At 61.2% G+C, this 57,374-nt stretch carries 51 protein-coding genes and 1 tRNA gene (2 of these 52 only partly in view); 27 read left to right on the plus strand and 25 right to left on the minus strand.

Features of this window, described 5'->3' with window-relative positions; genetic code table 11:
• On the minus strand, nucleotides 1-769 hold the 5' portion of the coding sequence (locus D3250_RS12160) for a sugar-binding transcriptional regulator (protein ID WP_119901655.1). It extends 167 nt beyond the left edge of the window; only the first 769 of its 936 coding nucleotides appear in the window; its start codon is at nucleotides 767-769; its stop codon lies off the left edge, out of view.
• Between the two features lie 106 nt (nucleotides 770-875).
• Between D3250_RS12160 and D3250_RS01890 the strand changes: the two genes are divergently transcribed.
• The 4 genes from D3250_RS01890 to D3250_RS01905 all read left to right on the plus strand — a co-directional run bounded on the left by D3250_RS01890 (nucleotide 876) and on the right by D3250_RS01905 (nucleotide 5,116).
• On the plus strand, nucleotides 876-2,240 hold the full coding sequence (locus D3250_RS01890; protein WP_119901656.1) for an ABC transporter substrate-binding protein: 1,365 nt from the start codon (nucleotides 876-878) through the stop codon (nucleotides 2,238-2,240).
• A 75-nt stretch (nucleotides 2,241-2,315) separates the two neighbouring features.
• A complete protein-coding gene (locus tag D3250_RS01895) occupies nucleotides 2,316-3,173 on the plus strand; it encodes a carbohydrate ABC transporter permease (protein ID WP_119901657.1) in 858 nt (285 codons plus the stop codon).
• A 29-nt stretch (nucleotides 3,174-3,202) separates the two neighbouring features.
• Nucleotides 3,203-4,039, plus strand: coding sequence for a carbohydrate ABC transporter permease (locus D3250_RS01900; protein WP_158583040.1), 837 nt, complete (start codon nucleotides 3,203-3,205; stop codon nucleotides 4,037-4,039).
• A gap of 33 nt (nucleotides 4,040-4,072) precedes the next feature.
• Nucleotides 4,073-5,116, plus strand: coding sequence for an NAD(P)-dependent alcohol dehydrogenase (locus D3250_RS01905; RefSeq protein ID WP_119901659.1), 1,044 nt, complete (start codon nucleotides 4,073-4,075; stop codon nucleotides 5,114-5,116).
• 80 nt (nucleotides 5,117-5,196) lie between these two features.
• On the opposite strand, the gene D3250_RS01910 is transcribed toward D3250_RS01905, so the two are convergent.
• From D3250_RS01910 to D3250_RS01920, 3 genes are all read right to left on the minus strand, one after another.
• Entirely contained in the window at nucleotides 5,197-5,919 is a 723-nt protein-coding gene (locus D3250_RS01910; RefSeq protein ID WP_119901660.1) for an L-ribulose-5-phosphate 4-epimerase, read from the minus strand.
• 26 nt (nucleotides 5,920-5,945) lie between these two features.
• A complete protein-coding gene (locus D3250_RS01915) occupies nucleotides 5,946-7,544 on the minus strand; it encodes a xylulokinase (RefSeq protein WP_119902244.1) in 1,599 nt (532 codons plus the stop codon).
• 368 nt (nucleotides 7,545-7,912) lie between these two features.
• Nucleotides 7,913-8,845, minus strand: coding sequence for an aldose epimerase family protein (locus tag D3250_RS01920; protein ID WP_119901661.1), 933 nt, complete (start codon nucleotides 8,843-8,845; stop codon nucleotides 7,913-7,915).
• Nucleotides 8,846-9,042: 197 nt separating this feature from the next.
• Here D3250_RS01920 and D3250_RS01925 point away from each other — a divergent pair, with 197 nt between their 5' ends.
• The gene (locus D3250_RS01925; protein WP_119902245.1) at nucleotides 9,043-9,903 is read left to right on the plus strand and encodes an HAD family hydrolase; all 861 of its coding nucleotides are present in this window, start codon (nucleotides 9,043-9,045) and stop codon (nucleotides 9,901-9,903) included.
• Here D3250_RS01925 and D3250_RS01930 read toward each other — a convergent pair.
• The 4 genes from D3250_RS01930 to D3250_RS01945 are packed head-to-tail and all read right to left on the minus strand — an operon-like array spanning nucleotide 9,836 to nucleotide 13,828.
• Nucleotides 9,836-10,801, minus strand: a complete 966-nt coding sequence (locus D3250_RS01930) for an arsenic resistance protein (protein WP_119901662.1) — start codon at nucleotides 10,799-10,801, stop codon at nucleotides 9,836-9,838. The two genes, D3250_RS01925 and D3250_RS01930, sit on opposite strands and share 68 nt — an antisense overlap.
• 48 nt (nucleotides 10,802-10,849) lie before the next feature.
• Nucleotides 10,850-11,824: an ArsA family ATPase gene (locus D3250_RS01935; protein ID WP_119901663.1), complete on the minus strand. Its 975-nt coding sequence runs from the start codon at nucleotides 11,822-11,824 to the stop codon at nucleotides 10,850-10,852.
• On the minus strand, nucleotides 11,815-12,069 hold the full coding sequence (locus tag D3250_RS01940) for a cory-CC-star protein (RefSeq protein WP_119901664.1): 255 nt from the start codon (nucleotides 12,067-12,069) through the stop codon (nucleotides 11,815-11,817). The genes D3250_RS01935 and D3250_RS01940 overlap by 10 nt, the downstream gene beginning before the upstream one ends.
• 37 nt (nucleotides 12,070-12,106) lie before the next feature.
• Nucleotides 12,107-13,828, minus strand: coding sequence for a carbon starvation CstA family protein (locus D3250_RS01945; RefSeq protein WP_119901665.1), 1,722 nt, complete (start codon nucleotides 13,826-13,828; stop codon nucleotides 12,107-12,109).
• A gap of 220 nt (nucleotides 13,829-14,048) precedes the next feature.
• On the opposite strand from D3250_RS01945, the gene D3250_RS01950 reads away from it, so the two are divergent.
• The 5 genes from D3250_RS01950 (at nucleotide 14,049) to D3250_RS01970 (ending at nucleotide 18,575) form a co-directional block, all read left to right on the plus strand.
• Nucleotides 14,049-15,455 (plus strand): cytochrome P450, encoded by a 1,407-nt coding sequence (locus D3250_RS01950; protein WP_119901666.1) that lies wholly within the window; start codon nucleotides 14,049-14,051, stop codon nucleotides 15,453-15,455.
• 16 nt (nucleotides 15,456-15,471) lie between these two features.
• A complete protein-coding gene (locus D3250_RS01955; RefSeq protein ID WP_119901667.1) occupies nucleotides 15,472-16,194 on the plus strand; it encodes a GNAT family N-acetyltransferase in 723 nt (240 codons plus the stop codon).
• Between the two features lie 65 nt (nucleotides 16,195-16,259).
• On the plus strand, nucleotides 16,260-17,417 hold the full coding sequence (locus D3250_RS01960) for a DNA glycosylase AlkZ-like family protein (protein WP_119901668.1): 1,158 nt from the start codon (nucleotides 16,260-16,262) through the stop codon (nucleotides 17,415-17,417).
• On the plus strand, nucleotides 17,410-18,003 hold the full coding sequence (locus tag D3250_RS01965; protein WP_119901669.1) for a GNAT family N-acetyltransferase: 594 nt from the start codon (nucleotides 17,410-17,412) through the stop codon (nucleotides 18,001-18,003). The genes D3250_RS01960 and D3250_RS01965 overlap by 8 nt, the downstream gene beginning before the upstream one ends.
• Nucleotides 18,004-18,095: 92 nt before the next feature.
• Entirely contained in the window at nucleotides 18,096-18,575 is a 480-nt protein-coding gene (locus D3250_RS01970) for an inorganic diphosphatase (RefSeq protein WP_119902246.1), read from the plus strand.
• 93 nt (nucleotides 18,576-18,668) lie between these two features.
• Here D3250_RS01970 and D3250_RS01975 read toward each other — a convergent pair whose 3' ends face one another.
• A complete protein-coding gene (locus tag D3250_RS01975) occupies nucleotides 18,669-20,837 on the minus strand; it encodes a S9 family peptidase (RefSeq protein ID WP_119901670.1) in 2,169 nt (722 codons plus the stop codon).
• Between the two features lie 8 nt (nucleotides 20,838-20,845).
• Entirely contained in the window at nucleotides 20,846-21,559 is a 714-nt protein-coding gene (locus tag D3250_RS01980) for a response regulator (protein ID WP_119901671.1), read from the minus strand.
• Between the two features lie 132 nt (nucleotides 21,560-21,691).
• Here D3250_RS01980 and D3250_RS01985 point away from each other — a divergent pair, with 132 nt between their 5' ends.
• The 5 genes from D3250_RS01985 (at nucleotide 21,692) to D3250_RS02005 (ending at nucleotide 27,362) form a co-directional block, all read left to right on the plus strand.
• Nucleotides 21,692-23,566: a sensor histidine kinase gene (locus D3250_RS01985; RefSeq protein WP_119901672.1), complete on the plus strand. Its 1,875-nt coding sequence runs from the start codon at nucleotides 21,692-21,694 to the stop codon at nucleotides 23,564-23,566.
• Nucleotides 23,567-23,696: 130 nt separating this feature from the next.
• Entirely contained in the window at nucleotides 23,697-24,791 is a 1,095-nt protein-coding gene (locus D3250_RS01990; RefSeq protein ID WP_119901673.1) for a fatty acid desaturase family protein, read from the plus strand.
• A gap of 46 nt (nucleotides 24,792-24,837) precedes the next feature.
• On the plus strand, nucleotides 24,838-26,076 hold the full coding sequence (chrA, locus tag D3250_RS01995; RefSeq protein WP_119901674.1) for a chromate efflux transporter: 1,239 nt from the start codon (nucleotides 24,838-24,840) through the stop codon (nucleotides 26,074-26,076).
• A gap of 51 nt (nucleotides 26,077-26,127) precedes the next feature.
• Nucleotides 26,128-26,808, plus strand: coding sequence for a hypothetical protein (locus D3250_RS02000; protein WP_119901675.1), 681 nt, complete (start codon nucleotides 26,128-26,130; stop codon nucleotides 26,806-26,808).
• Entirely contained in the window at nucleotides 26,805-27,362 is a 558-nt protein-coding gene (locus tag D3250_RS02005; protein WP_119901676.1) for an amino-acid N-acetyltransferase, read from the plus strand. The genes D3250_RS02000 and D3250_RS02005 overlap by 4 nt, the downstream gene beginning before the upstream one ends.
• Here the strand turns inward: D3250_RS02005 and D3250_RS02010 are convergent, their stop codons facing one another.
• From D3250_RS02010 to D3250_RS02040, 7 genes are all read right to left on the minus strand, one after another.
• Entirely contained in the window at nucleotides 27,363-28,376 is a 1,014-nt protein-coding gene (locus D3250_RS02010; protein WP_119901677.1) for an inorganic phosphate transporter, read from the minus strand.
• Between the two features lies 1 nt (nucleotide 28,377).
• Entirely contained in the window at nucleotides 28,378-28,995 is a 618-nt protein-coding gene (locus tag D3250_RS02015) for a DUF47 domain-containing protein (RefSeq protein WP_119901678.1), read from the minus strand.
• Nucleotides 28,996-29,434: 439 nt separating this feature from the next.
• Complete coding sequence (locus D3250_RS02020) at nucleotides 29,435-30,748, minus strand: ABC transporter permease (protein WP_119901679.1); 1,314 nt, start codon at nucleotides 30,746-30,748, stop codon at nucleotides 29,435-29,437.
• Nucleotides 30,745-32,049 carry an ABC transporter permease gene (locus D3250_RS02025; RefSeq protein WP_119901680.1) on the minus strand — a complete coding sequence of 435 codons (1,305 nt, stop codon included), beginning with the start codon at nucleotides 32,047-32,049 and terminating at the stop codon, nucleotides 30,745-30,747. Before D3250_RS02025 ends, D3250_RS02020 begins: the two co-directional genes overlap by 4 nt.
• Nucleotides 32,046-33,614 carry an ABC transporter ATP-binding protein gene (locus tag D3250_RS02030; RefSeq protein WP_119901681.1) on the minus strand — a complete coding sequence of 523 codons (1,569 nt, stop codon included), beginning with the start codon at nucleotides 33,612-33,614 and terminating at the stop codon, nucleotides 32,046-32,048. Before D3250_RS02030 ends, D3250_RS02025 begins: the two co-directional genes overlap by 4 nt.
• A gap of 43 nt (nucleotides 33,615-33,657) precedes the next feature.
• A complete protein-coding gene (locus D3250_RS02035; RefSeq protein ID WP_119901682.1) occupies nucleotides 33,658-34,770 on the minus strand; it encodes a BMP family lipoprotein in 1,113 nt (370 codons plus the stop codon).
• A gap of 66 nt (nucleotides 34,771-34,836) precedes the next feature.
• Complete coding sequence (locus tag D3250_RS02040; RefSeq protein ID WP_119901683.1) at nucleotides 34,837-35,463, minus strand: hypothetical protein; 627 nt, start codon at nucleotides 35,461-35,463, stop codon at nucleotides 34,837-34,839.
• Between the two features lie 120 nt (nucleotides 35,464-35,583).
• Between D3250_RS02040 and D3250_RS02045 the strand changes: the two genes are divergently transcribed.
• Nucleotides 35,584-35,659, plus strand: a tRNA-Lys gene (locus D3250_RS02045).
• Between the two features lie 64 nt (nucleotides 35,660-35,723).
• Here D3250_RS02045 and D3250_RS02050 read toward each other — a convergent pair.
• Nucleotides 35,724-36,347 (minus strand): flavin reductase family protein, encoded by a 624-nt coding sequence (locus D3250_RS02050; RefSeq protein WP_119901684.1) that lies wholly within the window; start codon nucleotides 36,345-36,347, stop codon nucleotides 35,724-35,726.
• 153 nt (nucleotides 36,348-36,500) lie between these two features.
• On the opposite strand from D3250_RS02050, the gene D3250_RS02055 reads away from it, so the two are divergent.
• Genes D3250_RS02055 through D3250_RS02065 form a run of 3 tightly spaced genes read left to right on the plus strand, consistent with a single transcriptional unit; the run spans nucleotide 36,501 to nucleotide 39,299 of the window.
• Nucleotides 36,501-36,758 (plus strand): PspC domain-containing protein, encoded by a 258-nt coding sequence (locus D3250_RS02055; protein WP_119901685.1) that lies wholly within the window; start codon nucleotides 36,501-36,503, stop codon nucleotides 36,756-36,758.
• A gap of 53 nt (nucleotides 36,759-36,811) precedes the next feature.
• Nucleotides 36,812-38,608, plus strand: a complete 1,797-nt coding sequence (gene glsA, locus D3250_RS02060; protein WP_119901686.1) for a glutaminase A — start codon at nucleotides 36,812-36,814, stop codon at nucleotides 38,606-38,608.
• Nucleotides 38,609-38,663: 55 nt separating this feature from the next.
• Complete coding sequence (locus D3250_RS02065) at nucleotides 38,664-39,299, plus strand: DUF2238 domain-containing protein (protein WP_119901687.1); 636 nt, start codon at nucleotides 38,664-38,666, stop codon at nucleotides 39,297-39,299.
• 71 nt (nucleotides 39,300-39,370) lie between these two features.
• On the opposite strand, the gene D3250_RS02070 is transcribed toward D3250_RS02065, so the two are convergent.
• The 5 genes from D3250_RS02070 to D3250_RS02085 all read right to left on the minus strand — a co-directional run bounded on the left by D3250_RS02070 (nucleotide 39,371) and on the right by D3250_RS02085 (nucleotide 43,955).
• Nucleotides 39,371-40,177, minus strand: coding sequence for a spermidine synthase (locus D3250_RS02070; RefSeq protein ID WP_119901688.1), 807 nt, complete (start codon nucleotides 40,175-40,177; stop codon nucleotides 39,371-39,373).
• Nucleotides 40,174-41,634, minus strand: a complete 1,461-nt coding sequence (locus tag D3250_RS02075; protein ID WP_119901689.1) for a sodium:solute symporter family protein — start codon at nucleotides 41,632-41,634, stop codon at nucleotides 40,174-40,176. The genes D3250_RS02070 and D3250_RS02075 overlap by 4 nt, the downstream gene beginning before the upstream one ends.
• A complete protein-coding gene (locus tag D3250_RS11710) occupies nucleotides 41,631-41,837 on the minus strand; it encodes a hypothetical protein (RefSeq protein ID WP_147383457.1) in 207 nt (68 codons plus the stop codon). Before D3250_RS11710 ends, D3250_RS02075 begins: the two co-directional genes overlap by 4 nt.
• 109 nt (nucleotides 41,838-41,946) lie before the next feature.
• Nucleotides 41,947-43,635 carry a sodium:solute symporter family protein gene (locus D3250_RS02080; protein WP_225973086.1) on the minus strand — a complete coding sequence of 563 codons (1,689 nt, stop codon included), beginning with the start codon at nucleotides 43,633-43,635 and terminating at the stop codon, nucleotides 41,947-41,949.
• Nucleotides 43,632-43,955, minus strand: coding sequence for a DUF4212 domain-containing protein (locus D3250_RS02085; protein ID WP_119901690.1), 324 nt, complete (start codon nucleotides 43,953-43,955; stop codon nucleotides 43,632-43,634). The genes D3250_RS02080 and D3250_RS02085 overlap by 4 nt, the downstream gene beginning before the upstream one ends.
• Before the next feature lie 340 nt (nucleotides 43,956-44,295).
• On the opposite strand from D3250_RS02085, the gene D3250_RS02090 reads away from it, so the two are divergent.
• The 5 genes from D3250_RS02090 to D3250_RS02110 are packed head-to-tail and all read left to right on the plus strand — an operon-like array spanning nucleotide 44,296 to nucleotide 49,011.
• Nucleotides 44,296-44,784 carry a hypothetical protein gene (locus D3250_RS02090; RefSeq protein ID WP_119901691.1) on the plus strand — a complete coding sequence of 163 codons (489 nt, stop codon included), beginning with the start codon at nucleotides 44,296-44,298 and terminating at the stop codon, nucleotides 44,782-44,784.
• Between the two features lie 5 nt (nucleotides 44,785-44,789).
• Nucleotides 44,790-45,140, plus strand: a complete 351-nt coding sequence (locus D3250_RS02095; RefSeq protein WP_119901692.1) for a DUF485 domain-containing protein — start codon at nucleotides 44,790-44,792, stop codon at nucleotides 45,138-45,140.
• Nucleotides 45,137-46,834 (plus strand): sodium/solute symporter, encoded by a 1,698-nt coding sequence (locus D3250_RS02100; protein WP_119901693.1) that lies wholly within the window; start codon nucleotides 45,137-45,139, stop codon nucleotides 46,832-46,834. Before D3250_RS02095 ends, D3250_RS02100 begins: the two co-directional genes overlap by 4 nt.
• Complete coding sequence (locus D3250_RS02105; protein WP_119901694.1) at nucleotides 46,824-48,182, plus strand: histidine kinase; 1,359 nt, start codon at nucleotides 46,824-46,826, stop codon at nucleotides 48,180-48,182. Before D3250_RS02100 ends, D3250_RS02105 begins: the two co-directional genes overlap by 11 nt.
• A gap of 40 nt (nucleotides 48,183-48,222) precedes the next feature.
• Nucleotides 48,223-49,011 carry a LytR/AlgR family response regulator transcription factor gene (locus tag D3250_RS02110; protein ID WP_119901695.1) on the plus strand — a complete coding sequence of 263 codons (789 nt, stop codon included), beginning with the start codon at nucleotides 48,223-48,225 and terminating at the stop codon, nucleotides 49,009-49,011.
• Nucleotides 49,012-49,219: 208 nt separating this feature from the next.
• Here the strand turns inward: D3250_RS02110 and D3250_RS02115 are convergent, their stop codons facing one another.
• Nucleotides 49,220-51,349 carry a BCCT family transporter gene (locus tag D3250_RS02115; protein WP_119901696.1) on the minus strand — a complete coding sequence of 710 codons (2,130 nt, stop codon included), beginning with the start codon at nucleotides 51,347-51,349 and terminating at the stop codon, nucleotides 49,220-49,222.
• A 185-nt stretch (nucleotides 51,350-51,534) separates the two neighbouring features.
• Here D3250_RS02115 and D3250_RS02120 point away from each other — a divergent pair, with 185 nt between their 5' ends.
• The 3 genes from D3250_RS02120 (at nucleotide 51,535) to D3250_RS02130 (ending at nucleotide 55,063) form a co-directional block, all read left to right on the plus strand.
• Entirely contained in the window at nucleotides 51,535-52,827 is a 1,293-nt protein-coding gene (locus tag D3250_RS02120) for an endonuclease/exonuclease/phosphatase family protein (RefSeq protein ID WP_147383458.1), read from the plus strand.
• 18 nt (nucleotides 52,828-52,845) lie between these two features.
• Nucleotides 52,846-53,907, plus strand: a complete 1,062-nt coding sequence (locus D3250_RS02125) for a hypothetical protein (protein WP_119901698.1) — start codon at nucleotides 52,846-52,848, stop codon at nucleotides 53,905-53,907.
• Between the two features lie 118 nt (nucleotides 53,908-54,025).
• Nucleotides 54,026-55,063, plus strand: coding sequence for a universal stress protein (locus tag D3250_RS02130; RefSeq protein WP_119901699.1), 1,038 nt, complete (start codon nucleotides 54,026-54,028; stop codon nucleotides 55,061-55,063).
• A gap of 105 nt (nucleotides 55,064-55,168) precedes the next feature.
• On the opposite strand, the gene D3250_RS02135 is transcribed toward D3250_RS02130, so the two are convergent.
• A protein-coding gene (locus D3250_RS02135; RefSeq protein ID WP_119901700.1) for a C40 family peptidase crosses the window boundary here: on the minus strand, nucleotides 55,169-57,374 show its 3' portion. The gene runs 350 nt beyond the window's last position; only the last 2,206 of its 2,556 coding nucleotides appear in the window; its start codon lies beyond the right edge, outside the window; it ends in the stop codon at nucleotides 55,169-55,171.

Below are 57,374 nucleotides of genomic sequence, written 5' to 3' on the forward strand. Positions count from 1 at the left end.
GACTCGTCAGGTGCGGAACCGCAGCGCCGTTCGTTGTTAGCAAACTGGTACCAAGTTCGGAAACGACGCCCAAACTCCTGGCTTGTGACATTTCATTCCACTCGCTTAGCTGTGTGGCGAGCAAGGAACTATTGGGCCACCCACCGATGGACAGTACCGCCTTACTAATATGATCTAGACGTTTCAATGATCGGATGATTGATGGCTGGGCAGTAATCGCTCGAGCGGCTGGTGCATCGGTGGTGACTAGAGGTGCATGTAAAGGAAAAATGCGGTTTGTAGCGACTCCTAGTGAGAGTATGGCCTGCATCCCCTGGTTCCAAGTCGAGGTAGCCACCCCCGTAAGCTGAACCACCTCGCAGTTAGGAAACTCGCCAACGACGCGACACATATCGACGATTGTGCGACCCGAAGTGAGGCCGATAACGTCGTCCTCGTTCACGGTCTCTCGAACAACGCGCGCTCCAACCCGTGCAAGATCTTTCCGTACCTGGGACGGCTCGTCACTCGACGTTTCTACGGCGATCACTGACTGAAGCCCAAATTTCTGCGCCACTTTTCGCGAGAGATGTGTATCTATGACTTCTGGCATGTTCAAGCGGACTTCAATGAGACCGGTCTCTCGTGCGCGCCGTACCATACGCCCGACTTTGAATCGGGACAGCTCCAATTCTTCCGCAATATCGATTAATGGCCGCCCCTCTTGTAAGTGTTGCAGTGCAACGTAGGCGCAGAGCATCTGTTCAGACAACCCGATAGGAGTGCTCATATGAGCATATTAGTTGCAAGATAGAGCACTGCAAAATAATGTGTTCCATGTCATATTGAGTGTGCTCCGAGTGGCTCTGCTCGTGCACTGAGACTTGGGAGAATTCATGCGAGATCTCAAACCAAATCGCCGTTGCCTGGTTAGCGTGGGCCTTGTGGCCGCTTTGGCTATGACTGGATGTGCGGGAGGGGACTCTGAGGGTCCGCCCGAAGACGAGATTGAATCTTTCGATTGGCAGAATTATGAGGGAGAGGAGATTACTCTTCTCTTCAATGAGCACCCACTCGCCAACGCCTTGAGTGCTCAGCTGGAAGACTTTGAAGAGCTCACAGGTATCGAGGTCGCTATTGAGACTCTTTCGGAGACTGACTACATGACGCGGATCCTCACCGAACTGCAGTCGGGTAGCTCCGCCTACGACGTGTTTATGACCTCTCAGCCGATGAATTACCAGTACGCAGCAGCAGGTTGGATTGAAGAGCTTGATCCCTGGATTGAAGATGAGCGTTACACAGCGTCCGACTGGGACTTTGATGACTTCTTCCCGGCCATCATCGACTCATTGCGCTGGGATACGACTGAGTGGGGAGGGGCGGGTGAAGGTCCGCTATGGGCCTTACCGGCAAATGAGGAGGGATATGCGCTCTTCTATCGCGAGGATATCCTGGAAGACGCCGGTGTAGATGTCCCGGAGACCATTGATGAACTCATCGATGCAGCATCCGAACTCGATGGATATGAGTTCGACGGTCAGACTGTCTCCGGATTCGTTAGCCGCGGTCACCCGACCTATCCGACCTTGAACCCGTACAGCACATTTTTCCTCGCCCATGGGGCCCAAGATATTGTCGATGGCGAAGCTGACGTGGATTCACCGGAGAATATTGCGGCGCTAGAGCAGTGGGTCGATTTGATGCAGCACGCGCCTGAGGGCGCTTCAACCTATACATGGTATGAGGCTCAGCAAGACTTCATTGCCGGCAACGCGGCCTTTTACATAGATGCCGATCATATGGCACCGGACTTCGAGAATGACACCAACATCTCTGGCAACGTCGGCTATGCCCTGCCGCCAGAAGGACCCGAGGGCCGTGGCTCTAGCATGTGGGTGTGGTCGTTGGGAATGAATGCCCATTCAGAGGCGAAAGGGCCGGCTTGGCTCTTTATGCAGTGGGCCACATCTCAGGAGGTCATGACCGAGGCTATTGATCTCGGCAATATGAACCCCACCCGCATTTCCGTCGGGGAAGGCCCAGAGATGGAAGCTGCGACGGAGGATTGGGGGGACTATAACGAGGTATGGCAGGAAATTCTTCACGAGCATGCAGAGTGGGCATACACACCCGCTGCACTGTGGCCTGAGGCAGGTGACATATGGGCGAACGCCATCCAGTCCGCAGTGCTGGGCGAGCAATCACCCGAAGAGGCGTTGTCCGACGCAGCTCAGAGAATCAACGCAGCCATGGAGTGACCACCCCGTATTGAGGTCGCCGACCTCGCTGCCCCTGGCTTATTCCTGTCGACCCAAATTCGAAGGTTATGTCGAATGAAACATAAACCTGCGTTGCCATATCTCCTGGTGCTGCCCGGTATTGCGGTCCTTGTAGCGATCCTCTATCCGTTCTTCACGGGGGCGTACTGGTCTTTTACCTCGTACCGCCTCAACAGGGGAGACCCGGATTTAAACTGGGGCCGTAACTACTGGAGCCTGTTCACTACAGGCGACGGGCTGAATGCGATATCGGTTACCTTGACGTACGTTGTCGCAGTCGTCATTATCGAGTTGGTGCTAGGTGTCGGATTGGCTCTACTGCTGAACTCCAACCGCTACGGCAACTACTTCAGGTTGATCATCGTTCTGCCATTGCTCTTGCCACCGGTCATTGCGGCATTGATGTGGAATGTGATGCTCACTCAGAACGGAGTGGTGAACTACCTACTCGATTCAGCTGGATTGCCGACTCTGCTATGGCTGAACAGTCCGCAAACCGCCCTAATGTCAGTCATCCTTATTGATGTTTGGATCTTCACTCCTTTCGTGGTGCTTCTTGCGCAGGCCGGGTTGCGCAGTGTCCCCAAGGAGCTGGCTGAGGCTTCAGCTGTTGATGGAGCAGGGCCAGTCAAACACTTTTTCTCGATAACTTTACCCATGATGTTCCCAATCCTTATTGTAATTATCACATTTCGTGGCATAGATTCTCTAAAAATGTTTGATATTATCTACACCACCACCGCCGGGGGTCCTGTTGGTTCTACTACAAACCTGCATGTGATGGCCTACCTAGAGGGCATCCGTAACCTTAACTTTGGTATGGCAATGACAGCTCTCATCGTGTTGTGGGCACTGTGTTATGCGAGTGCTTACGTGCTGCTCAGGTTCCGCCGTCAGGAGGCAATGTCATGAGAACTACCTCCTCGGCAAGGAGTAGCTCCATGCGGGCCCATAAGCGCCGGAAGCCTATCCACGCTGCACTCGTAACCATAGCTTTGGTGGCATGGAGTATTTTTGCATTGGCGCCACTTGTCTGGATCTTTATGATGTCTCTCAAATTGCCCCGAGACATAATTTCCTATCCGCCGAGTTTTATTTTTAGTCCCACAGTTGATAATTATATAACTGTTTTTAGTGATGCACGCTTTTTGCAGCCTTTTATCAATTCAATTATCGTTACACTCGGTTCACTAGTTCTCACTTTGATTATTGGTTTACCGACTGCGTATGCCTTGGCGCGCTTTAGATTTAAGGGGCGTGAGAGCATAGGTTTCGGAATACTATCACTCAGGTTTGCTCCAGAGCTGTTGATAATTTTGCCTCTGTTCTTGATGTACCAAGGAATCGGCTTAGTCGACAGCTACGTAGGGTTAGTTCTTGCGTATCAGATTGTCACGCTTCCTATGTTGGTGTGGATGCTTCGCTCATTCATCGAGGACCTTCCTCAAGAATTGGAAGAGGCTGTTGCCATCGATGGAGGAACTCGATGGACAGCCTTTCGTCACGTCTTATTCCGGTTAATGGTGCCTGGCCTAAGCGCTAGTCTCATGTTGTCGTTTGTTTGGGCATGGAATAACTATGTGTTGCCTTTAGTTCTAGGAGGTCGCAACACTTCAGTAGTAACCACCGGAATTCAATCATATATGTCACATCAATCAATTGAGTGGGGTCCAATGGCCGCGGCAACAATGATATCCATTATTCCAGGAGTACTTTTTGCTATTTTTGCCCTTCGATGGATTGTTGGTGGCCTAACTGCCGGAACCGTAAAGGGGTAGATACTTAATTGTATCATCATGATAGGATAAAAAATGGAAATTAACTACCCAGCGTTCGGTCGAGCTAGCGTTATGATTGACGTGTTCAAGGTGGAGCTGCAAAATCGGCGTATTCCGGAATTGCACCCGGGGGAGGTCCTCGTGGAGATCGAGGCCGTGGGGGTCTGCGGTTCTGACACGCATTTCTACGAGGAGGGTGTCATTGGCGATATCATCGTCGAGGGCCCGATCGTACTCGGTCATGAGAGTGCTGGTCAGATCGCGGCAGTAGGTCCGGGTGTCGATCCGGAGCGAGTTGGAACACGTGTAGCGATCGAGCCGCAGAAGCCCTGCCGTCGATGTGAGTTCTGCAAGAGCGGACGCTATCACTTGTGCCCCAAGATGGAGTTCTATGGTGCATACCCGATAGATGGCTCTTTTGCAGACTATGCGGTGATTGATGACGACTTCGCACATGCTATGCCCGATGAGATGTCAGGTGAGGAAGGTGCTCTAATTGAGCCGGTTTCAGTTGCTCTTCATGCATGTCGGCGGGCTAAAGTGCTCCCAGCTTCCAAAGTCCTGATTGCCGGAGCCGGCCCGATCGGCGCCCTGACGGCTCAGGTGGCTCGAGCATTCGGGGCAATAGAAATTGTAGTCAGCGACCCGATTGAAAATCGCCGACGGTTCGCTCTCGAACATGGTGCCACCGGTGCCCTGGATCCGGCGGTGACCGACCTGAGTGAATATGGGGAGTACTTCGATGTCTTTATCGATGCTTCGGGAAACCCGAACGCAATTCTCTCCGCTATCCCTGCGATCAAACGTGGAGGGCAGGCATGTCTGGTGGGAATGGGGGGCCAGACACTGGAAGTCCCCATTGCTCTGTTACAGCACCGAGAAATTAGTCTCACTGGCACGTATCGATATGCTAATACTTGGCCAGATGCCATTGCTCTCGTGGCGTCCGGGAAGCTGCGGGTTAAGGAGCTTGTCACTCATCGTTACGGCCTTGATCAAGTCGGCGAGGCATTGATGAAGACCAAGACAGATCCCCTTGCGATCAAGACTATAGTCATTCCTGCGATGACATTGTAGTTGTGTCAGGTAGCGAGCGAGTAGCACCGTCGCCTTCAATCCACGGCACCAAGGTGAGGCTGAGGTGCTCCTTGTTTCTTCTAGTTTCTTTGCCCGTACGCACGTTGATAACGTCTGTAAAGTGCATCGATTAGTTCTTGGTCAATTCGCCTGACATCATCGTGCTGACGCGCAATGTGAATCGTACGGGCAACATCTTCGCACATCACTGCAGCTTTGACAGCAGCTTCAGCATCTGGACCGATGGTAAATGGCCCGTGCTGTGCCATCAGGACAGCAGGTGATCGGGAATGACGAAGTGTTTCTACAATCCCTCGTCCGATGGAATCGTCCCCGATAAGCGCAAAAGGGCCAACTGGAATATCACCGCCAAACTCGTCAGCCATCATGGTCAGTGCGCACGGGATCGGTTCTTGTCGAGCTGCCCATGCCGTCGCATATGTGGAATGCGTATGAACAACTCCTCCGATCTCACCCATGTGTCGGTACACGTAGGCATGAGCGGCTGTATCGGAAGACGGCTGGAGACGGTCTGCGGTACCGTCGTTGATCTTATTACCATCAAGCTCGCAGACGACCATGACTTCTGGCGATAGGGCGTCATACGACACACCTGATGGCTTAATTACGAACAAGCCCGGGACTCCAGCGTTTCCGCTGCCTGGAACGCGTTCGGAGACGTTCCCTGCCGTCCACACAACCAGGCGATTTCGCGTGAGTTCTTTGTGGAGACTGGCCACGCGACGTTGGGTCTCGGCTACGGAGTCCTGGATTTCAGGCGGCAGGGCATTCAATCTCAGCATGGTTTCTCCTAGTGTCGATCATTGGCTCATTGAAGTGCTTTAATTGCCGCGCTTTGGATCGTTAAGCCGGCGGAGTACTGCTCAAGCCATGATTTGTAACCGCTTACGTCTGCTGGGTCGGGCTCGACAACACTGAATGTCCTTAGGTTGAAGACGTACTCGTCAAGATAATTGACTAAACTGTGTGAGCTCCGATCCAGTGAGTAAGCTGCAAGTACTGCCATTCCCCAAGAACCACCCTCAGCAGCTGTATCGCCTACTGCAACAGGAGTATCCACAGCCGCCGCAAGCAACCGTTGTGCTACGTTCGCGGTCTTGAAAAGCCCGCCGTGAGCAAAGATGGTGTCAACATTCACTCCTTCCTCAGCGAGGATTTTCATGCCTAAGGATAAGGTGCCGAAAATGCTGTAAAGCTGAGCCCTTGAAAAGTTAGCGAGGTTCATGCGGCTGCCAGGGGCCCTTATCACCATCGGGCGACCCTCTTCGAGATCAGTAATAGGCTCACCAGCTAAGTAGTTGTAAGCGAGTAGCCCTCCACCGTCGGTGTCGCCGGACAACGCAGCATTGAGGAGCGCATCGTATACCTGGCCAGCCTCAGCCTGGTGGCCAAGAGCAGCGCTAAACTCTCTCAGTAACTTCGCCCAAGCGCCCAATTCGCTGGCACCATTGTTGCAGTGGACCATGGCGACTGGTTCACCTGCCGGAGTGGTTACCACATCAATTTCAGGGTGAACCTTGCTGAGCGGAGACTCAAGCACAACCATCGCGAAGATTGAGGTACCTGCACTAACATTGCCGATTCGAGGAGCGACAGCGTTGGTAGCTACCATCCCAGTTCCAGCGTCGCCCTCAGGAGGGCATAGAGGAATACCGGGCTGCAATGTACCGCTTGGATCGAGTAGCGCTGCACCCTCTTTGGTCAATGTCCCGGCGTAACGCCCCGCAATAAGTATTTCAGGAAGAATATCCTCTAAGGGCTGGCGCGGTCGAATGTGGGAAGGAAGTTCTTCTGTTATGGAATTGAACTTCGCGAGCATCTTGCTGTTGAAGCTGGCATTTAGGTCGACTGGGAACATTCCGGATGCGTCGCCCACGCCTAATACTCTGCGGCCGGTGAGGCGCCAGTGAACATAACCCGCCAAGGTGGTCAGATAATCGACTTGAGGTACGTGGTCTTCCGAGTCAAGCATGGCCTGGTAGTGATGGGCTACAGACCAGCGTAGAGGTATGTTGTGCTCAAAAAGTCTTGAGAGTTTGGCGGAGGCCGGGGCAGTAGTCGTATTGCGCCATGTCCTAAACGGCACAAGAAGTTGCTCATCCGAGTCAAAAGCGAGGTATCCATGCATCATCGCAGAGACTCCCATAGCACCAAAAGTGGCCGGCCGGACCCCAAAATTTGCCTCGACATCGTCAATAAGTTGCGCAACTGTCTGCTGTATTCCCGACCAGACGTCTTCTAACGAGTATGTCCAGGTACGCGCCTCAAACCTGTTTTCCCAGTCGCTGGCACCGGAACCCAAAGTTTCACAGTTCGGGCCAATTAGACACGCCTTAATTCGAGTCGACCCAAGTTCAATTCCCAAAGCGGTCTTTCCCGCCTCGATTATGTCTTGCGCATCGGTCATTTCGCTCCCGTAGAGGTCCCTCTCGGCTACCACGTTTGGGCATTGAGGTTACCACGCTGGTTAGAAATTCATTGGAGGGAGCTGGCTCTGCTCTTGCGCAGGAGCCGCGCAGGGCACCACTTTCCCGGCAAGTATCACTGAACGAGGGGTACGGCTCGGCGGTGAGTTCGGACCGCTGACCGACCTGTTGCGTACGCGCATAGAAGAGCAGCTTGAACGCTGCTTGCTCGCCTCCAACTGGGTGGAATTCCGAGTTAGGGAATCGGGCGCAGGGCTGGCGCCTGCCACCAGCGGGGGAGCAATGCGGGCTCTGCGCCCAGTGGTCGACGCTCCTCAAGACTGGGTGCCCAGCACTTGAGGTGGGGCCTCTAGAGGTGGAAAGCCTCGAGTGAATAACCCACCCGATGCCACACCCCTGGCTCAAGCTCCACCAGATCCTTGCCCGAGTTGAACGCATTGGGCGGGCAGGTCATTGGCTCCACAGCTACACCTGCCCGGTTCAGGCTCTCCCCAGTGTAGACCTGCGCCCACGGAGTATCAGCGATCATCCTCACCACGAACCCGCTGGGCCCGTGAATCAGTTCAGCACTCCAACCCTGCTCCGGCAGGTCGGTGTAGGCGTGGTCGATCGTCAGGCCAGCCAGCAGCGGACCGTTGGTCAGGTCCAAGTCGCCGGAGACCATTTTAGACCCGACTACCTTGCCGCTGGACTTAGTCTTCGCCACCGTGCGGGCCGGAAGGCGCAACCGGCAGGACTTCAGCGGAGCGTCGGCGGCCGTGAGGTACGGATGAAATCCGGCACCGTAGGGAGCGGTGGCCCCGGCGGTGCTGGCGTCGTCGTGATCAGTATTCTCAGGGACATACCGGGTGCTCAGCGTGGCCGTCAGCCCCAGGTGACCAGCAACTCGGTAGACCAGGATCACCTCTAGGCGAAACGGATACCCAGCTGAGGGTTCGATCGTCCCGACCAGGTGCACCTCTGACTCACGCTGCATCTGAATTTCCAGATCCACATCTAAGAGCAGCCCGTGCAGCGCAGCGCCGGTGGCCTCCTCATTTGCCGGAAGCTCGTAGGAGGCCCCCGCGTGAGTGTAACGGGCTTGGGCCACCCGATTGGGCCACGGTGCCAGCACAGCCCCGGAATAAGCGCCTGGGCCCTTCTCCGCGGGCACGATGAGATTCTGCTGGGCTTCGCTGACCGGGTCCAAGGTCGTCAGACTCAGTAACTGACCGCCGCGCAGAGAAATGGTTGCGGTGTACCCGCCTGCGGTGATGGTGACGGTCGGTGTCGACGCGCTCATAGAGTTCTCCTCACGTGAAGTCTTGGTCCACAGTAGCCAAACTGGGAGCCTTCTGCCCACACGGTGTCTGCGCGCCGTCGTACACTGTTCATCCTATGAACACACCAGTGCAGATTGCGAAGGATCAGTGGCAGTCGGATTTTGCCGTGCCAGCCGCCGGCCGCGGAGGCAGCTTCACCTATCAGTCGGGCACCACAATGGTGTGCCTGGACGTCGACGGGACCATCGTCAACCATGACGGTTACATGACCGATGCGGTGAAGGAAGCGGGCCGCGCAGTGGTCGAGGGCGGCCATACCGTGGTTGTCTCCACCGGCCGTTCGCTGCCGGCCACGCTGCCCGTGATCGAGACCTTAGGCATCACCCAGGGTTACGCGGTCTGCTCCAACGGTGGTGTGACGCTGCGTATCGACACCGCTCTGGAAGACGGTTACGAGATCTTGGACCAACAGGTGTTCGACCCTGCCCCTGCCCTCAAGGCGCTGCAGGAAAAACTGCCAACCGCCCGGTACGCCATCGAGACGTCCGCCGGACATTTCCTGGCCACGGAACGGTTCGAAGATCTGACTTTCGGGCTGGTCCCCAAACCGGTGAGCGTCAAGAAGATGAAGAAGGCCGAAGCAGTGCGACTGGTGGTCAATTCCACTGACGCCACCGCCCGCGAGTTCGCGCGAGCCGTCACCAATATCGGACTCCACGGGGTCACCTATTCGGTGGGATGGTCAGCGTGGTTGGACATCGCCGCAGAGGGGGTGACCAAGGGGTCCTCTTTGGAGAGGCTGCGGGGCAAGCTGGGCGCTCCGCGTAGCGCTACCCTGGCCTGCGGAGACGGCCGCAATGACATTGAAATGCTTCAATGGGCTCATCGCGGCGTAGCGATGGGACAGGCCGTCCAAGAGGTCAAGGATGCCGCTGACGAGGTCACCGGTTCCGTGGACGAGGACGGCCTGGTAAGCGTGCTGCGCAGCATTCTGGAGGGCCCAGCGCAGTTCAGTGAGCCGGAAAGAGGACAGCCGGGACAAACCGCACATACACGATCATCCCAACCAGCTCGATAAGGGACTGAATTACGATCACCACGGCGGCGATCTCCCAACCTGGAGGAAGTGACAGCGCAAAAGGCAGGACGATGAAGGAATTGCGCGTGCCTAGCGCGAATGCCAACGTTCGTCCTTGGTGCGCGGGAAGTCGTGCGGCCAACGAAACGAGCTTAGCCATCACCAGCGCTGAGATCAGGAATAAGCCGCCGGCCAGCGCGACCCAGCGGACCAGCCCCAGGTTGTCGCTCAGCGCGCCGATGTGAGACGCCGCGACGCACAGGATGACTACGGTCAGCAGTGGTACCGGGAACCACTTTGCTCCAGCTCGGATTTCAGCGAGGCTGTAGTGCTTCCGGGATCCGACCTCTGTGAAGACGGCAGCCGCCAAGGGCGCGGCCAGCACCAATATAGCGGGCCAAACCGCCCGAAATTCGAAAACTGCACCTAAGTCGAAATTTGTGAAGAGCAACAAGTACAGCGGCAGGAGGCCCAGTTGTGCGAAGAGCGCCACAGGTGTCAGGGCCGAGGCACGCTCTGCGTCCCCGCCACCGAGACTGGTAAAGGTGATGAACCAGTCGGTGCACGGCGCAAGCAGAACCAGGAGCAACCCGAGAACCAGTGCCTCATCGGAGGGCAGCAGAGCAACTATCCCAAACACCACCGCTGGCATCAGTACAAAGTTTCCCACCAGGGCGGCAATGAGGAATCGCGGATCTCTCAGGGAGCGGGGCACAGCCGACAGGTTCATTTGAGTGAAGGTGGCATAGAGCAGCAGACCCAACGTGGGCCAGACCAAAGCCTCAAGCGGTTGACTGCTGGCAGGCCATGTCAGCCCCACGACTGCACCCAGGGCCACAGCGCCGAGATACCACCAGACTTGGTGACGTTCCAGCGCAGCGTGTGACACAACTGGCATCGTCAGTCCTCCAGGGACGGGGGAGGGATTTGCGGAGTGTTGTTGGCGCTAGGTGAGAAACTCCGCCAGCTGCTCCACGGCAGGTTCTCCTACGAGGTCCGCTGGGAGCATCGGCAAAGTGTCCACCGCCACGTGTGGCAACAGCTCGTGAAGCTTGGCCAGCTGGGCCTCCTCCTGGGTGCGCCTGGCGGCCAAGAACTCACCTTCGTCGGTGGGGGAGAGCCGGTTGACGACCACCCCGCCCACCTGGACACCCAGCCGCTCCAGTTCATGAAACAATTCAGCGGACTCCAAGACGGGGACGCGCTCTGCGTTGACCACAATGACAAAGCTGCAGGCGGCGGAGTCGGTGACCAGCTCACGAAGCTTCTCAAATGTGGTGCGGCGCTGGGTCAGTACCTGCCGTATCCGTCGGTCCCGGTTGGCTCCGTGGGAGGAGCTGGGATCGTCGTTGTCCAAGGCTCGGATGGCAGCCCCGAATCTCTCGGCCTTAGTCCGGCGGTTGAGCAGGCCTTCAGTCCAGGCCGACATGATCTCCGGAAGCGCCAGCAGCCGGGCGGTGTGGCCCGACGGTGCGGTGTCGAAGATGATGAGGTCGTAGTCACGTTCGGCCAGGTTCACCACCTCAGCGATCCGCTCCAGAATGGCAGCCTCATGGGTTCCGGGTGATTGGCGGGCCAGCTGCAGGTGAACGTCGACTTGTTTGTGCAGGTGCTCGGGCATGAAATCGCGCAGCGTCTCGCCGACCTGCTGCAGGTGACGTTCGATCGTGGCGTTGGGATCGATCTCCACACCCGCGAGTACCCCGGAGCCACCGTCGTCGGCGAGCAGGACGGGCTCATCGCCCACCGGCCGGTTCCACAGGTGACCCAAGTTGTGTGCGGGGTCAGTGGAGACCAGCAGCACGCGGCGTCCGCTGCGGGCCTGGTGCAGTCCCACCGCTGAGGAGACTGAGGTCTTCCCCACGCCGCCCTTGCCGCCGATGAACAGAACCTGACGGTCTGCAGCGAGGTCTAGCAGCATTGCATGCCGTCGAGCGGGGACTGGTCAAGGCCCTGTCGGACGTGCCAATCGTGCATTCGGTCCAGCATCTCGGGAAGCAGCTCCAATGTGGCGCCGGAGGCGGGATTGGGGACCCCGAGCGCCTCGGAGAGCACCAGCATCATGAACAGATCCTCCTCATCGCGTTTGGCCCTGGCGAAAACGCGCCGGTAGGGGGCCACGTAAAACTCACGCAGCCCCCTCTCGGCTCGTTCAAACCAGCTCATTGGCTTGGGGCCGCAGAGCCCGGTGTGCTGAAGAAGCTCACGCGGACCGCGGCAGCTTCTGGTCTTCGGTCAGCGCGACGTCGTCCTCTGGTTCCTTGGGAGCCTTGCGGGCGGCGAGCATGGCGATGATCGCTTCCACCAGCACCCAGGCGGCTGCCACGATGATGATGATGTCGATGACCAGCAGCAGCCAGTCGCCGGCGTTGTAAAGGTCCACCAGTTGCACAATTGCTGCATATATCGTCATGAACAGCACGAACGCCGCTGGGAGAAGCACCGGCAGGAACGGACGTCCCTTGCGGATGAGGATGATGGTCAGAATGGTCAGCGTCAGGCCTGCCAGCAGCTGGTTGGTGGTGCCGAACAGTGGCCACAGGGCCATACCGCCAGTGGCGTCAGCCCCCTGGGAGAAGGTCAGACCGAAGGCCAGCACCACCACGATCAGGGTCGCGATCCCGGTCTTGATCTTCACTCCTGCAATCTCGCCGACCTCTTGCACCACGAACCGCATGAGCCTGGTGCCAGTGTCCAAAGTGGTTGCGGCGAAGAGGATCACCATGGTGGCCAGGATGGTGGCTGAAAGGCCAGTGGGGATGGCCAAGCCCTCGTTGATGATGGATGCGCCGCCTTCCACGAAGACCGGCACTCCGCCGGAGGAGAAGGAGTCGTAGAACTCGCGCCATTGCGTCGCCGTCTGGAAGCCAGCGGTGGTGGCGATGATCGCGCCCAGGGCCAGCAAGCCTTCGCCCACCGCGCCGAAGTATCCGACGAACCGGGCGTCGGTCTCCCGGTCGAGCTGCTTCGAGGAGGTCCCGGAGGACACGATGCCGTGGAACCCGGAAATGGCACCGCAGGCAATGGTGACGAACAGCAGAGGAACCAGTGGGGGAGTGTCGTCTGGGAGAGCATCGTTCACCGCCGGGGCGACCACTGTGGGTGTGGCCAGGAGTACTGCGCCGTAGATGATGCCCAGTCCGATGAACAGCTGGATGCCGTTGATGAAGTCACGTGGCTGCAGCAGGACCCAGACCGGCAGCATGGAGGCGATGCCGGAGTATACGAACAGCAGGACGATCCAGATAGCCTGCGGGGTGAGACCGAACAGCCCCTCTTCGGGCAGGGAGACGGGGTAGGCGTCGCCCAAGAGGATGAGTGCGTAGAGCAGAACCACACCGACGGCCGTAACTGCGAGGAGGTTCCACTTGAAGCGGTAGATGGCTTGGCCGACCAGGACAGCGACCACCAGTGCACCCCACGTGGGAATGACCGCACCCGGCTGGGCCACCAGCAGACCTGAGATGACGACGGCGAATGCTGCCAGGACCATCAGCAGCAGCAGCAGGATGACCACCAGGAACAGGTTGCGACCGCGGTTACCGATGTAGGTGCCCGATAGGGCGCCCATTGACTTGCCCTTGTTTCGGGTTGAGGCCCACAGGGCACCGAAATCATGCATGCCCGCCATGAACACCGTACCGATCGTCACCCAGATGAAGGCCGGCAGCCAGCCCCAGATCACGGCGATGGCCGGGCCCACAATGGGGGCGGCCCCAGCTACGGAGGTGAAATGGTGTCCCCAAAGGATGTAGCGGTTGGTGGGGAGGAAGTCCACCCCGTCGGTGAACTGATGTGCGGGGGTCTTGAACTCGGCATTGAGCTTATAGACCTTCTTGGCCAAGAACTGCGAGTAGAGGAAGTAGCCGGCCAACATCATCGTGACACCGATGATGGCCAGCACCAGCGAATTAGGGGCGTCCATGGTGACTCCTCGGGGTGCGGTGGGTAGCGACCTCGGTCACAGGACGGCAGGGCAGTGACCCACCTCGCTGTGAGGCCTCTGACACCCAGTATATGGCCAAGATGTGGCTGGTGACACAGTGTGCGTTTCGGGAAGTTTCACCAGAGCGCCAGCCAATATCCAGGTGACCGTGCTGGGTTAGAGCAACGGGTACGCCACAAGCTGATTGAGAGTGACACCAATGACGCATTCGCACACCGACAGAGGTCACCCCACAAGGTCCGTTTACGCGCGGAGGCCTGACTCGGTCCAGAATCCCCTGCCCACGGCCACCGCCGTCGACACAGCCAAGATTCTGGCCGAAGTGGAGCTTCCCACAATTTCTAAAGGCCCCATCATTCGACGGCCCAGAATGGTCGCGGCGGTGGAGAACCTCGGGCTGGAGGCTCGGGCAGTCGCCAGGCTGCAGACTGCGGCAGAGAAGTACGGCAGAGGCCCGCTGATGCTGGGTCTTCCCGGTCGGAAGATGTCCATGGTTCTGGATCCCGAGCACGTGCATCGGATCCTGGAGGAGTCCCCGGAGCCCTTCGCCACGGCCGAGACCCTCAAACGGCACGCGCTGAAGCATTTCGAGCCTCAGGTGGCGCTGATCAGCCACGGTGCCGAACGGGCCCGGCGTCGTGAGACCAATGAAAAGCTCCTGGACCACAACCAGCCCATCCACCGGATGGCGGAACAGTTCATGCCTGCGGTCCGTGAGGAGGCTCAGGTGCTGCTGAAACAGATCGACGACGCTGGCGGCACCTTGGATTACAGCAATTACTTCAAAGCTTGGTTCCGGGTGGTCAACCGTGTGGTGCTGGGAGATTCCTACCGCGATGACACTGAACTTCTGGAGCTCATGGAGACCCAGCGGGCGCGGGGCAACTGGGCGTTTCTGCGCCCAGTCGACACCGAGGCGCGTGACGAGATCCATTCGCGTATAGATCAGGCAGTAGCCAAAGCGGAGCCGGGGAGCATTGCAGCCTTCATGTCCCAGATGGAGGCCAGCGGTGACTTTGAAACATCCCGGGATGAAGATGTCCAGCAGATCCCACAGTGGCTGTTCGCTTTCGACCCGGCAGGCATGGCCAGCTATCGAGGGCTTGCGTTGCTGGCATCCCACCCGGATCGACTCGAGGCAGCTCGCCATCAGATAGAAGAGGAGGCCCAGGCTGACGTGCCGCTGCTGCCCCTTCTGCGTGCCACTGTGCTGGAGTCACTGCGGCTTTGGGCCACCACCCCCATGATTCTCCGTGAGACCACTCAAGAGGTTGAGTTCGAACATGGAGTGATGCCGCAAGGCACTACAGTGCTGATCTTTGCTCCGTTCTTCCACAGAGATGAGAAGAACTTGGACTTCGCGCACCAGTTCTCACCTGAAGTGTGGGATCACGAACGCACGCGGGAGGAGTGGCCGCTGGTACCCTTCAGCGCGGGACCTGGTCTGTGCCCAGGCCGGCACCTGGTGTTGCTGCTGACATCGAACTTCATGGCGCAGATAGTGGGTCAGCGGAATATCGACCTGCTTAGCCACGAGCTGGAGCCCGGTCGCCTACCAGCGCTGCTGAACAACTTCTCGCTGAAGTTCCACCTCTCGGCGCGGTGAACGTTAGGCTCGGTCTATGACTGAGTTCCGCGTCAACCGCGACGATCCGACACATGAGCTGGTGGATGTGTGGCCGCCGTTCGGCCTGCGCATCGAGTCCCCCCGGTTGGTGCTGCGCCAGGTGAGGGAAACCGACTTCCCCGCCTATGTGGCGGCAGCCTCCTCCGGAATCATGACGACCGGGCGGAACTCCTTCGCCTCCCCATGGGATGAGAACTCCCCGGAGGACATAGCGAAGAACTCGCTGACCTGGCTGTGGTCCAAACGACCAGCCATCGGCCCGGATTCCTGGTACTTCATGCTTGCTGTCTTCAGTCGCAATGACGATGGAAGCGAGGACCGCCTCATCGGTATGCAGGATGCGTGGGCGGAGAAATATCGTGTGCTGCGGACTGTGCAGTCTGCCAGCTGGTTGCGCGCGGATGCGCAGGGAGAGGGTTACGGTAAGGAGCAGCGTGCTGCGATGCTTATGTGGGCTTTTGACCACTTCGGTGCCGAGTTCGCTGAATCCGGGGCCTTCGACTGGAACGAGCCGTCCAAACGCGTATCCGAGACACTGGGTTACTTCCAGTGCGGCACTCACCGCGTGACTGACGCTCATGGCAAACAGCCTGAGTGGGAGATCCAGTACCGGATGGCTAAAAATGACTTTCTGCGTCCCAGTTGGACGGTTAACGTCGAGGGCAACGAGCTGCTCCGGGACTTCATGCTGCTCAGCAGCAGGCACCTCACTGACTAAGGCTCGTCCTCGGACCCGTGATTCGTGACGCGGTCCCAGGAAGGAGCTCGTGGCAGGATTGAGCTATGCCGGAGGAACCCAGGAGTGTGACCGCAGAGTGGGCGCGCCGAGCCGTCGTGGATACGCAGAAGATTCCGTCCCCGGGGGCGCTTGGAGCTTATTCTGACGCCGCAGATGTGCTGCGCGGGATCGGTCTGATCCAGCTTGATCCGCTCACTCGGGTCTCTACCGCTCAGCGCCTGACATGCCTGACCCGGTTGCCTCGCACCCACCGTGCTGAACAGGTTGACGCCGCGCTGTGGCCGCGGCAAGCTCCCGTCGCCTTCGAATCATTCACCAAGGTCGCATGCGTATTTCCCCTCGAGGACTGGGCGCTGTTGGAGCTGCGGCGGCAACACGTCCGGGAGAAGTACGCTGCATCCATCTCAGAGCGACTCCGCAACCAGATCCGGGAGGTCGTTGCTGCAGCACCTCGCGGAGTGCAGATCGGCACCATGGAGAAGGCCCTGGATTCTGCCCGCACCACGGGTTGGAACTGGTCGGAGATCAAGCGTGCTGCGGAGCTCATGGTGCGCACCGGAGAGTTGGTGATTACTGCGCGCGACGGCGTCGTCCGGCTCTTCGACCTGCCCGAGCGCGCCCTGCCCGCTGAAGTCCGCCATGCTGAGAGGCTCCCTGCTGAGAAGCTGCGCACAGGGTTGGCCCACCGTGCGGTCAGCAGCCTCGGAGTGATGACCGTCAGCGACTTCGCCCACCACTACCATCTGAGCCGGAACGACGCTGCCTCTGGAATCGAGCAGGCCGGCTTGCTCCCCATCGCTGTGGATGGTTGGAAGGACGTTGCCTACGCTTCATCCGACTCGCTGGACGCCGGGCAGCCAAGCTCTGGTCTTGGGCCTATCAAGGAGGCTCGGCTGATTGGGCCGTTCGATCCGCTGCTCAGGGACAGGCGCCGCGCTCAGCGGATCTTTGACTTCGACTACACATTCGAGGCCTACGTCCCCAAGAGCCAACGTGTCTATGGGCACTACGTGATGGCAGTGCTTTCCGGAATCGAGCTGATCGGACGGGTGGATCTGTGGCGCAAAGAGAATGAACTCATCGTCCACCAAGTATTTCCAGAGCCTGGCCGCCCGGTCCGCAGCGTCGTTGCTCGTGCGAAGTCTGCTGCCGGTACCTTGGCACGTCAGCTGGGGACCGCGCTACGCTTGCCCGATGGATGATCTTCATTCCCCCGTGCTGTGCAATGAGTTCGTCCGACTCGAACCGCTCACCCATGAACACTCCGCCGAACTGTCAGCGGCGGTCAGTGAGTCCGAGCTGTGGAAGATTTGGTACACCCGGATACCGCCCCCGGAGCGTATGAGCGAAGAGATTCAACGTAGGTTGGACCTGCTTCGGCAGGGCACGATGGTCCCGTACGCCGTAATCGAACCTGCCTCTGGCCAGGCTGTCGGAATGACCACTTTTATGGCTATCAGCCCGGAGAACCGCAGGCTGGAGATCGGCTCCACATGGTTGAGCCGCAAGGTTCAGGGTGGCACAATCAACCCCGCCATGAAGCTGCTCATGCTCCAACGAGCGTTCGAGGAGCTGGACTGCCTACGCGTGGAGTTCCGCACTCATTGGTTCAACCATCGGTCACGGACGGCCATCGCGAAGCTCGGCGCCAAACAGGACGGGGTCCTCAGACATGACGAGGTAATGCCGAACGGTACTGTGCGGGATACTGTCATCTTCTCCATCATTGCGGCGGAGTGGCCGGCGGTGAAGTTCAACCTGGAGAGCCGACTGGGCCTCACCGGTTGAGCTCCCAGGCTGAGGGTGAAGCGCGCACAGGCGGCATCGTTATACGCTGAGCAGTGAGAATTTGACCTGAACCTCAAGGAGGAACTGTGGCAATTGTCCGCGACGTCACTATCGAGATTCCCACTGGGTCCCGTGTGAAGTACGAGATCGACCACGAGACGCACAGGCTGCGGTTGGACAGGGTGCTGTTCACCCCCATGCAGTACCCGACCCACTACGGGTACTTCGATGAGACCCTCGGTGAGGACGGCGACCCCCTTGACGCCCTCGTGTACATCCCGGGAGTGGACCTCTTCCCTGGGGTCGTGGTGGAGTCTCGTCCGGTGGGTGTGCTGAATATGACTGACGATGGCGGTGGAGACGCCAAGCTGGTCTGTGTCCCGGATGACAAGCGGTTCGACCACATTCAAGAGATCGGCGACCTGGGCGAGCACCTGATCCAGGAGATTGAGCACTTCTTTACCCGTTATAAGGACCTGGAACCGGGCAAATGGGTCAAGATCGAAGGCTGGCAGGGTCGTGAAGAGGCTGAGGCGGAGCTGACCCGGTCCATCGAGCGGTTCAAAGGCTGAATCCGACCCGCGAACGCAACATCCGGTAGGCCTCTAGGGCGCTGAGAGCCGAAGTGCTACTGCCCCCTACGGGGTTGCCCGTTCGGAGAGTCTCTAGACGCCGAGGAAGGTGGCCAGCCAGGCGTAGTCCCAGGCGCGCTCCTTCCACTTCTCATACCGTCCGGAGGCTCCGCCATGGCCACCGTCCATCTCCGTCTTCAGAACGATCGGCGCGTTCCCTTGCTGATGTTCGCGCAAGGCGGGCACCCATTTGGCCGGTTCCACGTACATCACCCGCGTGTCATGCAGGGAGGTGACAGCGGCAATGGCGGGGTAGTGCGCCTGACGGATGTTTTCATATGGGGAGTAGGACTTCATGTAGTGGTACACCTCAGGGTCCTCAATCGGGTTGCCCCACTCCTCCCATTCCCCAGCGGACAGCGGCATATCTGGGTCCAAGATCGTGGTGAGGCTGTCCACGAACGGCACCTGCGCCAGGATCGCCTGAAATTTTTCCGGGGCCAGGTTCACCACTGCGCCCATGAGCAGCCCGCCGGCTGAGCCGCCGATCGCCCCAATGCGCGAGGCATCCGCCCAACCGGCGTTTACCAGATGATCGGTGACCGTGAGAAAGTCAGTGAAGGTGTTCTTCTTGGACAGCTTCTTGCCGTTCTGGTACCAGAGCCGCCCCATCTCGCCACCACCGCGGATGTGGGCAACGGCGAATACGATGCCGCGGTCCAGCAGACTCAGCCGTGGAATTCCGAAGCCCGGGTCATTGGAGATCTCATAGGAGCCGTATCCGTAGACCACCGCTGGGTTGGTGCCGTCGGGCCGCACATCTTTATGGTGCAGCACGGTGACCGGCACTTCCGTGCCGTCCTGGGCGGTCGCCCATTCGCGCACGGCCCGGTAGTCCTCCGGGTTGTAGTCATTGACGGGGGTCTCCCGGCGCAGTACCGGTAGGGGGTCCTGATGGGGAATGTCATAAATCCTGTCTGGCACCAACCAGGAGGAGTAGCGGACCCTGAACAGTGGGGCGTCATAGCTGGCCTGCACCACACTCACAGAGTGCATGGGGTCCTCGAATGCTGGACCAGGCAACGACGACGCCTTCACCCCTTGGGCCCCGTCGCGAACCTGGCGGACGGTGTCCCAGGACAGCAAGCGAACTGAAGGGTTCGCATTGATTCGCGCCTCCACCAGCACCTGAGCTGCGGTCACCGCGAGGCCTTCATCGAGTTTCACCGCGTCGTCATGCTGGATCAAGGTGGGCCCGAAGTCCAGAGGCTGGCTATCATCTTGGTTTGCCAGCGCCTCAGCTGTGGTGAGGGAGACTGCGTTGTTCGGGCCTTGCTGGTTGTGGGTGACCAGGAGCATCCGCTCCCCGTCTACCTCACAGGGTTCTACAGAGTTCAGCACCCTGCGCTCAGCCGGCACGATCAGCTGAGGCGCAGCCTCCGGGTCGGTGAGGTCCAGCAGCCGGGTGGCGTTCCACTCGGAGTTGCCCGACTCGATCACCAGCTGCTGCCGGTCGGCGGAGAGTCCGGTGCCCATCCATTGGGTGATGTCCTCGATCTCCAGCAGCAGCCGATCTTCTGTGGCCGATGTACCTACGGCGTGTTGCCACAACCGGTAAGGACGCCAGGCAGAGTCTGCTTTGACGTAGTAGGCGCGTTCGCCGTCGGGGGATAGGTGCACTCCGTAGTGGACGTTCTCCAGAGACTCCGGCAGGGTTTCCCAGGTCTCCAGGTTCCGCAGGCGAAGCGTGAAGTGCTCGTCCCCGGAGGTGTCTTCTGAGTACGCCAGCAGCGTGCCGTCCTCACTCACCGCCATCCCACCTAATGAGTAAAAGGGGTGCTCGGATGCTTCGGCATTGGTGTCGAAGTATGTTTGCTCATCGTTCAACGGCACCCCCGCAATGACTTCGGGGGGAGTCCATGCGGCCAATGTCGAAGCTTCTTCAGCCGCGGGAACGCGGCAGAACACGGGGTGCTGCTCACCCTCGATGGTTCTGACGAAGTACCACCAGGCGCCACGGCGGGCGGGCACTGAGAGGTCGTTCTCCACGGTGCGGCGCTTGATTTCGTCGTAGATCGCTGTGCGCAGCGGCTCCTGATCAGCTGTCACTGCGTCGGTATAGGCGTTTTCAGCTCTGAGGTGTTCAAGAACTTCAGGATCATCCTTATCCCGCATCCACTCGTAAGGGTCGCAGAAGGTATCACCGTGGCGAGTGCGTTTGGTGGGGACCTTCTTGGCAGCAGGAGGTGCAGGCGTCGTCATGGCACTATTCAATCAGAGGCTTCGGCAGGGTATCCGGTCTCCTCACCGGGGCGGACCAGGCCGGATTCGTACGCGGTAACGACGATCTGGGTTCGGTCACGCAGTTGGAGCTTGCTCAGAATCCGTGAGACATGTGTCTTCACCGTCTGCTCAGCGAGAAACAGCTTAGCCGCAATCTCAGCATTGGGCAGACCGCGGGAAATCAGCCGCATCACATCCAGTTCGCGTCCGGTAAGGCCCTCCAGCAGGGCCTTGTTCTGCGCCGGAGAAGGAGGCCTTTCGGCGTAGTCGGCGATCAGTGTGCGAGTGATCCGCGGTGACAGCAGGGCCTCCCCTTGGGCTACCACCCGGACGGCCTGGATCAGCTCCTCAGGGGTGGCGTCCTTCAGTAGGAACCCGCTCGCCCCGGCGCGCAGTGCAGCGAAGACGTACTCGTCAGCGTCGAAAGTTGTCAGCATCAGGATACGGGGAGGCTCGCCGGGCATACTCAGCACGGTGCGTGTGGCCTCGAGACCATTGACTTCCGGCATCCGAATGTCCATCAGGACCACGTCGGGTTGGGTGCGCTCCACAATCTCCATGATTCCTGAGCCGTCCTCAGCTGTGCCGACTACTTGGATGCCCTCCTGGGCGTCCAGCAGGGCGGCGAAGCCGGCGCGGATCATGTGCTGATCGTCCACAACGAGGACTCGCACGTCAGCAGAGGCAGGGGAGATCGTCACGGGTTTACGGTACAGCAGCCTGTCGGGCAGGCTAAGCGCTAGATGGTGACTCGAGAGTATGAGCCGCACCGAGGTGGGCCTCAGCCCTGAGCGGGACGCGGTGCGCGCCGGCTGTTACGTACTGTGTACTCTATGACCTCCACATGGCTGCACGCTGAGCGCACGCGGGGGATCGCGGCACGGTTGGCTCGGGACTACACATATGTGCTGCCCGGGTTTCCCATCGCACTCTTCAGCTTCAGCCTGTTGTTGGTCATGACTGTCTTGTCGACGGCGACGGCGATCATATGGGTCGGGACGCTTCTGATGCCGCTGACACTGGTGGTGGCATCAGGTTTCGCTGAGCTGGACCGATCCCGGCTTCGTGGCTGGGGGGCGGAAGCCCCCGCCGTGGCGTATCAGCCACTGGGAGTCGGAGTGAAGGGGCGCTTACGAGCTCTGGCGGATCCGCGGCGCTGGTTGGATCTTGTATTCGAGATGCTCATCACGATCGCCATGCGCATGGTCACGTTCACCGTCGCTGTTTCGTGGTCATTGGCGGGGCCGGCCGCAGTGACGTACTTCTTCTGGTCACTGTTCCTGCCAGAGCAGGGTGTGCTGCTCCAGCTGCTCGGTACACTCAACCCGGTTCTGGTCCCACTCTCCGCCACCGGACAGTACGCCTTGGACGCCGGGGGAATGTTCCTGTTCGGCCTCGCGCTGCTGGCCACTCTCCCGGCGGTGATCCATGCACTAGCTGCCGCAGACGCCTCCCTGAGTACGGCACTGCTGACCTCGGGAGAGCATGAGGCTGCCGAGGCAGATCTGACCTCAGCCGTAGGTGGAACCTACCGGACGGCCTCCTTCAGTCCCGCCGCGTGGTCCTGGATAGGCACAGGTTTCGCTGCGTTGGTGCTCTTCTCGGTGGGCTGGCCAGTCACCGCCGCAGTTCACGGGGTCAACGTCGTCATCGCCTTGATCCTGGTGGGCGTGCACTGCGGCACTGTGGTGCTCACCTTGTACCGTCCGTGGATCGGGCTTGCACTCTCTCTGGGTGCGGCCGGCGGCCTCATGCTTGCCGCGGGCGACTCGAGCACCGCTCCCTGGCCCTGGCCTGTGACCTCACTGATCACCCAATCTGCGGTCCTGATGGTCGCTGCATTGGCTCGGCCTTGGTACCTGGCTGTCTCGGCATGGTGCGCCGGGGCGGTGCTTACCTTGGTCGCGCTGCTCAGTGTGCCTGATATGCCGGATCGGGCGATGGCCAACAGTATTGTGTACGCCGCGCTCACCGCTGGGGTAGTCGTGATCGGCGTTCTGGTCCGCATCTGGATTCTGAATGCTGGTCGACTGGAGGCAGCCGAGCGCACAAGCGCCCAACAGGACCGTCGTCGAAAAGAGCTTCAGGAACGCAACAGGATCGCTCGGGAGCTGCACGATGTAGTCGCTCACTCGATGTCGGTGATCAGCGTTCAGGCGGCGACTGCGCAATACCGTATTCCCGACATGGGCGCAACCGCTCTGCGTGAGTTCGATGAAATTGCCGGGTCGTCGCGGCAGGCGCTCAGCGAGATGCGCATGCTGCTGAGCATTCTCCGCGGTGACGATGAGGTCCCGACCGCGCCCGAGCCGGGGTTGGAGGACATTGACCGCCTCATCGACTCGACGCGCGCTTCAGGCACCACGATCACCTACAGTGGTCTGAACCTGAGCGAGGATATCCACGCTCCTCCGGCGACGGGACTTGCTGCCTATCGGATCGTTCAGGAGGCGCTGAGCAATGCCTTGCGGCATGCTCCCTTCGCCACCGTTGAAGTGGATGTCAGCACCGAGGCGCAGGACCAGGCGAGACGACTGCGGATCGCGGTAGTGAATGGGCCTTCGCCTGAAGAGGCTGTTGACCCTGCGCCCGGAGCTGGGCTCGGACTTAGCGGGATCAGGGAGCGGGCCACTGCAGTAGGTGGCAGTGTCACTGCTGAACACACCGCCGACGGAGGGTTCGCGGTGCGGGCCGTCCTGCCGCTGTGACACTACCCTGGTAGGGGGTCTCTTTGGCTCCACCGGGTGACGCCTGGCAGAGAGTACTCGCATACCGTTGACTGCAGGTCGGACCATGCCCGGTCCGTGGCCACGCGCAAGAGAGGGATTTGAGCGGATAATGACGATCACGCAAGACACTGCTTCCGCCATTGAGCCGGAGCGCAAGCCCGCCAAAAACAGGCAGACCAACGACTTCTTTGAGCTCGCACAGCGGGTCAAGGATGCCGGGCTCATGGAACGCGGTGCTGAAAGCTACATCGGGCGCGTCGTCGCGCTCTCGCTGAGCTTCATCGCCGCGGGAGCGCTGCTCGTGGCCGTCGGTGAATCGTGGTGGCAGCTTGCTGTGGCTGTGCTTTTCGGCATTCTCTTCACCCAAGTCGCCTTCCTAGCACACGACGCCGCGCACCAGCAGGTCTTCGACAGCGGAAAGAAGAACGATCGTCTGTCCCACATTGTGGGTAACCTCGTAGTGGGCATGTCCTATGCATGGTGGGCTAAGAAGCACGGCAGGCACCATGCCCACCCTAATGTCATCGGTAAGGACGGTGACATCGCTCCTGGCACACTGGCTTTCGTCCCGAGTGATGCAGCCGGCCGCACGGGCATCGCCGCATGGTTCGCCAAGCGCCAGGGCTGGTTCTTCTTCCCGATTCTCACCCTGTTCGGATTCGTCCTCCACTTCCACGCAGTCCGTACTGTTGTGACGTCCAAGAAACTCAAGAGCCGCTGGACTGAGGGCTCATTCCTTGCTGTCAGGCTCATCGGCTACCCCGCACTGATCATCATGTTGCTCGGCCCCGCTATCGGTGTGGCGTTCATCGCCGTGCAGGTGGCGGTCTTCGGTGTCTACATGGGAGCCACATTCGCCCCGAACCATAAGGGCATGCCGCTGATCCCGAAGGACGCCAAAGTCGACTTCATGCAGCGGCAGATCCTCACTTCACGCAATATCCGCGGCGGTCGTCTCATGAACACCGCAATGGGTGGCTTGAACTATCAGATCGAACACCACCTCTTTCCCAGAATGGCAAGCCCCAACCTCCGCAAAGTGCAGCCCCTGGTGCGTGAGTTCTGCGCCGAGCGCGGCATCACCTACACCGAGACTGGCCTGATCCAGTCTTGGGGCATCGTCATCCGGTACCTCAACCGAGTCGGACTGGGGTACTCCGATCCCATGGACTGCCCGGTCATCACACAGTTCCGTCCCCGCTGACCCGCTTTCGCGGGCGCAGTTGACCGCAGGGGCATAACCGCACAGGATGACGGATGTGAGTTCTTCTCTGCCTGAGCCCGCGCCGCGGAACGCGCATCCTGGCACGGTCGCTGAGGTCTTTCTCATCTTCCTCCGTCTGGGACTGACCAGTTTCGGCGGGCCGGTGGCCCACCTGGCCTATTTTCGCGAAGCACTGGTGGAGCGTCGCCGCTGGGTCAGCGAGCGCGCCTATGCAGACCTCGTGGCCCTGTGCCAGTTCCTCCCCGGGCCGGCCTCCAGCCAAGTCGGAATGGCATTGGGCCTGCAGCGTGCAGGTTACCTGGGCATGCTCGCGGCATGGTTCGCCTTCACGTTGCCATCGGTGGTACTGCTGGTGGTTTTTGCCTACGGCGTGGCTGGTGCCGGGGACCTCTCCGACGCCGGGTGGGTCCACGGCTTGAAGGCTGCCGCAGTCGGTGTCGTCGCCCACGCGGTCCTAGGCATGGCCAAGACTCTGACGCCGGACGCCCCACGAGCAACAATCGCCGGGGTGGCCATGATCATAGTGCTGCTACTGCCGACTCCCTTTATTCTGGTGGCTGCTATCGCTGCAGCTGGAGTCATCGGCCTTGTGTGGCTGCGGCCCGGCCCAGAGGACTTCACCGAACGCGATTCGTTCACCATCCGGGTCTCCAAGAAAGTCGCAGCCTGCTGCCTGGGCGTCTTCGCGCTCCTCCTGATCGGACTTCCCGTGTTGGTGGCACTTACCGGTAACGCATACGCCGCGCTGTTAGATCTGTTCTACCGCGCCGGCTCCCTCGTCTTCGGTGGTGGCCACGTGGTCCTGCCGCTGCTGCAGGCTGAAACCGTCACCGGCGGCCTGGTGGAGGCCGATACGTTCTTGGCCGGTTACGGAGCAGCCCAAGCTGTTCCCGGTCCGCTGTTCACATTCGCCAGCTTCCTGGGAGCATCGACAGTAGAGGGTCCTGGAGGAGTCACTGGTGCGGTGATTGCCACGCTGGCGATCTTCCTTCCGGCAGCCCTCTTGGTGATCGGGGCTCTGCCCTTCTGGGAGGGCCTGCGCAGCCAAGCCCAGATCCGGCGTGCCCTGATGGGGGTCAACGCCGGCGTGGTCGGCATCCTCGCCGCTGCGCTCTACGACCCGGTGTTCACCTCTGGGGTGCTGGAGGTGGGACTTGGAGCACTGGTGCTCGCCATCGGCGCCTTCATCGCGCTGAACAGCTGGAAGGTTCCCGCCTGGGCAGTGGTGTTGGCCGCCGGACTGCTCGGCTGGCTGATCCTCTGACTCCGCGCCGGTGCGCGGATCTGCTGACCGCCCTCGCTACCCTAGAGGACTATGACCAAGCGCCGACGCCCTTCCCCCGCCGTGTATCGCCGCCGGCGACTGGCGGCGGCTCTCCTGGCTGTCTTCCTCCTCGCCCTAGGCGTGTGGGGCGCGCGAGTTGCCTACGACGCATTGACCGACGAAGGCGACCAGACCGGAGCCACTGCGTTGGACGACGCAGAGGAGCAGAACGACTATCTCCCTGCCTCTCCAGAGCCCACCGAAGAGGAGGATGCCGCCTCCGAGCAAGACGAGCAGGATGAGGAGGACGATGCGGCTGAGGAGGCAGTGGAGGAGGGCCACTGCGCCCCTGACGACATTGACGTACGCGCAAGCACCAGCCACGAAGTGTACGACGCTTCCACCGCACCACTGCTGATCATGGAGATTGAGCACATCGGCAGTGAGGAATGCACGCTAGACGTGGGCACCGCCGAGCAGGAGTACCGGGTCTCCACCGGTGGCCGAGAGATTTTTACCACCGCTCAGTGCGACCTTGAGGGGGAGCCCCTGGAAATGGACCTGGAACCGGGGCAGACCGAGCGTGCCAATATGCTGTGGCCCCGCTCGGACTCCTCGGTAGACTGCTCCGAACCGGCTGACCTGGCCACCGCTGATTACGAGCTCACCGTCGCCGTCTCCGGCATCACCAGTGCACCGCATACCTTTGAGATGACCGGGAGGGCGGAATGAGTCCAGAGCCCAGAACGAGCTCCGACCACGGGGATTTCAGCATTCGCCCCGCGCGGACATCGGATGTGGCGCGCATCGTCCATATGGCGCAGCCCCTGGTTGAAAAGCGCGTGTTGGTGCCCAAGGAGCGGGTGACGTATTACGAGTCCATACAGGAGTTCGTGGTCTCCGAAGACCGAGACGGTCACCTTATTGGTTTCGGCGCGCTCCATGTGATGTGGGAGGACCTCGCCGAGGTCCGCACGCTGGCGACCCTGGACTCCTGGCGAGGGCGCGGCGTCGGGTCTGCCCTGCTGCACCAGCTGCTGGCCAGGGCACGATCGCTCGGAGTCTCCCGCGTCTTCTGCCTGACGTTCGAAGTTGAATTTTTCATCCGCCAGAACTTCCGCATCATGGCTGACCAGGCCCCGGTGGACCCGGAAGTGTACGTAGAGCTGCTGCGCTCACCGGATGAAGGTGTGGCTGAGTTCCTGGACCTCGCTCGAGTGAAGCCCAACACTCTGGGCAACACACGCATGATCCTGGACCTTGACGCTCACCCTAGCGGGATCTGATCAGAGCAGTGCGCTCAACCCGATAGTGAGCGCGGCCGCGACGAAGCCCGTCACCACGGGTGTGGCAATCCAGTAGACCGCAATGCGCCTGCACTGCCGCCAGTTGACTGTGGCAAAACGCTGGTTGGAACCAGCCCCAATGATGGCGCTGGCTGCAGTCAGCGACGTCGACAGAGGCAGAGCCAGTCCCAACGAGCCGATGAACAACAGACCCGAGGTGGCCGTCGTCGCGACCATTCCGCGAAGGGGATCAATGGCCACCAACCGGTGAGCCAGAACGTGGCCTATCCTCCAGCCCCCGTGCAGTGCACCCGCGCCGATCAGCACCGCGAACACCACGTAGGCCGGGCCCATCCACCCTTCTGGGTCAGCTATCCCTCCGGCGCCCAGGCCAATCAGCAGGACAAAGGCGAAGCGCTGACCCTGCTGCAGGCCCGTGCCGAGCGAGGTAACACCCACGGAAACCGACTGCAGCCCGCGGGCGACCCGGTTCACATCGTGCGGGTCTTCGCCGCGCGCCACTCTGACGGCAGCGAACACCAATACGTACGCTAGGCCGAAGGCCACCAGAGGAGAGATGAGCAGGGTCAACAGCGGTGTCAGCCACGGCAGTGACCAGATTGTGTCGGCGCTCACATCGCCAACTGCCGCGGCGGCCAGGGATCCACCCAGCAGCGCGGCAAGCAGGCCGTGAGTTATCGACGTCGGCATTCCGCGAAAATAGGTGAAGACATTCCAGCCGAGGATCACCGTCAGCGCCGCCACCACCACGCTGAGCGCAAGCACCGGTTCCATGTCTGGGAACTCGAACCATGAGTAGAGGTAGAGGCCCAGCGGGAACGCCAGCAGCACACCCAAGGCGTTGAATGCCGCCGCCACCCGAACGGCGCTCCGGGGAGTCAGCGCACGGGTGCGCACCGGAATGGCGATGGAGTTAGGCACGTCATGAAGTCCCGCGACGTAGAGCGTGGGCGCCAGAATGGCACCGGCAAGCACCAGCAGCAGGAGCTCCACGTCAGAATTCCCGGACGATGATCGACCCGCAGATGGCGGCGACCTGCCTCAAGGAGTGGACGGCGGCCAGGATCTGGTCTGCCAATTGAGTCTGCTGCTGGGCGATATTTGGCTGGAAGGCGGAATCTGTGGAAGTCACCCAGTCACGGTGTCTTCGGTTAGCCTGCTTGCTCAGCCGCTGCAGCTGCATCCAGTACTCTTCCAGATGGTCGAAGTCTTCCAACCGGCCCATGGCCTCACTGGTCAGCTCCGCCTGTCGGGTCAATGCCTCCAGCATCTCGGCGGCTTCTGTGGGCAGTTCCAGGCTTCTGCGGCGCAGCATCAGGTCACCGGCGGCCACCACATGCTCCATAGTGCGGTTGAGCTGCTGGGAGATGGCGAAGATGTCCTGACGCGGCAGGGGTGTGAGGAACACGCTGCGGATGTGGGTCATGAGGTTGAAGTGGAGGTCCATGGCTCGGCCCTCGAGTCCCAGCAGTTTCTCACGGTGAGAGACCAATTCCCCGGCCGGGGTGCCCAACAGCTGTGCCAGCAGTCCTAGACCTGAGCGCAACTCACCCGTGATAGCGATCAGCAGCTCTGCTGACTGGTGCTTGCGCTGGCGATTCAGAGCTTTCATGCGGTGTGGGCCCCTGATTAATGCGGTGATTCCTGCCGCTGGAGGTGAGCGACAGGTGTCCTACAGATGGTGAGTGTATAACCATCGGGTGAATAGCCGCGGAGCAGGTTACGGGAAGAAGGCGGCGGTGTCGGGCTGGGAACGCCTCACGGCGCGTGGCCGCTCGTAGCGGCTAAAGGTTGGAGCCCGGGGGTTACCTGCAGCCCGACACCTGCAGACCAGTGTGCCGCCGCACCCCTGACTGGGTCAAGCTGCCGCGCATTCGGGATTGGATCCGGTGCTGGGCGTGCCGTCCAATCCACGGCGGAGCGCCGAAAAACCACGCCAAGTCGGGAACACCCCTAGCTGTAGCGCGCGGTCACGCCGGAAAGGCAAGGTGAGGGCGAAACAGCGGGAGATGGGAGCTGCTGTGGGCGTCCTGGAGGCTGCCTGGCCGCCCTCACTTGATATAGGGGACGCCTTCGGCCGCCGGTGGCCGCACCCGTCCCACGAAGCCGGCTACCGCGAAGATCGTGATCACGTACGGCAGCATCAGCAGCATCTCCGAGGGCACCGGTGTGCCGATGGTGGAGAGCACCTGACCCACAGAGGTGGAGAACCCGAACAGCAGCGCCGCCAGTAGCGCACCCTTAGGGTTCCAGCGCCCCAGAATCATGGCGGCCAAAGCGATGAACCCCTGTCCAGCGGACATTTCCTGCCCGAACGCCAAGCCCTGTCCGACCGTGAAGTACGCCCCGCCCAGACCGGCGATGCCGCCGGCCAGGACCGTATTGAACACCCGGGTCCGCGGAACGTTGATGCCGACAGTGTCGGCGGCTTTGGGATGTTCACCTACGGCGCGCATGCGCAGACCCCAGCGGGACTTGAAGACCAGGATATGCAGGGCGAACACGATGACGTACATCAGGTAAACCAAGATGGTCTGGTTGAACAGCACCGGTCCGAGGATCGGGATCTGGCTTAGTCCGGGGATCGGCAGACGCGGCAGCTGCTGACGGGCGTTCCACATCTCTGCGTTCTGCGTCAGCACCGTGGAGTAGAGGAAGCTGGTCAGGCCGATCACCAGCACATTGAGCACCACGCCGACAATTATCTGGTTCACGTGGTACTTCACCGCGAACCACACCAGAAGTCCGCCCACGGCTGCACCGGCGAACGGAGCGGCGAGCAGCCCCACATATGCAGAGGTGAAGAACGACGCGGCTACTGCAGCCAGGAAGGCCCCAGCCAGCAGCTGCCCTTCGATAGCGATGTTGATGATGCCTGAACGCTCGCCCACCAGACCGCACATGGCACCGAAGATCAGCGGGACCGAGAGCATGAGTGCCCCGGCAAGCAGCGTGACCACCGGGATGAACGCCCCGCGTCCGGCCCCCGCGTAGACCAAAAAAGCTAAGACAAACAGCAGTCCGAACAGCATGGGATGCCAGATGCCGAGCCGGATGCGGCGTGCAGCGGCGAAAATTGCCAGCGCCGCCAGGCCCAGCTGCAAGACGCTGAGCACCAGGGCGGTGGCGAAGGAGGGCACGTTCACTGCCGGCAGGGTGACAATGTCACTCGCCGTGGCGAGGCGAAACTGAGTGACCGAGCCGGTCGGGCTCAGCAGCGCGAACACCCCCAGCGAAAGCAGTCCCAGAAGCACGTAGGTGATGGGAAACTTCCACTTGATGGGCTGAAGTCGGGTATCGACCTCTTGACGGGGCTCAGCCTTCACAGCAACGGCGCCCGGCTCTTGGGTGGGCTGTTCGCTCATTTGGTCACTTCCTGCCTCGGCGCGGGCTGGGAGGCAGTTTCCGCGGCCTGCTGTTCGCGGAGTCGGCGCCGCCGGGAGGACCTCGAGCTGCCATCGGGGTGAGGCAGGAAGAAGATCGCGCGGACCAGGGGAGGGGCGGCGATGAGCAGCACGATGACGGACTGCAAGACCAAGACTATGTCGATCGGAGTGCCGGTCTGGGCCTGCATGAGCACACCGCCTGCGCGTAGGCCGCCGAAGAGGACCCCGGCCAGAAAGGTGCCCAGGGGTTTGGAGCGCCCCAGGAGGGCCACGGTGATGGCGTCGAAACCCAGGGTCCCGGCAATTCCCGCGGCTAGTCGATATTCGGTACCCAACAGGTGTGCGGCGCCGCCGAGCCCGCAGAGTGCACCGCCGATGATGAGCACCAAGGCGGTCGCTTTGGGAACGTTGACCCCAGCGGTGCGGGCAGCCTCGGGGTTCTCACCGATCGCCCGGAATTCAAATCCGAGCGTGGAGCGCTCGAGCAACCACCAGACGAACACGGTGGCGGCGATGGCCAGGAAGATGCCGGCGTGGAGACGGAATCCCGTACCGAGGATGCCGAAGAGTCGGGCCGATTCGTCCACAGGTGCTGCGATTGGTTGGTTGGACCCAGTCTGAACGAACCACTGCTGACGCAGCAGCCAGGCGATCAAGTACAAGGCGATGTTATTGAGCATGATCGTGACGATCACCTCATTAGCGCCGGTCTTGGCTTTGAGTACGCCGGCGATGCCGCCCCAGATGGCGCCGCCGAGCGCGCCGCCGACCAGGGCAAGCAGAAGGTGGGCACCCACGGGGAGCTGGAAGGCGTAGCCGATGAACGCGGCGCAGGTGGCTCCCAGTATGATCTGGCCCTGACCTCCGATATTGAGCATCCCGGAGCGGAATCCGATGGCTATGCCCAGTCCGGCCAATATCAAGGGGACCGCGTTGACCAGGGTCTCGGTGATGGGGCGGATCGAACGTTCTGGTGTGGCCGCCTGCCAGTCGTAGACTGCGCCACGGAAGAGTGCCGAGTACGCATCTCGGATGACCTCGAAGCTGGTGAGAAAAAAGTCTCCAGGCTGCGCGAAGAAGTATCCTAACGTCCCCTGCACCTGCGGGTTGGTGGCAAGGATGAGCAGGGCGCCGACCACCAGGGCGACCAGCACTGAGAGCAGGGTGATGACCCATGAGGCTTGGGAGAGCTCGCGTACTGCGTAGTGCAGACGAGATTCCGCCTCTTTCAGAGCACCACCGGGGGCTGCGTCGTCGTCGTTGTTCTTCTCGGGGCTCATGCCTGGGCCTCCTCGTCTGCCTCACCGAGGATAGTGTGGTGGTCTTGGGCCTGCGCGTACGCTTCCTTCACCGGCACTCCGGCCATCATAAGACCCAACACATCTCGGTTGGTGTGACCGGGAACGATCCCGACAACGACGCCCCGGTACATCACGGCGATCCGGTCTGCGAGGTTGCTCACCTCGTCGAGCTCGGTAGAGACGATCAGGCACGGGGTGCCCTTGTCCCGTTCCTCAATGATGGTGCGGTGAACGAACTCGATGGATCCGACGTCGAGGCCGCGGGTGGGCTGGCTGGCGAGGAAGAGCCGGATATCGCGACTCATCTCACGGGCGAGCACCACTTTCTGCTGGTTGCCCCCAGAGAGAGTGGAGATGGGATCGTCCACATTGCCGAGCCGAACGTCGAATCGGGAGGTCTGCTCGACGGCAGCCTCACGCATCACGGTGGGCCTCATGGCTATTCCGTTGGAGTAAGGCTGTTGGTCGTACTGGTCAAGCACGAAGTTTTCGGTGATGGAGAACGCCGGTATCACCCCGTCGGTGGAGCGGTCTTCAGGCACAAATCCAATGCCGGCATTGAGCCGTTCTTTGACGCTCATGCGCCTCAGGTTTGTGCCGTCCAGGGTGATGGTTCCGGCGACGGCGCTGCGCAGTCCCAGGATTGCTTCCGCCAGTTCGCTCTGGCCGTTGCCGTCGACGCCGGCCACGCAGAGGATTTCTCCCCGGGCGATCTCTAGGCTGACGTCGTCGAGGACCACCTTGCCGGATCCAGAGACCACGGTGAGCCCTTCAACTGAGAATCCGACGTCTCCGGGGTCGGCGGGGTCCTTCTGGGTTGTGAGATTGACCTCGCGGCCCACCATGACGCTGGCCAGTTGAGTCTCGGTGGAATCCGGCAGCGCCTCGCCGACGATCTTGCCGCGCCTGATGACCGTGATCTTGTCCGCAATGGCCCGAACTTCCCGGAGCTTATGCGTGATGAAGACGATAGATGTGCCGGCTTCTTTGAGCTGGCGCATGATGCCGATCAGCTCGTCAGTCTCCTGCGGGGTGAGGACTGCGGTGGGCTCATCGAGGATCAGTACTCTGGCGTCCCGGGAGAGCGCCTTGATGATTTCTACCCGTTGTTGGGCGCCCACCGGAAGGTCTTCGATCTTGGCGTCAGGGTCAACGTCGAACCCGAAGCGTGCGGAGATCTCTTGGACTCGTCGCCGCGCTTCCGCAAAGTCGATCATTCCGGCGGACTTGGTGGGCTCGTAGCCGAGCATGACGGATTCAGTGACGCTGAAGACCGGGATCAGCATGAAATGCTGGTGCACCATGCCGATCCCGGCCTCCACCGCGTCGCCGGGGCCATCGAAGCTCACGCGCCGATCGTCGAGAAGAATCTCCCCCTCATTGGGGGAGTGCAGCCCGTAGATGGTGTTCATCAGTGTGGACTTCCCTGCGCCGTTCTCACCGAGCAGTGCGTGTATCTCCCCAGGCTGCACCGTCAGATCGATTCGATCATTGGCGGTGAAGGTGCCGAACCGTTTGGTGACACCTTTGAGCTGCAGCTTCATGCCACTTGTTCTCCTCAGACGGGTTGCGCTGCGGTGACCTGTACTACTGAGGAGCGTTCTCTGATTCCACGACAGTGTCGCCGCTGATGATCTCCTCAGTCAGCTCTTCCAACTTGTCCTGAACCTCGTCGGGGACCTCGTCCTCGAAGTCGTGGAAGGGCGCGAGACCCACACCCTCATTCTCCAGGTCACCGACATACGGCTCAGAGGTGAACTCTCCGGATACACCCTCCTCAACGGTGTCGTAGACGGCCTGTGAGATCTGCTTCAGAACCGAGGTAAGGATGATGTCGCCGTAGTCAGTGGACTCGTAACCATCGGTGTCGACCCAGATCAGTTTGGCTTCGCCGTCGTCCTCGATGGCGCCAGCGGCCCCCAGTCCCACCGGGCCAGCCACGGGCATGACGATGTCGGCGTCCTGGGCCAGGAACTGCTCGGTGAGCGCGCGGCCGGCGCTCTGATCGTCGAAACCGCCGGAGAAGGATCCGTCCTGGGCGTCCTTGTCCCAGCCGAGGAGGCTGACGTCGGCGTCGTTGTCGTCGTTGTACCGCTCTACACCGTCGGCGAAGCCGTCCATGAAGACGGTGACTGAGGGGATCTGCAGGCCGCCGAAGGTGGCCACAGTGTCAGTCTCGGTCATGGAGGCTGCCAGGTAGCCTGCCAGGTAGGAGGCCTCTGAGGTGTTGAAGACCAGGGGTTTTCCGTTTTCCGGCTCGTCAGGGAGCGTGGAGTCGATGATGCCGAAGCTGAGATCTGGGTTGTCCAGAGCGGCGTCATTGATTGCGTCTTCCAGCAGGAAGCCTACGCCGAATGTCAGGTCGCAGCCCTGCTGCACCATGGCATCCACATTGGGGCCGAAGTCAGCTTCCGATGATGACTCTGCGGTGGAAGAGTCGATGCCAAAGTCGTCTATGGCGTTCCGCAGGCCGGTGAAGGCGGACTCGTTGAAGGACTGATCGTCCCAACCGCCCTCGTCGGAGACGAGGCAGGCGGTGTAGTCGGAGTTGTCTTCGGCTTGGGCGTCGCCGTTCTCCTCAGCAGTTTCGGCGTCAGCGTCATCGTCGGTCTCATCGTCGGGGGCTTCGCCGCAGGCGGAGAGCGCGAGCACCCCCACGGCGGCCAGACTGAACAGTGCTTTGGGGGTGTAAGACCTCATCGGGGATCTCCTGTGGTGTGAGTGGCGCGAGCGCCGATGCGGCGCAGTGGGGCCATATTACAACCCTCAGTCCAGGGCGCCGTTGCGGAACGCTCGAGCTGAGGATTCAAGTTCCTCAGCAGTAGTGATCAGTCGATTCGCTTTATCGGTGAGGGTTTTGGCATCACGAGGTTCCACGTGGGTCTTGTCGGCCCAGAGGGCCTGTCCGCGAGCGATGACCCGGCAGAACGCGCCGGCGCGGTCGAAGGCGACGTCGATATCTCCGGAGTACATTCCGGCCAAAAGATGATCGGTCAGGCGGTTCATCTCCTCCGCGGTGGGTGGCTCTGCCACCCCTGCGATGGCTGAGGGGGCGGAGTGGCTGCGTCCGAGGCGGTAGTACTCGCTCATGCGATCGGGGGATTTCTGAATAGCGGCTCGCAGAGCGTAGATCCGCCACAGGGCCCCGGCCAGGGAACGCGCGGGAGAGTGGGCCCAGAGTTCGGCGATGGCTTCAATGCCCTCGGTCTCAGCGAGCCGCACGAACCGCTCGGTGGCCTCTGGGTCGGCGGCGTCGCGCCCCTGGTTGATGACAGCGTGCGCGGTGTCATGGGCTGCCTGGGAGATCTCGGCAGGGTCGGCTCCACCCTCGCGTCGATCGAAGGACGCGGGGTCTGAGTACGCGGGACGGCGGTAGCGCGGGGCATATTTCATCGGACGGCCATGATAGCTGGCCGGGAGGCAGGAGTGTCAGCGCCGCAGCTGAGTATGGTTGTGGCCCGGTGTGGGATACCATGGTTTCTGGCCAATTGACGGCCATATCCAATCAGACCAGGGCCTTTAGCTCAGTTGGTAGAGCATCGGACTTTTAATCCGCTGGTCGCGGGTTCGAATCCCGCAGGGCCCACCAACTTGTGGTGCGTCACCACGCCGTTTCCAGTCAGAGTTCAGTTGCGGTCTCCCGCTGGGGCCGATCATGCGGGCCGAGGCAGATCTCGGATGTTTTCACCGCGGATGGTGAAATAGGTCGAAGGTCCACCTCCGCGCAGCATTGGCCGTGCTTCAGATGTTTGATAGATGCCGTCTTTGAGCAGCGACTGATGGATATGGACTCCGACCACTTCGCCGAAGACAACGTGCGTCACTGTCTTGGCTCCGTCAGCGGTCAGCAGCGGGACGATTTGTGTGGTGCGGCATTCGAAGACTGTCTTGGCTTCAGCCACATGCGGGACCGAGACGATGGTCGAAGGCGCGGGCGTGAGATCAGCGAGAGTGAACTCATCGACGTCAGCGGACACCCCGGCGGATGTCGTGTTCATCGCTTCAAATAAGTTCTCGTCGGCCAGGTTCCAGCAAAACTCACCGGTCGCCTCTGCATTGCTCAGGGAGTCTTTCAGCCCATTACTTGCGAACCCGATTATCGGCGGTGAGTAGTTGAATGCGTTGAAGAAGCTGTAGGGGGCAAGATTGAGCTGTCCGTCCTGGTCCCGGGAGGAGATCCACCCGATCGGTCGTGGCGCGATGATGGAGTTGAACGGCGAATGAGGTAGTCCGTGCCCGGCAGCGGGTTCGTAGAAGTATGTGTGAGCGGTGTCCATCACAGGTCCTTAGGCGTGGGCGGCAATCGGGCGACGTTGCTCTCCACGTTACGGCGAGTAGGTTCCATACAAACTCGACGGCGTCCTATGTTGAGCCGAAGCTCGCCCTCCGCACTCTTGTAGCTCAGGGGTCTCCAGCGTATTGTCAAGCACATGGAGAGCTTCTTCAACATCATCCGTAACACCGGTTTCCGTCGAGGTCCCAATCGGCTCGTTGCCGGAATTGCTGGCAGCATTTCGCAGAGCCTCGGCGTCAGCGTGTGGCTGGTCCGGCTCCTGGTTCTGCTTTCGTTTCTGCTGCCGGTAGTAGGGCTCGCCCTCTACCTCTTGGTGTGGGCATTGACGCCCTGGCAGGATGGCTCCATTCCGCTGGAGCGCATCCTGGACGGTCAGCGCGACTCTCAACCGTAGTTAGGGCTGCGGGAGCCGCGCAACCGTGCGGACCGAAGTGCTAGGTTCGCATAATGCGTAGTCCTGTGCAGAATTACCTGGAAAGCATTGTGGAGCAGTGCAGCGGTACCGAGGGGGAGGTAGCCTCCTACATACCGGAACTGGCCCAAGCTGACCCCGATCGGTTCGGGCTCGCCCTGGCCACCGTGGACGGACATGTCTATACGGTGGGACAGGCGGAGACCTGCTTCAGCATCCAGTCGATCTCCAAGCCGTTTACCTACGCGCTTGCGCTTGCAGATCAGGGCTTTGAGCGTGTGGCCGAGAAGGTGGACGTCGAACCATCCGGTGAGGCCTTCAATGAGATTAGCCTCGCGTCTCGCACGGGGCGGCCCCCCAACCCTATGATTAACGCCGGGGCGATTACCGCGGCCTCATTGGTAGCAGGTGATAGCACTGACCACCGGTTCGGTCGTGTGCTTGAATGGCTCGGTGGATTCGCAGGGCGGGAGCTTGAGCTTGATGAGAAGGTGTACACCTCTGAACTGACCACAGCCCACCGCAATCGCGCGATCGCGCATATGCTGCGCGAATTCGACATCCTCCACGACGACCCGGAGGAGAAGCTCGACCTTTATGTGCGCCAATGCGCCGTCAGCGTCAACACTCGCGATCTGGCCATAATGGCCGCTACCCTCGCCAACGGCGGTGTCCAGCCGGTGACCGAGAAGCGCATGCTCGAACCCGCCTACGTAGAACGAGTGCTCAGCGTCATGGCCACCTGCGGAATGTACGATGCCGCCGGAGATTGGATCTCCGCGGTAGGCATGCCGGCTAAGAGCGGGGTCAGCGGCGGAATCATCGCCGTTCTGCCCGGGCAAGTGGGCCTTGCAGTGTTCTCCCCACGCTTGGACTCCCACGGCACGAGCGCGCGCGGCGTACAAGTTTGCGAGCGGATGTCCAGCGACATGGACATGCACCTGATGCACGTGGGCCGGATGTCGAACACCGCGGTGCGTTCCCGGTACCCGCTCTCCCAGGTTTCGCCCCGGCGCAGTCGACCCGAGGCTGACCAGTCAGTACTGGACGAACACGCCGAGCGGGCTATGGTCTACGAACTTCACGGGGACCTGCTCTTCGCCGGGGCTGAGCACGCCGTACGTTCAGTGGTTGACGACGCCCCAGATGTGGTCATTCTGGACGTGCGAAAGGTGGACGACATGGCGGACGTTGCCCGGGCCACGTTGTTGGGGCTGCGCACTATGCTGCGCGAGGTTGACGCGGCGATGGCCGTGGTGGATCCGCAAGGGGTGTTGCCGGATCCTGATGCCGGTACTGAGCAGGCCAGTCCGTACTTCGACGACCTAGACTCCGCGGTGCGCTGGTGCGAAGGTGAGGTGCTGCGTCGACACGGTCGAGAACCCACCGACGAACGGACCCTGGTCAATGAGCACCCCCTGCTGAGGGACCTTTCGGACACGGCCCGGGAGGTGGTTGACGAGCTCATGGAAGAGCTGCATTTTCCTGCAGACGAGGTGGTGCTCGAGCTCGGCGATGGGTTCTCCGGGGTCCACGTGATAGTTGAAGGTGCCGCAATCGCGACTATTCAGGATCGCAGTGGAAGGACTGTGCGGCTGGTCACCATGAACCCGGGCACCTCCTTCGGTGAGTTGGCCCTTGGCACCAACGGAGTCCAAGACACCACAGTCCGCACAGTCAGTGACCTCACCGTGCTGCGGCTCTCGGCTGAAGCCATCAACAAGATTACCGCCGAGCAGCCACAGGTGGCACTGGAGATGTGGAGGGCAATGGCACGGGACGCCTACCGGGTGGCTGAACGGGCCCTCCGATCAAGCGCCACCTTCGGCTAGCCAGGTGCGGTCGGCGCGAGAGGAACTGTCGGCCATCTTGTATTGTCGTTGACTTATGGAACGAGCTCTGCACGCAAAAAAGATCACCAGACACACCCCCATGGGGACTACCGCGCTGCTCATGGTGGTGTCACTACTCGACGCTGTGATGCGCGCCGACAGTCCACCGGTCTTGGTCCCGCTGCTGCTACTCCCCACGGTGCTTCTGCCACTCCTCGCAGAAAAGTGGGCGAACTTCCGCGTCCCGGCCAGCCTCCAGTGGCAATATGCGGTGCTGCTGCTTGCTGGGCCCTACGTGGGGGAACATTGGGGGCTATACCATCTCTGGGATCCGTGGGACAAGTGGGTGCACCTCTACTCCGGGTTCTTCATAGCGTTCGCCATTGTGTTCGCACTTGGGGTCACTCTCCGGCGCTATCGATTGGACCTTCCCCCCTGGGTGGAGGCAGTCATCGTCATCTCAGTGAAGGCTTCAGTAGCCCTGTTGTGGGAAGTAGCTGAGTTTGTGTGGGACATGATTTTCGACACCACAGCCCAGGACCATAACTTCGACACTATGACGGACATGATGCTCGGGACCGCCCCTGGGATACTTGTCGCCGCAGCACTCGTGACCCATCGAACTCGGCGGCCGATCCGTTACTTCGAGTTCCTGCTCAACGTGCCACTGCCGGAGCGCCATCACGTCTAGCACGGACACGCGGGACGCCTTCGCTGTCGCTGGGGTTTGCCGCCTCTGGTAACACGTGGAGGGGCAAGGGCTCAGTGGGGTCCCCCGCACCACAGGTTCAGCTCTTCCCCATGGAGCACCTCGGCGGGGTGCGGTCCAGCAGCCCATATCTGACCCAGCTCTGTCTCGGAGAATGCGTTGCGGGAAGCCGCGAAGACCAAGTTTCCCTCCGCCTGGCCCTCCATCACGTCCTGAGGGGCACTGAGAAGGCACGTTCCGGGGATGGACTCCAACGCCTGGAGCATGGTTCGGGTCAGACGCCGGGCGAAGGTCATATCAGCTTCGTCCCCAAAGTTGACCAGAAGAAGGCCATTCTGGGCCACAGCTGCCCAGACGGACCGGAAGAACTCCACAGAGGTCAACGCCTGCGGCGCTGCCGAGGAATTGAACAGGTCGACCACGACAGTGTCGAAAGACCTCCCCGACAATGTTCCACCGGAGGCGAGGAGGGCGGCGGCGTCGCCCACCATATTCTCCGGTGTGTAGTCCATGGGGAGGTGCTCGAGAACGAATGTCACAAGTTCCGGTTCAATGTCCACGACGGTCTGGTGTGTCCCGGGGCGCCACTGCGCCACCCAGCGGGGCAGCGTCAGCGCACCAGCCCCAAGGTGGAGGACGGAGGCGGGGGCATCCGCATCGTGCCCGGAAGACCAGGTGGTCAGCACCGATCGCATGCGCCGGAGATAGTCGTGCAACAGAAAGTTCGGGTCGCTCACTTCTACGTGGGACTGTTCGGCACCGCCGATGCAGAGCATCACACCGTGGTCAGTCAACTCGTCCTGCGTAAGTTCGGCCACCTGCCCGGAGTGCGAGAGCCGGACTCGCTGAGGCAGAGTCATGGGGACCGCCGCCGGGCAGAGGTTCGGATAAACTCCGCCGCTCGTTCATGCGGTGCAGAAGTCGCCAAGCTCACACTGACGAAGATGGTTACCGCCACAACCAGCCCCCAAATGCCGCTGCCTTGGCCGAGCAGAGACACTTGGGAGAATTCCAGCACGAGCACCAGCGCACCGGCCACCAGAACTGAGGTGATCACCCCTGCGGCAGTGCCACGCCGCCAGAAGAAGGCTCCAACGATGGGCGGAACCATGACCAGCAGCCCCGCCGAGGCGGAGACGCTCAACACGGCGATCAGGTCCAATTGCAAGTGTGCGAACCAGTAGGCCAGCACGCCGATTACTGGAATCACAAGTTTGCCGATCATCAGCTGGGCACGTTCACTGGACCGGCGTGCCGCACCCACCACGTCACGGCTGACCATAGAGGACAAAGTCAGCATGATGGAATCAATCGTGGACACGCAGGCGGCCAGGACACCGATCATCACAATAATTGCCAGGGGGGCGGGCACCAGGTCAGAGGCCAGCAGAGTAGGAGTGGCACTATCAGCCGCTTCCAGCTCCGGGAACTCCAACCGCGCGGCAAACCCCCAGAAAACGGCGACGAACGTATAGACGAACCCGAAGATCAGAAAACCTATCAGCATCCGCCGCAGGTCCCGCATGGACCCCGGGGTGAAGAGCCGCTGCGACACCTGCGGGTTAGAGATGGAAAAAAAGATCCAGGGGAGGGTCAGCGCGAGGAACGTGCTGAAGCTGAAGAAGCCGGTCCCGGGAACAGTGAGCGCGCCCGGATGGTCGCTGCTGAGCGAATCGAGGAAGCTGCCAACGCCTCCGAGCTGACTGATGACGACTATGACCACTAAGGTGGCGCTGATCATCATCACCGCAGACTGCAGAGAGTCGGTCCACGCCACAGAGCGCAGTCCAGCAATCATTGCGAAAACCACCGCCAGCACCAGCGCCACCAGGGTGCCCGCGGTGAAGCTGATAGCGCCGCCTGTCATGCCCGAGAGCAGGTAGCCCACCCCAGCCAGCTGAACTGCCGCGTAGGGGAGCAGAAAGACGAATGATGCGAGGGCCGTCGTCGTTCCCGCCGCGGCTGAGCCGTAACGGTGACCGATCATCTCGGTGGGGGTCACGTAACCGTAGGCCTTGCCCACCCGCCAGAAACGTGGTCCGAAAACGAGGACAAGGGTGACCCCGCACAAGTAGAGCAGCTCGAATCCCAGTGCACCCACTCCGCCGGCGTAGGTGAGACCGGCCAGGCCTATCATCATGAACGCTGAGTACGTGGTGGCCGAGTAGCTCATGGCAGAGACGAACCCGCCCATGCGCCGTCCGCCGAGGAAGTAGTCTGACATATCGGCCGCGCGCCCGACCCGCGACCATACGGCCGCCACCAGAGCGACGGCGACGTAGATTGCTACGCCGGTCCAGATCCAGCCCGGGCTCACCGTTCATTCTCCCAGGTCAGGGAGACAACAACATTGATGGTGATTACTGCGGCGGTACCTGCAGTCCAAAACAGGAGGCTGCCGTACCAAGCGTCCACCTCGCGGAGCAAGGTGTAGGGCACCACAAACATTGCCACCATGATCACAGGCACACTCACCAGCAGCCACGTGGTCCAGGGTTTTCGGGTTTCAGGCCGTCGCACTGGCCTAGGATACCCCCTCTGAGGGTGGAGATGACCATAACGGAGATACAAGGGGGCCCGGCCTGACGAGCGTCAGGCCGGGCCCCCTTGTGATGCAGCCGCTGGACTCTTAGATCTTGCCGGCTGCCTTCAGCTGCTGCGGTGCGGGATAGCGGATTGACTCCACCATCTCCTGAACCTCGAGGCTCGGTGGTCGGGTGAGATTCGAGACCACCACGGTCACCGCGAAGTTCAGCACAGCCCCCAGTGCGCCGATACCCTCGGGGGAGATGTTCAGGATGTGGTCGTTGGCCTGAGTGCCGAACAGCTCCAGGGTGTAGATCATGTAACTGGAGCTGAAGACCAAACCGGTCAACATGCCAGCGGCCGCGCCCTTGGAGTTGGCCTTCTTCCAGAAGATACCCAGAATGAGAATTGGGAAGAAGGTCGAGGCGGCCAGGCCGAAGGCAAAGGCCACCACCTGGGCCACGAACGCCGGCGGATTCAGCCCGGCGAAGATCGCGATGATCACTGCGGCGGTCATCGCGAGACGACCCACCATCATCTGAGTCTTCTCCGAGGCCGCTTCCTTGGAGATCATCCGGAAGTAGATGTCGTGGGAAGCAGCGGAGGAGATCACCAGCAGCAGACCTGCGGCTGTGGAGAGCGCCGCGGCCATACCGCCCGCGGCCATCAGGCCGATGATCGGGGCTGGGAGGCCACTGATCTCCGGGGAGGCGAGCACCAGGATGTCATTGGAGACGATCAAGTCGGCGCCTGAGGCTGCCACATTGGAGACGCTGTCGATCGTGCCGTCGTCAACGTTGAGTGTCACGTACCCAGCGTCAGCCCACGGTTCGATCCAGGTCGGCAGCTCATCGGCGGTAGCGCCCTCCGCGCCTTGGAGCAGGTTCAGTTTGGTGAACGCGCCCACAGCTGGTGCTGTCAGGTACAGCAGTGAGATGAAGAACAGCGCCCAGAACGCGGAGAACCGTGCACCGCGGACTGTCTTAGTGGTGTAGAACCGGATGATCACGTGCGGCAGTCCGGCGGTGCCGAGCATCAGCGACAGGGTCACCAGGAAAACGTCCAGCTGGCCACCATCACGACCGGAGAACGCCTCAGTGAAGCGGTCCAGACCGAAGTCCGTACGCAGTCCGTCCAGCTCAGCCAGAATGGTGCCATAGGTCACCTGTGGCACCGGGAACCCGCCGATCTGCTGGGACACTGCGACTGCTGGGATGAGGTAAGCAGTAATCAGCACGGCGTACTGCGCCACCTGGGTGTAGGTGATGCCCTTCATGCCACCGAGCACGGCGTAGAAGAAGATCACCACAGCGGCCACAATGACCGCCCAGTGGGCTTCGAGCCCGAGGAAGCGGGCGAAGACCACGCCGCCGCCGGTCATCTGGCCCACCACGTAGGTGAACGAGATGACGATCGCACAGATCGCCGCCACCACACGTACGGTGTCGTTGTATCGGTCCCCGACGAACTCTGGCACCGTGAACTTGCCCCACTTACGCAGGTACGGCGCCAGTAGCAGGGCCAGGAGTACGTACCCACCGGTCCAACCCATGAGATAGACGGAGCCGTCGGAGCCGAGGAAAGCAATCATGCCGGCCATGCCGATAAAGCTGGCCGCACTCATCCAGTCCGCAGCCACCGCCGCACCGTTTGCAATGGTGGGCACGCCCTGGGAGGCGACGTAGAACTCCTTGGTCTCCTTTACCCGGGAGCGCCAAGCAATCGTCATGTACATGCCGAACGTCAGAATGAGGAAGAAGAACGTCCAGAATTGCATGGAGTCAATGTTCATGGCTTCTCACCCGTTCCGTTTCGCTCGGAGACTCCGAACTCGTTGTCGATACGGTCCATCCAGAGCGCGTAGACCAGGATGAGAATGACGAAGGTATAAATGGATCCCTGTTGGGCGAACCACAGTCCCAGTGGGAACCCGAGGATCACAATGTTGTTCAGCGGCTCAATCAGGATGATCCCGAAGCCGAAGGAGACTGTGAACCAGATAGCCAACAGGACCACCATCAGTCGTAAGTTCTTCTTCCAGTAGCGCTGCCGCCAGCTATTTTCTGGCGGCGGCGCGGCACCGGAAGAGCCCTCATGTGTCACGTCGGACATGCGCGACTCCTTTGCTCAGTACTTGGGTGGACACACATCTGCACTCTGCTGTGACAGACGCCTAGAGCTAAGCCAACAACGCTGTGACCTGCCTCACAAGCAGATCGCCCTCAAAGGCGGATATGAGTTGGCGAGCGGTCCTCAATGGTCCCCGAATGGCGGCTGTACTGTGATTTACCGCACATTGGGCGCTACGGACCGTTCAGCTGCCTCACGGCAGCCGCTGAGGGATTCATCGGGTGTTCTACCTGGAATCTGTGACCAGCATCACCGTAATATTCCACACAGAGCCCATTGGGATTCGATGCCCCCTCTATCGCCACGGGAAGCGAGCGAACTTATGACATCCACGGCACCAGCAGTGGAGCAGAAAGGCCTGGCTGGCGTTTTCGCCCGACTAAGAGAGGGGAAGAACCACGGTTGGGGGATTTTCCACCTCGGCAGCTGGCCGATGATGATCGGCGGGATGATGATGATCGTCTCGGCTTTCCTCCCCTGGATCTATGTCACGCTGACCCAGGAGATCCTCGGAGAAAATTTCGTCCTGCGGGGCACGGACGGGCCCGGAGTGCTGACGCTGTCGGTGGGCTGCCTGGCCTTCGCAGGCGCATTCGTTCCGCGCAGAAAGCTCGCCATCGCGCATGCAGCTGCCCCGGGAGCATTAGTGGCACTCATCTGCCTGTTCCAAGCCTGGAACCTGATCAGCGCCAATATGGAGACCCAATGGGGATCCTTCCTCCCCGGCATGGGATTGGTGCTCGCCGCTGGCGCGTCCGTTCTTCTCCTTAAGGTGTCATGGACGATGTACAAGCATTGGCCCGTAGCCTAAGTGGCGTGACCCTTTCTTCGCAGGAAGACGGCGAGACCCGCGACACACCGGACGAAGTTGATGCCGCTTTCCGCACGCAACGTCGGGTGGCGTTGACGTACTTTGGTGTCTTCCTGGTGGTGGTCGCAGCCTTCCCCGTGCTCTCCACCTCCCTCGATTGGTGGTTGGACTCGCGGCTCATTGGGGATCTCAGTCCTGGATTCCTCACGGTCGCCGTGGGACTCTACATCCTGTTCGCCGCCATCGGCATCGCCGCGGCCACACTGAGCTCTAGTGTGGAATCGCAGATGCTCGGAGCCCAAGGCGAGCCTCACACCGGGGACTCGGACTCGGCAGCCTCAGCAGGACCACCATGACAACCACGGCCATCATCACCCTGATTGCCGTGCTGGTGATTGTGTTGGGAGTGTCCGTGATCACCAGGCCGCGGCACTCCTCCACCGTCGACTTCTACCTCGCCGGCCAACGCGTAGGTGTGGCGACCAATTCCTGGGCCATCTGCGGGGACTATCTCTCTGCCGCGTCGTTCCTCGGTGTGGCGGCGGCAGTCTACGTCTCAGGGCTCGACGGGGCGTGGTATGCAGTCGGATTTGCCGCTGGGTTCGTACCGGTGCTCTTACTGGTGGCGGCACCGCTGCGCCGGTATGGGGAGTTCTCCCTCGCTGATTTTCTGGGCCGTCGACTGCGCTCCGATGCGGTTCGGCTCCACTCTGTGGGCGTGGTCCAGCTGGTGATTCTCTGCTATCTCATCCCGCAGTCGGTGGGTGGGGGGATCACCTGGGAATTGCTGGTCGGCCACGGACTGTTCGGACTGAGCCCCTACTCCACCGGGGTGCTGCTCTCCACCGCAGTGATCGCCGTGATAGTCGCCGCGGGAGGGATGCGGGGCACCACATGGAATCAGGCAGTGCAGTTCCTGCTGCTCTTCGCCGCCCTGCTGTGGCTGGCAGTTATGGTCAGCGCCGACGGGTTCCGGTATGGCGAGGCCGTGGAATCCTTGAGCAACCAACCCTTGATGAACCCTGAGTTCACCGATGGTGCCTGGCACCTCACGGAAGAGCAGAACGCCGTCGACTCCGGAACCCAGGCCGTCTTCGGCGAACCGGGCGCGCGTTACGGCCAGTTGGGCCAAGTCGCACTGGTGGTCACTCTCGGCTTGGGCACCGCGGGTCTGCCGCATGTCATGAATCGCTATTTCACCGCCCCAACCGGCAGGGCAGCACGCACCACCACTGTGTGGGTGCTGGTGCTGATAGGCATGTTCTACGCCCTGGCGGTCATGATGGGCACAGCGGCCAGGGACATTATTCCCGGTGCCTCCAGGGAGCATGCGTGGTTGGACGATCTCACGGAGGACGGTGTCCTGCGTGTGCCAGAGCATGCTCTGCCGGTCCTTGGTCGGATTTACGGCGACGAAGCTGGCCTGGGCCTGATCGCTGCCGCAGCGCTCATTGCGGCGATGTCGACGGTGGCTGGTCTGCTGCTGGCCTCCGCCGCAACCTGGGGTCACGACGTGTATGAACGCCACATCAACCCCCGGGCCACTCAGCGCCAGGCAGTATGGGTCGGCAGGACTTCCACCCTGATCGCCGCCGGAGCTGCCGCAGCGCTGGCCATAGTTCTGCGGCCGGAGGCGTTCACCCCGGCCATGCCATCGTTGGTGGCGACCATGGTGACATGGGCCTTTGCCATCGCCGGCTCAGCGCTGACCCCGGTGGTAGTGCTTGCCATCTGGTGGCGACGCACCACGGCCGCCGGCGCCCTCGCTGGGCTCATCAGTGGTTCCATCACATCGATCGCCATGTTTCTCAGCGCGAGCTTCCTGGACGCCTCACCTCTCAGAGAGCTGATGGCTGCCCCGACACTTGTGGCGGCGCCGCTGGCGTTCCTATTAACCATCGTGGTCTCGCTGCGCACTCAGCCACCGAGTGACGTCGAAGCCGACTGGGTCATCATGCACGGCACTGCGGCCGACCGTCATGCCGAACGAATAGCCCACCTCACCCTGCGAGAGCGCAGGCGGCGAAAGGAGGATCGGCGTGCGCGGTAGCGTCATCCTAGCCAGTGCAGTGCTCATCATTTGGACTCTGGTCTATGTGATCACCCAGCTGATGGTCACACCAGCCCTTCCGGTGCTGCCCACTGCAGGGATCGGCGTCGCCCTCACCCTTGCGGTGGTGCTGGGCTATCCGTCGGCACTGCGTGGTCCCCGCGGATCGCGCGGCGTGCGGGGTGCCCATACCGCCGGCCGCGCAGCTGCCGCTCGTCGGGATCTTCCGGAACATGGGGTGGGTGAGTTGGCGGTCCGGGCCATCCCGCTTCGCTCCGGCCTGACCCAGGAGGCGGCACGCCGCACCTGCGCACTGCTGAGACCAATGCTCGCCGGTGACGCCGTCTCCATCACTGACACTGAGAATATTCTCGCGTACATCGGGCCTGGGGAGGACCACCATGTATCTGGAGGTGCCATGCAGACATCCGCCGCCCCGCGCGCGGTGCGTAAAGGAAAAACCGTGGTGGTGCGTGACAAGAAAGGAGTGGGATGCCGTGATCCCGACTGCGAGGTGCTCTCGGCTGTGATTGCGCCACTGCGCATCGGCCAGCGGGTGGTCGGCACTCTGGGCGTCTACCAGGCCACCACGGTGATCCCACCCCAACAGATGGTGGAGGACATGGCGAAGATGCTCAGCCTGCACCTGGAACTGGCTGAGCTGGATCGGGAGAAGCAGCTGGCGGCCAGTGCGCGGCTGGATGCGCTGCGGGCGCAGATTAACCCGCATTTCCTCTTCAATATTCTCAACACCATCGCCTCTAAGGCCCGCACCCGGCCGGATGAGGCACGTGAACTGCTCCTGAGGCTCTCGGAGTTTTTCCGTTACGCGGTGCGCCAGGAGGGACACATGGCTGAGTTCGCTCAGGAGTATTTCTTTGTGCGCACTTATATCTCCTTGGAACAGGCTCGATTCGGCGACCGGCTCCAGGTCCGCTACGACATCGACCCGCAGGTGCTCACCTCCCGGGTCCCAGTGCTGACCATCCAGCCCTTGGTAGAGAATGCGGTTAAGCACGGTATTGGTTCCAAACCTGAGGGTGGAACCGTGCGGCTCCGGGCGCGGGTTGATCCGCTGACACGGACCACATCGATTCGAGTCTCCGACGATGGCGTCGGCATGGATCCAGAGGTCCTGGCCAAGCTCACAGCCGGGGAGGGAGATGTGGGGGACCACGCAGAGGCGGTGCTCACCAACCCCAGTTCGACGACGGAAGGGCATGCCGGGGTCGGTCTGCGAAATATTTCTGAGCGGCTCGACTCGCTCTTTGGTGACCGTTATGACATGTCGATCTCCACCCCCAAATCCGGGGGCACCGTGATAGAGCTTCAGATTCCGCTGCGCTGAGGTGGCGGTCGGGAGAATCCACAGCCGTATACTTTGACTTGTGCCGCCCCGCGCTCTGATAGTCGACGACGAAGCTCCCGCCCGCGAGGAGCTGCGCTACCTGCTGGAAGAAGCCTCAGGTGAGATGGACGTCCAGGTAGTCGGCGAAGCGACCAACGGTGAGGAAGCACTGGTGCTGCTGCGGTCACTGGACTACGACCTGGTCTTCCTAGACATTCGCATGCCCGGACTCAGCGGTCTGGAAGTTGCTGAACAGTTGCGTGAGCTGCCCAAACAGCCCAAAGTCATCTTCACCACTGCATACCCTGATCACGCGGTGGAGGCCTTCGACCTTGCTGCGGCGGACTACTTGGTCAAACCCTTCGACTCCGATCGCCTCGCTCGCGCCCTGGAACGTGCCCTCTCAGGCCCGGCCGCCGCAAGATCGCGGGAGGCTTCCAAGAATGATGACGCCGAGTCGGTCTCCACAGCGCGAAGAGAGCCCGAACAGCGAGACCGTTTGGTGAGGATTCCGGTCCAACGCGACGGGCGAACGATGCTCATCGAGGGTGATGCGATTGTCTACGCCGCAGCGGCCCGCGGGTACTCCTCATTGAAGCTCGCTGAGGAGAAAGTCTTGGTCTCGTTCTCACTCAATGAGCTGGAGAGACGGCTCCACGGCCACTTCTGCAGGGTCCACCGCTCCTACCTGGTGAACCTGCGGTACGTGCGCGAGCTCGTTCCAGACTTCCGGGGACACTTAGCGTTGGTAATGAATGACCGACAGCGCTCGCGGGTGGAGGTTTCCCGCCGACACGCCCGCGAACTGCGCCGGCGATTGGGCGTCTGAACCGCGGCTTGTGCAGGTGGTCAGGCCATCGACGCTTTGGAGCGCAATAAGCGAACCGGGATGGCTCCCGCCACTCTGGAATCCTGTTGACCTCTGGACTGAACGGTGCAGTGTCCCCGGGCCACGCAATGACCACCCCTCAGTCGGTCGTCCTGCCCAGTAGGAGCGGAGCGGGACGACCGACTGAGTTGCTGAGGTCAGCTCGGAGTTATCTGACGTTGTCGTTGTCCTCCGGTTGCACCGCAGGGATCGTTCCGGAAGCGACAGTCTCGTCGAAGTACTCCTCAGCCGCCTGCTCCCAACCCTCATAGGAGTGGTGGAACTCAGGGGTGGCGAAGGTTTGATCGGCTCGCAGCGGGTCGCGGTGCGCGCCCTTCTCATCCCAGCTCAGCACGCCGGTCTCCGGGTTGACGTAGGTAGCTTGCGACGGCAGGTCCTGCACCGCCAACACCAAGTCGTGGCTGGCCTTGCCAGTGACCTCTGGGGCACCACTGCCGGCTCCCGGCGGCAAGCCTCCGAGGGTGCCGGAGGTGGCACCGAACATGGCTCGCAGGGTCTTGGTCTGCTCGTTGATGATCTGCAGCACGGTCCGCTGAACAGCCGGCCCTTCGTCCGTCCCTGCCTCTCGCCGGGCAGTGTCGACCACGGCAGCCTTGGAGGCGTGCCGACGGATTCGCACGTATCGGGCGGCTGTACGGCCCTCGAAGAGGTAGAGCTTGATCTGGGCGAATACCGCAAGAAGCATCACAATGGAGAACGGTGCGGCGGAGGAGATGGCCGCGACCTGCAGAACTCGCAGGGATGAATCGGGGTCATCGCCGGCAGCCAGCAGCACGATGGCTGTCAGGGCGATCAGAACAGTCCAGAACACACGCGTCAGTTTGGGAGTCACGGTGCGCCCACCAAAGGCGAGCACATCGGTCACCAACGATCCGGAATCACCCGAGGTGATGAAGAAAATGGTGACCACCAGGATGGCCAGCACCGAGGTGATGGACGCTATCGGCAGCTGCTCCAGCAGCTGAAACAAGGAGGCTTCAGTGCCTACTGTTTCACCGCCTTCTCCGTCGTCGACCAGCATCGCCCCTTCGGTCAGCTGGAAGTAGATGCCGGACGAGCCGAAGATGGAGAACCAGAGGATGCCGACTGCGGTGGGGGCCAGTAGGACCCCGAGGACAAACTCGCGGATTGTGCGGCCACGCGAGATGCGAGCGATGAACATGCCGACGAACGGCGCCCAGCTCATCCACCAACCCCAGTAGTAGATGGTCCAGTCTGCTGACCAGCCATTGCCCAGGAGTCCGCTTTCTTCTGTGCCCGCTCCGACTGCGTAGTCAGTCCCGGTTTCGAACATTAACTGGGGGAAGGCGACTGCATACTCACCGATGTTGGCGATGATGGACTGAAGGAGGAACAGGGTCGGCCCGGCCAACACCACGAAGAGTGCCAGGACTGCGGCAGCCACCAAATTGAAGTTGGACAGCCATTTCAGTCCCTTATGCACGCCGGTGATCACTGAGACCGTTGCGATGGCCATGATCACCACTACCAGACCGGTCAGCAGAGGTTCTGAGGCGGGGTCCTCGACCCACCCCAGGAAGCCCATCCCGGCAGCAATCTGTTGAGTACCGATTCCCAGGGACGTCACGACGCCGAATACGGTGCCCACGATTGCGAGCACATCGATGACGTGGCCCACCCAGCTCTCAATGAGCTTACGGCCGAAGATCGGCTCCAGCAGCCAGCGGACGGCCAGGGGGCGTCCGCGACGGAACGTCATGTAGGCCAACCCCAGGCCGATGACCACGTAGATCGCCCATGCATGCAGACCCCAGTGGAAGAGGGACTGCCCAATGGCCGAACCAGCGTTTGCAGCTTCGGTGCCCGCAATCACATTGCCCTCAGAGTCCACTCCGACATCGGCTGTGGCCTCTGCCGGCGCGATCAGATGCCACAGGGGTTCGGCCACGCCCCAGAACACGAGCCCAATGCCCATCCCTGCGGCGAACAACATGCAGAACCAGGACCCCATGGCGAACTCGGGCTTCTCATCATCGCGGCCCAGCCGAATATTGCCCGCCTTGGACAGGCCGGCCCACAGCGCGAAGACCACGAAGCCGGTGCAGAGGAGCACATACCACCAGCCCACAGTGTTGACGATGCTGGAGTTCAAAGTTTCGAACGCCTCAGCGCCGAACTGGTTGCCCCACCATGTGGCGAACGCCAAGGCGATGAGAATGATCACCACCGCAGGAATGAAGACCCACATATTGAGTCCGCGAATCGCATCCGATAAAGACCAATCTCGTAGTTTTTCGACTTCTGGCTGCGAAGCCATGAAGTTCCTCCTCAATGCGCGTGATGTAGTGAATTACTGCGCCACTCTATACGTGAGCGGACAGACTGGGTCAGGTTACGCGTTGGTAACTTTTTCCTGAGGTTCGCTATTGGGGGTTGGCTAGGGCGTCAGAACGCGTTACTGTGGACGCCATGCCCACAGGCTCTTATAAGCCTGCGCACCGGATGAGACAGTGGAAAATCGCCAAGACTGGGTCCACCCTGGTCGTTGCTGCGTGCCTAGCACTGGTCACTGTTCCCGCCGCGCAGTCCAGCACCACAGCTGCAAAGCCAGCAGTTGCAGACGTTGCCCACAACGCAACCCCAGAGTCGCTGTTTCCTGCACCAGGGCAGCCCACCGCTGCCAGTTCAGATGTTGACAAGACAGAATCCACGGTGGAAAAGGATGCTGACGATCTTCGGGTAGCCACACTGCATGCCAACATCACGGCTGAGCCCCACGCTGATGATCCCGTGACTGAACTGATTGCGAGCCTGAGTACCGGTAATCACACCCAAGCGCGAGCAGTAGCCCAGACGGTGCAGATGAACAATCCTGACGTCCTTGTGCTCACCGGCGTTACCTACGACGAGGATCAGCAGATCGCGCAGCTGCTCAACGAGTACTTGGCAGCCGGGCAGCACTCCGAATCCGGTGTGGACTACCCCCACGTCTTCACTGCAGGGACAAACTCCGGACGGGAGTCCGGCGTGGACCTCGACGGCGACGGAATCATCGGCGGTTCCGGCGATGCAGTGGGCCACGGTGACTACCCCGGACATTACGGGATGATCGTCTTTTCTAAGCACCCAATCGTCGACGACGACGTACGCACGTTCCAAGACTTCCTGTGGAGGGACCTGCCGAAGACGTCAATGCCTGAAGAGCAATATTCCTCGCTGGCTGCCTCGGTGATGCGGCTCAACGAGACCAGCATGTGGGATGTACCAGTCAACGTCGAGGGGGAGACCGTTCACCTCATTTCCTCCGCTGTGGCTGGTCCGCCTGAGGATGCGGACACGGACCGCGGAGACGACATGCGCCGGGTCCTTGCTGACTACGTTGCGGGACGGGCCGGCTACCTGTACGACGATCAGGGTGAGACCGGCCATTTGCCACCGGATGCCCCATTCATTGTGGCTGGCATGCCCGCCGTGAGCGTCGACGAACCGGAGAACATCGAAGTTCTCTTGGAGTCGCCCTTGCTCCGGGACACCCAACCTGAAGCCGTGACCGAGGTGCCTGAGGACCAGCATCCTAACACCACGTGGGCCACAGATCCGGTGGACACCCGCCACGTTGCTGACAAGCAGGGTCAGCGAGCTTCTTATGTCCTGCCCTCAACGAGTCTGGAGGTCAGCGACTCAGGAGTCTTCTGGCCAGCCGAGGGAGAATTCGGGTATGAGGTGGTTGACCCGGAATCTGCATACAGTCTCGAGGACCGCCTGGTCTGGGTCGACCTGACGATCAGCGGCTGAGCGCCTAGACTCGGGTGTATGGCCTCGACCAAGATTGTGCCCCGAACAGGCGACAGCTCCGTCTCAGCGTCCCCCGCCAACGCGCAGGATAGGCGTAGGGCCAAGAAGTCTTCTAAGCCGGTCCTTCGCAATGCGGCCGGTGGCTTCATCGCCGCCAAATCAATCACCCTGGTCTCACGCCAGGCGTTCACGGAAGACGGCCAACTCACCGAATCAGCTGAGGCCTGGTTGACCCGCGCGGTGACCGTCCAACGACCTCTTGTGCTGAGAAATCTCCGTAGGCTTCGCAAGGCCCACCCCACGCTCACCAACAGAGAGCTCGCTGAACGCCTGGACAAAGAGTTCAAGCGCTCGATGACCGGTGGAGGCGCCCTTATCGGTGCCACCGCGGCTGTCCCGGGGGTGGGGACAGTCACCTCTATGGGACTTTCTGTACTTGCCACCGGAAGTTTTCTGGAAATGTGCGCTCTCTATGCGCAGTCCAAAGCCGAACTCGCCGGGATTACCACTGAGGACCCGCAACAGGCCAAACTGCTGGTGATGGGAATCATGTTGGGCGAGGAAGGGCGGCAGCTGCTGGGCGAGCTCTCTGACCAGGCCCAAGGCCGTGGAGCCGGACCGATTGCCTCCATCGCCCCGATAAGCAACGCAGCCGCAGGGTCAGCGGGGGCATCAACCGTGTCCCAACTCCTAGGCAGCCAAATGCGTAAGCAGTTCGTGCGCAAATTCTTCCTCCGAAGGGGAACCTCCATGGTCGCTCGGGCTGTTCCGTTCGGTATTGGGGCCGTCGTCGGCGGAGTCGGAAACCGCGTACTGGCTCGTCAGATCACGGTGAGCGCCCACGCAGCGTTTGGGGAGCTCCCCAAGGAGACCCCGCCCGCGCTGGTCGAAGACTTCCGGCGAGGACTTATTCGAGAGAGGCAGCGGGCAGACCGGAAGAAGCGCCGCGCTAAGAAGCGTCAGTTGAGGGCCTCCACTGAAGCGCAGCGCAAGGAGCTGAAACAGCGCCGCACGAATCAGAGCCCGCGGAGGGTCGCACCGGCGGAGGAGCCGATGCCCGCAGAGTTTACCCCTGAGTGAGCTGCTCAAGGGCACCTGAATCTGCGGAGATGCGGTAATTCAACGCGCCTTCCAGCGCCTCGCGGGTGTCAGGTGTGATCGGTACCATAAGAACACACCTGATGAGAGGAGAGTCATCATGACTCAGGAACACCCCGGCATTGTGGTCGGCGTGGACGGTTCTGAGCAATCACTGAGGGCGACTCACTGGGCTGCGGCTGAGGCTTATCGCCGGCAACTGCCACTGACGGTCCTCACGGCCTACTCGATCCCCGCCTTTGCCGCCTCCTCTATGGACGGCGGTTACGCCATGATGGATGACTCCTCACTCAAAGCTGGCGCAGAGCGCGTCATTGAGCAGGCCAAGCAGTTCCTCAGAGACTATCCGGGTGAGGTGGACTACCGGATTGAGTCCGGTGACCCGACAGCCGTGCTTCTGGAGTATGCGGATGGTGCTGAAATGCTCGTGGTGGGTTCGCGCGGGCGTGGGGGCTTCTTGGGACGGTTGTTGGGTTCAGTATCTTCGGCGCTCCCAGCGCATGCGAAGTGCCCGACCGTTCTGGTGCCGCTGAAGTTCTCCCTCAAGGAGGAGAACGCGATGACAACCGCTACTGGTGCTATCCCCGTAGTCTCCTCCTCCCCTCATCCTGGCGCGGAACCTCCTGACTCCCTTATCAAAGAGGGGGCACACCCGATCCGAACCAGGGACGCACGGCCGGTGGTCGCTGGCGTGGACGGCTCAGACTACGGCCGAGTAGCGGCTTTGGTTGCAGCGCAAGAAGCCGCGGAGCGCAACGTTGAGTTACGTTTAGTCTGTGCCCTGCCGCCTCTGGGCTCCACCCTGGTGTGGATTCCCACCCACATCGATGATTCAGATGCACAGGCGGAATTGGAGGAGAAGCTCGGGGCCGGTCGTGCCTGGCTGAAAAGTCACTTCCCGGAGCTGAGCATTGACATTGAAGTCGTTGACGGTTCGGCGGTGGACGTATTGGTGGAGGAAACCCGCCGATCTCAACTCACCGTGCTCGGCACGCGGGGTCGCGGCGGGTTCGCCGGTATGCTCCTAGGCTCCACCTCGCAGGGGGTGCTCCATCACGCTGAGGGTCCGCTGATGGTCGTCCCCGACGGTGAGGATGAGCGCATCAAGAACCGTGCTGATTTTGGACCCGTGCTCTGAGCCGACCGAACCCCACTGCTGCATTCGATTTTCAGCCTCGCACACAGAAAAGCGACGACGCCCCCACACTTCTGGACGGGGCGTCGTCGCCTTCTGTATGAGCGACTAGGCGACTCGGCGGACCATGGTTGGGCTGCCAAACATGCTTCGGACGCTCACTCCCGCTCTCGGGTTACCCGCGTCGGCAATCATTCCATTGCCCAGGTAGACCGCCACATGGTAGTCACCCCAGAAGATCAGGTCGCCGGGGCGGCGGTCGCCCAGGGACACCTGCTGTCCCTGAACCATTTGGTCCCAGGTGGTCCGGCCCAAGCTCACTCCAGCGGCCCGGTAGGCAGCCTGGGTGAAGCTGGAGCAGTCCCAGGCGTTTGGCCCGTTGGCCCCCAGAACATAGCTGGTTCCTGGGCGGGTGGCTTCGTTGCGGGCCCAGTCCGCAGCGATGGATGCAGCGTTGCTGCCACCACTGCTGCTGGCTGGCTGTGTCCCACTGCTGGCTGGGGAGGAGCCAGTGGAGGTGCTGCCGCCAGACGTGCTGCCGCTGCTGGAGGAGCTATCCGAGGAGCTACTGCCGCCAGACGTGCTGCCGCTGCTGGAGGAACTATCCGAGGAACTGCTGCCACCAGAGGAACTGCCGCTGCTGGAAGAGCTATCCGAGGAACTGCCGCTGCTGGAGGAGCTCTCTGAGGAGCTGCTCTGCTGACTCCGCAAATTGCTGACGTGGGAGGCCAGTTTGGATGTGGAGACTGTGCCATCGCTATTGGTCAGCTCGGAATTCTGCAGAGCTGCTCGCCAGTAATCACCACCGGAGCCGGTGAAGCCTGGCTCGAGGCGAGCTCCTTCGCTCAGCAGGCTCCTCAGCTCACTGCTGAGGTCGTCCCAGTGTGTTGGTGCTGGGTTCGATGACTGAGTCGGCGAAGGTGTTGGCGTGGCCGTGCGGGTCGGCGTGGGGCTTGGGGTCGCGGTCCTTGTGGGTGAGGGAGTGGGGGACGCGCTCTCTGTAGGCTCGGGAGGCGAGCTCTCCTGCTCGGTGGGCTCCTGAGACGAGCTCTCCTGTTGAGTTTCACTGGAGCGAGATGTGGCCTGGTTGTTCAGGTAGGACACATGGCCTTCAAGTAGCGTCCAGTTGACCGAACCGCCGCTGGTGGTGAACAAGTCGTTGCTTTGCAGCAGCGTGTAATAGTCGCGGGCTCCCCCGTCGAAATCCGGTTCCAATTCCGCGGCCTCGGAGAGCAGGGAGGTCTGGCTTGAGCTCAGCGAGTTGAATGTCGGGACTGAGGCCTCAGTTGCGGTGGGAGTGGGGGACGGCGAAGGCGACACCGTCGGGGAAGGGGACGCGGAAGGCGACGGGCTCGGTGCGGGCTCTTCAGCCTCTTCGGTTGCCTCTGGCTCCGGCTCTGGCTCGGGCTCTGGTTCCGGCTCTGGCTCGGGCTCCGGCTCTGGTTCCGGCTCGGGCTCTGGTTCCGGCTCCTCGGCGGCCTGGGTGTTCAAGTGAGCGAGATGGGCTTCGAATGCGTCCCAGTCCACAACGCCATCACTGGTCAGGTCAGAGTTGTTCAGAACTACTCGGTAGTAATCGGCTGTCCGCTCGAAGCCTTCCAATTCGGCACCTTCGGCGAGCAGCTCACGCTCTGCTGAGCTCAGCGACTCCAAGGTGGGCACCTCGGTGTCCTCAGATTCTTCGGACGATGTGGCTTCCCCTTCCGCATCGTCCGAAGAATCCTCGGTGGCTTCCGTGGCTGGTTCAGCCTGGTCCTCAGCGTCCTCAGCGTCTTCCTCTTCGGCAACTGCCACAGCGACCTGCGGTCCGGCGGCGCGAAGCTGACGGATGCGTTCACGCAAGGCCTCGCCGTCGAGGTTCCCGTCGGCGTCAAAGTACCCGGCTCCTCCGTCAGCGCGCTCATGCTCGCCGTACATGAAGGTGAGGAACTCGCTGAGATCGCCCTCAAATCCTTCTTCAACCCGAAGCGTCTCCAGGAGATCCCGGAGCACATTGTCGAGGTCTTCCAGCCCCAACCCAGTTGAGCCCTCCTGTGCTCCAGTTTCGACCAGAGTCTCCGCTGCTTCCTCAGAAGCGCTCTCCGCCGCAGCAGAGGCTGACTCGGCTTCGCGCTGCAGCTGAGCGGCATCTACGGCTTCGCGTTCAGCCTGGTCGGAACGCTGCTGGTCAGTGGCGTCATCAGCCAATGCGTCGTCATCCCCGAACAGAACATCCGCGGCGGAGGTATCACCGCCCTGGTACTCCTCAGAGGCGTCCATCGCCAGTGCTGCCTCGGCAGCGACGGCGGCGTCTTCAGCCTCCTGTTCCAGGTCG

It is taken from the genome of Nesterenkonia natronophila (assembly GCF_003595215.1).
GTDB lineage: Bacteria > Actinomycetota > Actinomycetes > Actinomycetales > Micrococcaceae > Nesterenkonia > Nesterenkonia natronophila.

Bases quoted from the DNA above. Each gene is read 5' to 3' on its own strand.
- D3250_RS01890 (WP_119901656.1), top strand. From the start codon at position 876: ATGCGAGATCTCAAACCAAATCGCCGTTGCCTGGTTAGCGTGGGCCTT.
- D3250_RS01895 (WP_119901657.1), top strand. From the start codon at position 2,316: ATGAAACATAAACCTGCGTTGCCATATCTCCTGGTGCTGCCCGGTATT.
- D3250_RS01900 (WP_158583040.1), top strand. From the start codon at position 3,203: ATGCGGGCCCATAAGCGCCGGAAGCCTATCCACGCTGCACTCGTAACC.
- D3250_RS01905 (WP_119901659.1), top strand. From the start codon at position 4,073: ATGGAAATTAACTACCCAGCGTTCGGTCGAGCTAGCGTTATGATTGAC.
- D3250_RS01910 (WP_119901660.1), bottom strand. From the start codon at position 5,919: ATGCTGAGATTGAATGCCCTGCCGCCTGAAATCCAGGACTCCGTAGCC.
- D3250_RS01915 (WP_119902244.1), bottom strand. From the start codon at position 7,544: ATGACCGATGCGCAAGACATAATCGAGGCGGGAAAGACCGCTTTGGGA.
- D3250_RS01920 (WP_119901661.1), bottom strand. From the start codon at position 8,845: ATGAGCGCGTCGACACCGACCGTCACCATCACCGCAGGCGGGTACACC.
- D3250_RS01925 (WP_119902245.1), top strand. From the start codon at position 9,043: ATGGTGTGCCTGGACGTCGACGGGACCATCGTCAACCATGACGGTTAC.
- D3250_RS01930 (WP_119901662.1), bottom strand. From the start codon at position 10,801: ATGCCAGTTGTGTCACACGCTGCGCTGGAACGTCACCAAGTCTGGTGG.
- D3250_RS01935 (WP_119901663.1), bottom strand. From the start codon at position 11,824: ATGCTGCTAGACCTCGCTGCAGACCGTCAGGTTCTGTTCATCGGCGGC.
- D3250_RS01940 (WP_119901664.1), bottom strand. From the start codon at position 12,069: ATGAGCTGGTTTGAACGAGCCGAGAGGGGGCTGCGTGAGTTTTACGTG.
- D3250_RS01945 (WP_119901665.1), bottom strand. From the start codon at position 13,828: ATGGACGCCCCTAATTCGCTGGTGCTGGCCATCATCGGTGTCACGATG.
- D3250_RS01950 (WP_119901666.1), top strand. From the start codon at position 14,049: ATGACGCATTCGCACACCGACAGAGGTCACCCCACAAGGTCCGTTTAC.
- D3250_RS01955 (WP_119901667.1), top strand. From the start codon at position 15,472: ATGACTGAGTTCCGCGTCAACCGCGACGATCCGACACATGAGCTGGTG.
- D3250_RS01960 (WP_119901668.1), top strand. From the start codon at position 16,260: ATGCCGGAGGAACCCAGGAGTGTGACCGCAGAGTGGGCGCGCCGAGCC.
- D3250_RS01965 (WP_119901669.1), top strand. From the start codon at position 17,410: ATGGATGATCTTCATTCCCCCGTGCTGTGCAATGAGTTCGTCCGACTC.
- D3250_RS01975 (WP_119901670.1), bottom strand. From the start codon at position 20,837: ATGACGACGCCTGCACCTCCTGCTGCCAAGAAGGTCCCCACCAAACGC.
- D3250_RS01985 (WP_119901672.1), top strand. From the start codon at position 21,692: ATGACCTCCACATGGCTGCACGCTGAGCGCACGCGGGGGATCGCGGCA.
- D3250_RS01990 (WP_119901673.1), top strand. From the start codon at position 23,697: ATGACGATCACGCAAGACACTGCTTCCGCCATTGAGCCGGAGCGCAAG.
- chrA (WP_119901674.1), top strand. From the start codon at position 24,838: ATGACGGATGTGAGTTCTTCTCTGCCTGAGCCCGCGCCGCGGAACGCG.
- D3250_RS02000 (WP_119901675.1), top strand. From the start codon at position 26,128: ATGACCAAGCGCCGACGCCCTTCCCCCGCCGTGTATCGCCGCCGGCGA.
- D3250_RS02005 (WP_119901676.1), top strand. From the start codon at position 26,805: ATGAGTCCAGAGCCCAGAACGAGCTCCGACCACGGGGATTTCAGCATT.
- D3250_RS02015 (WP_119901678.1), bottom strand. From the start codon at position 28,995: ATGAAAGCTCTGAATCGCCAGCGCAAGCACCAGTCAGCAGAGCTGCTG.
- D3250_RS02020 (WP_119901679.1), bottom strand. From the start codon at position 30,748: ATGAGCGAACAGCCCACCCAAGAGCCGGGCGCCGTTGCTGTGAAGGCT.
- D3250_RS02025 (WP_119901680.1), bottom strand. From the start codon at position 32,049: ATGAGCCCCGAGAAGAACAACGACGACGACGCAGCCCCCGGTGGTGCT.
- D3250_RS02030 (WP_119901681.1), bottom strand. From the start codon at position 33,614: ATGAAGCTGCAGCTCAAAGGTGTCACCAAACGGTTCGGCACCTTCACC.
- D3250_RS02035 (WP_119901682.1), bottom strand. From the start codon at position 34,770: ATGAGGTCTTACACCCCCAAAGCACTGTTCAGTCTGGCCGCCGTGGGG.
- D3250_RS02040 (WP_119901683.1), bottom strand. From the start codon at position 35,463: ATGAAATATGCCCCGCGCTACCGCCGTCCCGCGTACTCAGACCCCGCG.
- D3250_RS02050 (WP_119901684.1), bottom strand. From the start codon at position 36,347: ATGGACACCGCTCACACATACTTCTACGAACCCGCTGCCGGGCACGGA.
- D3250_RS02055 (WP_119901685.1), top strand. From the start codon at position 36,501: ATGGAGAGCTTCTTCAACATCATCCGTAACACCGGTTTCCGTCGAGGT.
- glsA (WP_119901686.1), top strand. From the start codon at position 36,812: ATGCGTAGTCCTGTGCAGAATTACCTGGAAAGCATTGTGGAGCAGTGC.
- D3250_RS02065 (WP_119901687.1), top strand. From the start codon at position 38,664: ATGGAACGAGCTCTGCACGCAAAAAAGATCACCAGACACACCCCCATG.
- D3250_RS02070 (WP_119901688.1), bottom strand. From the start codon at position 40,177: ATGACTCTGCCTCAGCGAGTCCGGCTCTCGCACTCCGGGCAGGTGGCC.
- D3250_RS02080 (WP_225973086.1), bottom strand. From the start codon at position 43,635: ATGAACATTGACTCCATGCAATTCTGGACGTTCTTCTTCCTCATTCTG.
- D3250_RS02085 (WP_119901690.1), bottom strand. From the start codon at position 43,955: ATGTCCGACGTGACACATGAGGGCTCTTCCGGTGCCGCGCCGCCGCCA.
- D3250_RS02090 (WP_119901691.1), top strand. From the start codon at position 44,296: ATGACATCCACGGCACCAGCAGTGGAGCAGAAAGGCCTGGCTGGCGTT.
- D3250_RS02100 (WP_119901693.1), top strand. From the start codon at position 45,137: ATGACAACCACGGCCATCATCACCCTGATTGCCGTGCTGGTGATTGTG.
- D3250_RS02115 (WP_119901696.1), bottom strand. From the start codon at position 51,349: ATGGCTTCGCAGCCAGAAGTCGAAAAACTACGAGATTGGTCTTTATCG.
- D3250_RS02120 (WP_147383458.1), top strand. From the start codon at position 51,535: ATGAGACAGTGGAAAATCGCCAAGACTGGGTCCACCCTGGTCGTTGCT.
- D3250_RS02125 (WP_119901698.1), top strand. From the start codon at position 52,846: ATGGCCTCGACCAAGATTGTGCCCCGAACAGGCGACAGCTCCGTCTCA.
- D3250_RS02130 (WP_119901699.1), top strand. From the start codon at position 54,026: ATGACTCAGGAACACCCCGGCATTGTGGTCGGCGTGGACGGTTCTGAG.